Annotated in this window: 43 protein-coding genes, 2 pseudogenes and 1 riboswitch; of the genes and pseudogenes, 30 read left to right on the top strand and 15 right to left on the bottom strand. The window is 71.1% G+C overall.

From position 1 onward, the window contains the following. From T398_RS22555 to T398_RS22600, 10 genes and pseudogenes are all read left to right on the top strand, one after another. Window positions 1–193 (top strand): annotated as a pseudogene (locus T398_RS22555) (hypothetical protein); the annotation flags it as partial. A 167-nt stretch (window positions 194–360) separates the two neighbouring features. Beyond that, the gene (locus T398_RS22560) at window positions 361–1,221 is read left to right on the top strand and encodes a DegV family protein (protein ID WP_496449767.1); all 861 of its coding nucleotides are present in this window, start codon (window positions 361–363) and stop codon (window positions 1,219–1,221) included. 198 nt (window positions 1,222–1,419) lie between these two features. Further along, on the top strand, window positions 1,420–2,274 hold the full coding sequence (locus tag T398_RS22565; protein ID WP_496449769.1) for a ComEA family DNA-binding protein: 855 nt from the start codon (window positions 1,420–1,422) through the stop codon (window positions 2,272–2,274). After that, complete coding sequence (locus T398_RS22570; protein ID WP_496449771.1) at window positions 2,271–4,739, top strand: ComEC/Rec2 family competence protein; 2,469 nt, start codon at window positions 2,271–2,273, stop codon at window positions 4,737–4,739. Before T398_RS22565 ends, T398_RS22570 begins: the two co-directional genes overlap by 4 nt. 192 nt (window positions 4,740–4,931) lie before the next feature. After that, complete coding sequence (locus T398_RS22575) at window positions 4,932–5,285, top strand: helix-turn-helix domain-containing protein (RefSeq protein WP_496449773.1); 354 nt, start codon at window positions 4,932–4,934, stop codon at window positions 5,283–5,285. 11 nt (window positions 5,286–5,296) lie between these two features. Next, window positions 5,297–5,344: pseudogene (locus tag T398_RS22580) on the top strand (hypothetical protein); the annotation flags it as partial. Window positions 5,345–5,348: 4 nt separating this feature from the next. Beyond that, window positions 5,349–5,612, top strand: a complete 264-nt coding sequence (locus tag T398_RS22585; protein ID WP_496449775.1) for a Scr1 family TA system antitoxin-like transcriptional regulator — start codon at window positions 5,349–5,351, stop codon at window positions 5,610–5,612. 88 nt (window positions 5,613–5,700) lie between these two features. Next, window positions 5,701–5,802 (top strand): DUF397 domain-containing protein, encoded by a 102-nt coding sequence (locus tag T398_RS22590; protein WP_496449777.1) that lies wholly within the window; start codon window positions 5,701–5,703, stop codon window positions 5,800–5,802. A 660-nt stretch (window positions 5,803–6,462) separates the two neighbouring features. Further along, window positions 6,463–7,443, top strand: a complete 981-nt coding sequence (gene holA / locus T398_RS22595) for a DNA polymerase III subunit delta (RefSeq protein WP_496449779.1) — start codon at window positions 6,463–6,465, stop codon at window positions 7,441–7,443. After that, window positions 7,440–7,946 carry a hypothetical protein gene (locus tag T398_RS22600; protein ID WP_496449781.1) on the top strand — a complete coding sequence of 169 codons (507 nt, stop codon included), beginning with the start codon at window positions 7,440–7,442 and terminating at the stop codon, window positions 7,944–7,946. Before holA ends, T398_RS22600 begins: the two co-directional genes overlap by 4 nt. Window positions 7,947–8,053: 107 nt before the next feature. On the opposite strand, the gene rpsT is transcribed toward T398_RS22600, so the two are convergent. Both rpsT and T398_RS22610 read right to left on the bottom strand, forming a co-directional pair. Beyond that, window positions 8,054–8,320 carry a 30S ribosomal protein S20 gene (rpsT, locus tag T398_RS22605; RefSeq protein WP_496449782.1) on the bottom strand — a complete coding sequence of 89 codons (267 nt, stop codon included), beginning with the start codon at window positions 8,318–8,320 and terminating at the stop codon, window positions 8,054–8,056. 203 nt (window positions 8,321–8,523) lie between these two features. Further along, a complete protein-coding gene (locus T398_RS22610) occupies window positions 8,524–9,609 on the bottom strand; it encodes a phosphotransferase family protein (RefSeq protein ID WP_496449783.1) in 1,086 nt (361 codons plus the stop codon). Between the two features lie 188 nt (window positions 9,610–9,797). On the opposite strand from T398_RS22610, the gene T398_RS22615 reads away from it, so the two are divergent. Together T398_RS22615 and lepA are read left to right on the top strand one after the other, a co-directional pair. Then, on the top strand, window positions 9,798–10,334 hold the full coding sequence (locus T398_RS22615; RefSeq protein ID WP_496449785.1) for a DUF4240 domain-containing protein: 537 nt from the start codon (window positions 9,798–9,800) through the stop codon (window positions 10,332–10,334). A 187-nt stretch (window positions 10,335–10,521) separates the two neighbouring features. Beyond that, on the top strand, window positions 10,522–12,411 hold the full coding sequence (gene lepA / locus T398_RS22620; RefSeq protein ID WP_496449787.1) for a translation elongation factor 4: 1,890 nt from the start codon (window positions 10,522–10,524) through the stop codon (window positions 12,409–12,411). Between the two features lie 63 nt (window positions 12,412–12,474). Here the strand turns inward: lepA and T398_RS22625 are convergent, their stop codons facing one another. Together T398_RS22625 and T398_RS22630 are read right to left on the bottom strand one after the other, a co-directional pair. Further along, entirely contained in the window at window positions 12,475–13,335 is an 861-nt protein-coding gene (locus tag T398_RS22625) for a hypothetical protein (protein WP_496449788.1), read from the bottom strand. A gap of 229 nt (window positions 13,336–13,564) precedes the next feature. Beyond that, a complete protein-coding gene (locus T398_RS22630) occupies window positions 13,565–14,347 on the bottom strand; it encodes an enoyl-CoA hydratase-related protein (protein WP_496449790.1) in 783 nt (260 codons plus the stop codon). 18 nt (window positions 14,348–14,365) lie between these two features. Here T398_RS22630 and hemW point away from each other — a divergent pair, with 18 nt between their 5' ends. Then, window positions 14,366–15,589 (top strand): radical SAM family heme chaperone HemW, encoded by a 1,224-nt coding sequence (gene hemW, locus T398_RS22635; RefSeq protein ID WP_496449792.1) that lies wholly within the window; start codon window positions 14,366–14,368, stop codon window positions 15,587–15,589. A 182-nt stretch (window positions 15,590–15,771) separates the two neighbouring features. Here the strand turns inward: hemW and T398_RS22640 are convergent, their stop codons facing one another. Beyond that, window positions 15,772–16,440, bottom strand: a complete 669-nt coding sequence (locus T398_RS22640) for a DUF4870 domain-containing protein (protein ID WP_496449794.1) — start codon at window positions 16,438–16,440, stop codon at window positions 15,772–15,774. 235 nt (window positions 16,441–16,675) lie between these two features. Here T398_RS22640 and hrcA point away from each other — a divergent pair, with 235 nt between their 5' ends. The 12 genes from hrcA (at window position 16,676) to T398_RS22700 (ending at window position 27,657) form a co-directional block, all read left to right on the top strand. Continuing rightward, on the top strand, window positions 16,676–17,698 hold the full coding sequence (hrcA, locus tag T398_RS22645; protein WP_496449796.1) for a heat-inducible transcriptional repressor HrcA: 1,023 nt from the start codon (window positions 16,676–16,678) through the stop codon (window positions 17,696–17,698). A 69-nt stretch (window positions 17,699–17,767) separates the two neighbouring features. Then, entirely contained in the window at window positions 17,768–18,913 is a 1,146-nt protein-coding gene (gene dnaJ / locus T398_RS22650; protein ID WP_496449843.1) for a molecular chaperone DnaJ, read from the top strand. A 65-nt stretch (window positions 18,914–18,978) separates the two neighbouring features. Continuing rightward, window positions 18,979–19,713 (top strand): 16S rRNA (uracil(1498)-N(3))-methyltransferase, encoded by a 735-nt coding sequence (locus T398_RS22655; RefSeq protein ID WP_496449798.1) that lies wholly within the window; start codon window positions 18,979–18,981, stop codon window positions 19,711–19,713. Between the two features lie 56 nt (window positions 19,714–19,769). Next, entirely contained in the window at window positions 19,770–20,132 is a 363-nt protein-coding gene (locus T398_RS22660; RefSeq protein ID WP_496449800.1) for a histidine triad nucleotide-binding protein, read from the top strand. Between the two features lie 157 nt (window positions 20,133–20,289). Continuing rightward, complete coding sequence (locus tag T398_RS22665; RefSeq protein WP_496449802.1) at window positions 20,290–21,348, top strand: PhoH family protein; 1,059 nt, start codon at window positions 20,290–20,292, stop codon at window positions 21,346–21,348. A gap of 17 nt (window positions 21,349–21,365) precedes the next feature. Beyond that, a complete protein-coding gene (gene ybeY, locus T398_RS22670; protein WP_496449804.1) occupies window positions 21,366–21,839 on the top strand; it encodes an rRNA maturation RNase YbeY in 474 nt (157 codons plus the stop codon). Beyond that, entirely contained in the window at window positions 21,815–23,230 is a 1,416-nt protein-coding gene (locus T398_RS22675; RefSeq protein WP_496449806.1) for a hemolysin family protein, read from the top strand. The genes ybeY and T398_RS22675 overlap by 25 nt, the downstream gene beginning before the upstream one ends. After that, window positions 23,223–23,600, top strand: a complete 378-nt coding sequence (locus tag T398_RS22680; protein WP_496449808.1) for a cytidine deaminase-like protein — start codon at window positions 23,223–23,225, stop codon at window positions 23,598–23,600. The genes T398_RS22675 and T398_RS22680 overlap by 8 nt, the downstream gene beginning before the upstream one ends. After that, window positions 23,597–24,496 carry a GTPase Era gene (gene era / locus T398_RS22685; protein WP_496449810.1) on the top strand — a complete coding sequence of 300 codons (900 nt, stop codon included), beginning with the start codon at window positions 23,597–23,599 and terminating at the stop codon, window positions 24,494–24,496. Before T398_RS22680 ends, era begins: the two co-directional genes overlap by 4 nt. 162 nt (window positions 24,497–24,658) lie before the next feature. After that, on the top strand, window positions 24,659–25,936 hold the full coding sequence (locus T398_RS22690) for an acyltransferase family protein (protein ID WP_496449812.1): 1,278 nt from the start codon (window positions 24,659–24,661) through the stop codon (window positions 25,934–25,936). Window positions 25,937–26,002: 66 nt separating this feature from the next. After that, the gene (gene recO, locus T398_RS22695; protein WP_496449814.1) at window positions 26,003–26,839 is read left to right on the top strand and encodes a DNA repair protein RecO; all 837 of its coding nucleotides are present in this window, start codon (window positions 26,003–26,005) and stop codon (window positions 26,837–26,839) included. A 41-nt stretch (window positions 26,840–26,880) separates the two neighbouring features. Beyond that, window positions 26,881–27,657, top strand: a complete 777-nt coding sequence (locus T398_RS22700; RefSeq protein ID WP_496449845.1) for an isoprenyl transferase — start codon at window positions 26,881–26,883, stop codon at window positions 27,655–27,657. A 15-nt stretch (window positions 27,658–27,672) separates the two neighbouring features. Here the strand turns inward: T398_RS22700 and gnd are convergent, their stop codons facing one another. The 4 genes from gnd to T398_RS22720 all read right to left on the bottom strand — a co-directional run bounded on the left by gnd (window position 27,673) and on the right by T398_RS22720 (window position 32,093). Further along, entirely contained in the window at window positions 27,673–29,109 is a 1,437-nt protein-coding gene (gene gnd / locus T398_RS22705; RefSeq protein WP_496449816.1) for an NADP-dependent phosphogluconate dehydrogenase, read from the bottom strand. A 98-nt stretch (window positions 29,110–29,207) separates the two neighbouring features. Beyond that, complete coding sequence (locus T398_RS22710) at window positions 29,208–30,008, bottom strand: energy-coupling factor transporter transmembrane component T family protein (protein WP_496449818.1); 801 nt, start codon at window positions 30,006–30,008, stop codon at window positions 29,208–29,210. Next, a complete protein-coding gene (locus T398_RS22715; RefSeq protein WP_496449820.1) occupies window positions 30,005–31,432 on the bottom strand; it encodes an ABC transporter ATP-binding protein in 1,428 nt (475 codons plus the stop codon). The genes T398_RS22710 and T398_RS22715 overlap by 4 nt, the downstream gene beginning before the upstream one ends. Window positions 31,433–31,496: 64 nt before the next feature. Next, window positions 31,497–32,093, bottom strand: coding sequence for an ECF transporter S component (locus T398_RS22720; RefSeq protein ID WP_496449821.1), 597 nt, complete (start codon window positions 32,091–32,093; stop codon window positions 31,497–31,499). A 72-nt stretch (window positions 32,094–32,165) separates the two neighbouring features. After that, a riboswitch (TPP riboswitch) is annotated at window positions 32,166–32,272 on the bottom strand. A 104-nt stretch (window positions 32,273–32,376) separates the two neighbouring features. Between T398_RS22720 and T398_RS22725 the strand changes: the two genes are divergently transcribed. Continuing rightward, window positions 32,377–33,207 carry an alpha/beta fold hydrolase gene (locus tag T398_RS22725; RefSeq protein ID WP_496449823.1) on the top strand — a complete coding sequence of 277 codons (831 nt, stop codon included), beginning with the start codon at window positions 32,377–32,379 and terminating at the stop codon, window positions 33,205–33,207. Between the two features lie 3 nt (window positions 33,208–33,210). Here T398_RS22725 and T398_RS22730 read toward each other — a convergent pair whose 3' ends face one another. Genes T398_RS22730 through T398_RS22750 form a run of 5 tightly spaced genes read right to left on the bottom strand, consistent with a single transcriptional unit; the run spans window position 33,211 to window position 36,536 of the window. After that, a complete protein-coding gene (locus T398_RS22730) occupies window positions 33,211–33,519 on the bottom strand; it encodes an ArsR/SmtB family transcription factor (RefSeq protein WP_496449825.1) in 309 nt (102 codons plus the stop codon). Between the two features lie 38 nt (window positions 33,520–33,557). Beyond that, entirely contained in the window at window positions 33,558–34,433 is an 876-nt protein-coding gene (locus tag T398_RS22735) for a metal ABC transporter permease (protein ID WP_496449827.1), read from the bottom strand. A 1-nt stretch (window position 34,434) separates the two neighbouring features. After that, window positions 34,435–35,196 (bottom strand): metal ABC transporter ATP-binding protein, encoded by a 762-nt coding sequence (locus T398_RS22740; protein ID WP_496449829.1) that lies wholly within the window; start codon window positions 35,194–35,196, stop codon window positions 34,435–34,437. Then, the gene (locus T398_RS22745; RefSeq protein ID WP_496449831.1) at window positions 35,193–36,224 is read right to left on the bottom strand and encodes a metal ABC transporter substrate-binding protein; all 1,032 of its coding nucleotides are present in this window, start codon (window positions 36,222–36,224) and stop codon (window positions 35,193–35,195) included. The genes T398_RS22740 and T398_RS22745 overlap by 4 nt, the downstream gene beginning before the upstream one ends. A 54-nt stretch (window positions 36,225–36,278) precedes the next feature. Then, window positions 36,279–36,536 carry a hypothetical protein gene (locus T398_RS22750; RefSeq protein ID WP_496449833.1) on the bottom strand — a complete coding sequence of 86 codons (258 nt, stop codon included), beginning with the start codon at window positions 36,534–36,536 and terminating at the stop codon, window positions 36,279–36,281. A gap of 27 nt (window positions 36,537–36,563) precedes the next feature. Between T398_RS22750 and T398_RS22755 the strand changes: the two genes are divergently transcribed. From T398_RS22755 to dusB, 4 genes are all read left to right on the top strand, one after another. After that, on the top strand, window positions 36,564–36,905 hold the full coding sequence (locus tag T398_RS22755; RefSeq protein WP_496449835.1) for an antibiotic biosynthesis monooxygenase family protein: 342 nt from the start codon (window positions 36,564–36,566) through the stop codon (window positions 36,903–36,905). Between the two features lie 224 nt (window positions 36,906–37,129). Beyond that, window positions 37,130–37,603 (top strand): Rv0361 family membrane protein, encoded by a 474-nt coding sequence (locus T398_RS22760; protein ID WP_496449847.1) that lies wholly within the window; start codon window positions 37,130–37,132, stop codon window positions 37,601–37,603. A 111-nt stretch (window positions 37,604–37,714) separates the two neighbouring features. Then, window positions 37,715–39,094 (top strand): glycine--tRNA ligase, encoded by a 1,380-nt coding sequence (locus T398_RS22765; protein WP_496449837.1) that lies wholly within the window; start codon window positions 37,715–37,717, stop codon window positions 39,092–39,094. A gap of 67 nt (window positions 39,095–39,161) precedes the next feature. Then, the gene (gene dusB / locus T398_RS22770; protein WP_496449839.1) at window positions 39,162–40,337 is read left to right on the top strand and encodes a tRNA dihydrouridine synthase DusB; all 1,176 of its coding nucleotides are present in this window, start codon (window positions 39,162–39,164) and stop codon (window positions 40,335–40,337) included. 63 nt (window positions 40,338–40,400) lie between these two features. Here the strand turns inward: dusB and T398_RS22775 are convergent. Continuing rightward, window positions 40,401–40,754 (bottom strand): C39 family peptidase (locus tag T398_RS22775; RefSeq protein ID WP_496449841.1); only part of this gene is annotated, 354 nt, incomplete at its 5' end.

Genomic DNA, 40,754 nt, shown 5'->3' on the forward strand with positions numbered 1-40,754 from the left:
CACGGTGGAGCAGATCACCGACCCCGCCTACTCCACCACCGCCTTCCTGGACGGATTGAAGCAGGTCAAGGGCTGGCAGGACCTGCCGTTGACCGAGGCCGCGCAGAAGGTGCAGGTGTCGGCGTACCCGTTCCACTACGCCCAGTGGGAAACCCAGGCCGCCGACCTCGTCGCCGAACACTGGACCAGCTGACCCCACCGACACCCACAAACAAACCCCACCCACAGACCTAACCCACACCAGGGGGAAAGAAACTGTTGGCCGGCACCCCGAACCGGGTGCCGGCCAACAGCGCCTTCGGCGGTTTCTGACCGGATTCTGCCTCTGCGGCGCCGGCCAGCATCGGTTAGCGTTCCGGCATGCCCGTCGCGGTTGTCACCGACTCCACCGCCTACCTTCCCACTGGGTTGCTGGCCAGTCACCAGCTAACGGTGGTGCCCCTGACCGTCGTGCTCAACGGCGTGGAAGGACGCGAGGGGGTGGAGACCTTTCCCGCTGACGCTACCCAGGCATTGAGCGGGCGGCGGGTGTCAGTCAGTACCTCCCGGCCGGCCCCAGCGCAGTTTGTGCACACGTACCGTCGCATTCTCGACGGCGGCGTCGACGGCATCGTCTCGGTGCACCTGTCCGCGGGGCTCTCCGGCACGGTCGAGTCCGCGCGCCTGGCCGCCGCGGAGTTCGGTGACCGAGTGGCGGTGGTGGACAGCTGCTCCTGCGGCATGGGCACCGGATTCCCCGCGGTGGCCGCAGCCGAAGCTGCGGCCACCGGTGCCGACCTGGCCGCGGTTCACGCTGCCGCCCAGCGGGCCGTAGCGCGGACCACCATCTACTTCTACGTCGACACGCTGGAGTTCCTCCGTCGGGGCGGGCGGATCAACGCCGCTTCGGCGCTGTTCGGCACTGCTCTCTCGGTGAAGCCGATCATGTACATGCGGGATGGCGTGATCGTCCTCCGGGACCGGGTGCGAACCGCCAGTCGGGGCGTCGCCCGGCTGGTGGACCTCGCTGTCGAGGCCGCCGGGGATGCCGACGTTGACCTGGCTCTGCATCACCTCGCCGCGCCGCAGCGCGTCGAGGCACTCCAGGTGGCGTTGGCGGCGCGGTTCGGTGACCGCCTGCGGAGCACGTACGTCTCCGAGGCCGGTGCGGTGGTCGCCGCGCATGCGGGGCCCGGCCTGGCCGGCGTGGTCGTGCATCGCCGCCCGCCTACCGACGGCTGACCCGGCACACTGCTGTTCCGACTGGTGTTGGACGCAGCACGTCCGGCCGCTGCTGCCGCTCTGGCGGAACGGCTGTTGGAGGCGCGATCTGTAGCACGCCGAGGCCATGGTCAGGGGGCTGTCCACAGGCGCGTTCTCATCCACAGCGGAGCCTTGTGCGGAGGGCGTTCATTCCGTCCGTTGGCCTAGCGTCGCGCCGTGTCATACGACGAGGAGAGGGCGGTCCGGGAGCGCCTGCATCGAGTGCTGCCGGCAGGCGAGCTGTCCGGTGCCGGCCCGCCGAGGGCGGCGGCCCCGACGGCGGTGACGCGACCGACGGTGGCGCCGCGACCGACGGTGGCGCCGCGACCGGCGGCGCCGGACGGTCCGCGGCGCACCCTGCAGGACGGGGCGGAGGGGGAGGCGGTGTCGTCCGCCCAACCGGACGGAGACCCATCGAGTCGGGTCCTGTCGGGGCCGGGCGCTTTCGATCCGGGGCGGCGTGGGGTGCGGGCTTTGGCTCTCGTCGCTGTGCTGGTGGTGCTCGGGGCGGGCTTCTGGGCGTGGCAGTCCCGGCCTCAGGTCGAGCCGGTCGCAGCGGTGACGCCGGTCGTTCCGTCCGCCTCCGTTGACCCGACGGAGGCGGACGGTGAGCTGGTGGTGGCGGTCGCCGGTAAGGTCCGCCGACCGGGACTTGTCCGGGTGCCGGCCGGTGCCCGGGTCGCCGACGCGGTGCAGGCGGCCGGAGGGGCGCTGCCCGGCGTCGATGTCGCTCTGTTCAATCCGGCCCGGAAGGTAGCCGATGGGGAACTCATCCTGATCGGTGTCACCGCGCCACCGGGGGTGGCCGCCGCCGGTGAGGCGGCGGGAGCGGTGCTCGGCGGCAAGGTCAACCTCAACACCGCCACCCTGGCGCAGCTCGACACGTTGCCCGGAGTGGGCCCGGTGCTCGCGCAACGCATCCTCGACCACCGTGAAGAGCATGGCGGCTTCCGGTCGGTCAGCGACCTGCGCCAGGTTGGCGGCATCGGCGACACCCGGTACGAGCAGCTCAAGGACCTGGTGACGGTGTGAGAAGCCACTGGGACGGGCAGCGCCCCGGGCCCGCTCCGCGGGCAGCTGCGCCAACCGCATCCGGAGCCCGCCCTGCCTACCCGGGACGTTCCGCCCCTGGTACGCCCGCCGACCCGCCGGACCTGCGGCTGGCTGGCTTGGCCGTCGCCGCGTGGCTGGCCGCGCTGGCCGGCCTGTACCTGCCCGCCAGGGCGTCGCTGCTCGTCGCCGCGATCGCCGCTGTGGTGGCCGCCGCAGGTGGGGTCTATCTGTCCGGACTTCTCGGCCGGCTGCCGGCATCCATCCGCCGGTACGGCTGGACGGCCATCGCCGTCTTGCTCGGGGTGGTGTGCGGAGCGGGCGTCACCGCCGCCCGGGTAGCCGTGCGGGACGCCACCCCGGTGCATGCCCTCGTCGAGGAGCGGGCCACCGTAACCGTCGACCTGGTCGTCCGGGACGATCCGCGGCTGGTCCGGTCTGGTTCTGGGCGACCCGCCACGTTCCTGGTGGCAGCGGAGTCGACCCGCATCACCGGTCTCGACGGGCATCGGGTCGAGGCGCGGGTCCGGATGCTGGTCCTCGCTACCGACCCGGCCTGGCGAGCGCTGCTGCCGGGGCAGCGGCTGACCGCCGAAGGTCGGCTCGCTGCTCCGCGGGGCGGCGATCTGACCGCGGCGGTCCTCTGGTCGACCCGGCCCCCGGTCCCACACGGGTCGCCGCCGGGCTTGCAGCGTGCCGCCGGCACGCTCCGCGCTGGCCTCCAGGAAGCCTGCGAGCCGCTACCGGACGAGCAGGGCGGCCTGCTGCCCGGCCTGGTGGTGGGCGACACGAGTCGGCTGCCCGATTCGGTGCGGGAGGATTTTCTCGACACCGGGATGACCCACCTGACAGCGGTATCTGGATCCAACGTCGCGATCGTCGTTGGTGCGGTGTTGCTGCTCGCTCGTTGGGGGCGGGCGGGTCCCTGGCTCGCCGCGGGGCTCTGTGTGGTCGCGTTGGTCGGGTTCGTGATCTTGGTGCGTCCGTCGCCGAGTGTGGTGCGGGCGGCGGCGATGGGTGCGATCGGGCTGGCCGCGCTCGCTGTGGGTCGGCCGCGGGCGGCGTTGCCGGCTTTGGCTGCGGCGGTGACTGTGCTGGTGCTTGTCGATCCTGAGCTGGCGGGGGATTTCGGTTTCGCGCTCTCTGTGCTCGCTACGGGTGGGTTGCTGTTGTTGGCTCCGCGGTGGCGGGATGCGTTACGTCGTCGTCGGGTGCCGCCGGGGGTTGCTGAGGCGCTGGCGGTGCCGGCTGCGGCACAGGTGGCCTGCGCGCCGGTGGTCGCGGGGATCTCGGGCACGGTCAGCCTGGTCGCGGTGCCGGCGAATCTGTTGGTGGCGCCAGCGATCGCGCCGGCAACGGTGCTCGGGGTTGTGGCGGCGGCGCTGTCGCCGCTGTGGCCGGCGGGTGCCGAGTTTCTGGCCTGGCTGGCCAGTTGGCCGGCGTGGTGGTTGGTCACCGTGGCGCACTACGGGGCGCGGGCGCCGGCGGGGGCGCTGCCCTGGCCGGCGGGGGCTGGGGGTGCGTTACTGCTGGCGGGGTTGACTCTGGCGTTGCTGGTGGCGGTCCGTCGCCGGGTGGTGCGGCGGCTGGTGGCGGTGATCGCGGTTGCGGCCGTGCTCGGTGCCCTGCCGGTGCGGCTGGTGGCTGCTGGTTGGCCACCGGCCGGTTGGGTGGTTGTGGCGTGCGCGGTCGGTCAGGGTGATGCGCTGGTCCTGTCGGCTGGTCCGGGGCAGGGGGTGGTGGTGGACGCTGGGGCGGAGCCGGGGGTGGTGGACCGTTGCCTACGCCGGTTGGGCGTCCGGGAGGTGCCGCTGCTGGTGATCAGCCACTTCCATCACGATCATGTGGGTGGCGTGGCCGGTGTCTTCCGGGGACGGCGGGTCGCGGCGGTGCTCGCTCCGTCGTGGCCGGAGCCGGCGTTCGGCCGGGGCCTGGTCCAGGTTGCGGCGGCGGCGGGTTCCGTCGAAATGACTTCCGCGCCGGCCGGCTGGGGCTATCGGGCTGGCGCCGTGGAGTTGACCGTGATCGGTCCACCGGTTCCGTTGCGGGGTACCCGTTCCGATCCGAACAACAACTCGCTGGTCTTGCTGGCCATCGTCAACGGGGTGCGGATCCTGCTGACCGGAGACGCCGAGGTCGAGGAGCAGCAGGCACTGCTCGACCATGCGCCGGCTGGTGGCCTCCGTGCGCACGTGTTGAAGGTCGCCCATCACGGTTCGGCGTATCAGGACCCGGCCTTTCTGGACGCGGTCCGTCCGTTGGTCGCGGTGGTTCCGGTCGGCCGGGAGAACACCTACGGGCATCCGGATGCGTCGCTGTTGGGTCGGCTTGCCCGCGGCGGTGCGCGGGTCCTCCGTACCGACCTTGATGGGGATGTGGCGGTGGTGACCCGACCGTCCGGGTTGGCCGTCGTCACCCGCGGTGCCGAGGATCCGACCAGGCGCTAGCCACCTACGTCAATCCTCTGGTCGACCTGGGCCCCGGTCCCGCCAGACATGGCAGCGCAGCCCACGGCCGGGGCGGGAACCCCGCCCCTGCCGTGAATCCGTCCCTAAGGGGCCGATATGCCGGCTACTGGCGCGCTGGCGTCGTCCCACACAACCGCGTCCGGGTTGTCTAGCCAGATCCGGTGTTCCCCGGTGCTGGTGACGGTCAGCCGGCTTGGCATGGCGCTCCGCCGACTGCGCGATAGCGCCGAGATGACCTTGGAGCAGGCGTCCGAGGCTGCCGGTGTCTCTGCTCCCTACGTCAGCCGGATCGAGCGTGCGCAAGTTGCCGCAACGGTGAAGGTGATCAAGGTCCTTCTTGGTGCGGACGGCGCTGACGAGCAGATTTCGGCAGAACTGCTAGAGATCGCCGGCGAGGCGGGTCGGCGCGGTTGGTGGCATAGGTACCGTCGGGACAACCTCATCCCGCCGGAGTACGCGGCACTGATCCAGTTCGAGGCAACTGCATCCTTGGTCGCGATGACCCACCGGTCATCTCCGTCGTGATCGACGAGGCGGTGATTCGCCGCAACGTGGGAGGCGTCGATGTCATGCGTCAGCAACTGCTGCATGTCGCCGACTTGGCCGGTCGTCCGAACGTCGACTTCCAGGTGGTCCCTTCTCCGAGGGTGCCTACGCTGGAACCAGCCCGTTCGTGTCCTGAGCTTCGAGGGGGAGGACGACGTCATCTACCTCGAAACCATGGCTGGCAACATCTACCCTGAAAGCGAGACATCGTACTATAAAGACACGTTCGTGCGGATACAGCAAGATGCGCTCAGCAAGGATAGATCACTCGATCTCATCACGAAAGCGGCAGAGGGATCCAGATGACTAAGTTGGGGCCGGAGTGGCGCAAATCCGGCCGTTCAGATAGTAACGGCAACTGCGTGGAACTTCGAGACAGTGCCGGGGGGTGGAGATGCGTGACTCCAAGGACCCGAGCGGGCCGGTCCTCGGGTTCGACTACGACGCGTTTGCCGCCTTCACGGATGACGTGAAGGCAGGACGGTTCAGCCTGTGAGGTAGCTGGCGAGCTGGCCCGCAGCCCAGCTCTGGACGGACGGCGACTCCCGCTCGTGTGGGGGTCGCTGCGTGCGTTTTGGTAGCTTTCGCCGCCGGGGGTGACTTCGATGACGGCAGCGCTGGTGTGGGTGTTGGGGATGTGTGTGAGGTAGCGGGTGTCAACGCCGGCCTGGGTGAGGGCGGTGTGGATTTGGGACGGGGGTGGTCAGTGGTGATCCAAAGGTGGTGCGTCCTGGACTGGCACGGCGGGGGACGTGAGTGGTGAGGTCGATGTTGGCCCGACCGACGAAGGCGACGTCGAAGGGGCGAACGGCAGGGGGCATGCCGGTGCTGCTGCGGCGGCGGTGAGGGCGGCATGGAGTTCCGCTACTGCGGGTGTGGCGGTCCCGCCGGCCGGGCTGGTCCCGGGCAGCGCTGCCATCCGGCTTCCGGGCACCGCTTGCAGGAGTGTACGGCGACTGAGGCGGGCCCCTGCCCGCGCGATCGTCGTGTGCAACGCCGCGGTACTGCTGTCCTCCGGGAGCTGAGAGCCCACCAGGCGCTAGCTATGTCAGTTTTCAAGGTGAAACAGACGTAAAAGTCGGGATTTGCGCTGAGTGCGGGCTCTGACATCGGAGGGCGGACGACCGGGCTGGCGTGCTCGGCCGACCATGCGAATATGGGCGGCGTGACCGCCGCCAGCCTCGCTCCGATTCTGCTCGTCCTCGGTGACGAGGAACTTCTCGCTACTCGCGCGGTCACCGAGGCGGTCGCCCAGAGCCGGAGGGTGGATCCGGAGGTGGACGTCCGCGAGTATCAAGCCGGCTCCCTCACCGTCGGTGAGATCGCGGAGATGCTCAGTCCGTCGCTTTTCGGCGGACGGCGGCTGCTGATCCTGCGGTCCGGCCAGGACGCGCGGAAGGATCTGGCGGCAGCCCTCCTCGCTTACGCGAAGAATCCCGACCCCGAGGTGCAGCTGGTCGTGCTTCACCTCGGTGCGGCCAAGGGCAAGGCGTTCGCGGACGGGCTGAAGGCGGCCGGCGCGACCGTGGTGCCGGCTGCCCGGCTGAGGGGGCACCGGGAGCGGGTGGCGTTCGTCCGGGACGAGTTTCGGCGGGCCGGTGGCCGGTGTACCGACTCCGCCGCCGAGGCGCTCATCGCGGCGGTCGGTAATGACCTGCGCGAACTCGCCGCCGCCTGCTCGCAGTTGATGGCCGACACCGACGGGAAGATCAGCCCGGAGACGGTGGCCCGGTACTACCGGGGGCGGGTCGAGGTGTCTGGCTTCACCGTCGCCGATGCGACGATGGTGGGCGACGTGCCGGCTGCGCTGGAGGCGCTGCGTTGGGCGCTGCACGTCGGCGTTGACCCGGTGCCAATTGCTGATGCGCTCGCCGACGGCGTGCGTACCGTGGCCCGGGTCGCCTCCGCGGGGCGGGGGAGCCCCTACCAACTGGCGAGCACCCTCGGCATGCCGGCCTGGAAGATTGAGCGGGCGCAGCGGCAGAGCCGCGGTTGGACGCCGGAGGGTCTGGTGCAGGCCATGCGGGCCGCGGCCGAGTGTAACGCGGCCGTGAAGGGGGGCTCGGACGACCGGGCGTACGCGTTGGAGCGGGCCGTCTTCTCGGTGGCAGCGGCGCGGCAGGGTGGCGCCCGGTGACGGGACCGAGGTCATGGGCCATCCTGACGGCGGAGGAGGAGCGCTACCGGCCGTTGTACGCGCGCCTGCTGGGGCTGCGGTTCGTCAACCCGGGTGGGGTGCTTTGTTTCGTCTTCTTCGAGGGGGCCGTCGCGCTGGCGGCGCTACTGGCGCTCGCCGAACTGGTCAGCTGGTGGTCGGTGCTGGTGCTGCCGGCGATGGTCGCGGTGATGGTTAAGATCAACGATGTGGTGGCGGCGCGGGTCGTCCGCTCCGCGGCGCTCGTGCCTGACCAGGAGCGGGACCGCTTCCGCTGCCAGATGGAGCCGGTGGTCGGCACCGCGCGGGTTGGCTGGATCCGGCACAGCGTGCCCGGCGTCGTCGTCTCGTCCGCCCCGGAGCGTCCCGGGGAGCTGACTTCGGCGGCAGCGCGGGAGTTGCCCACGGCCGGAGCGACCGTCAGGCGTCGCGTGACTCCAGCCGAAGGGACACCGAGTTCACACAGCGCCCCGGCCGAACGCTGACCTCGGCAGCACGACCGTTGCCCCGGGTGGTAGCAGGATAGGCGTGCGGCGGGCAGCACAAACCCCCGGACCGGATCGGGCCGGGGGTTTGTGCTGAACTGGCTGGGTCAGGCGGAGAACGACGCCACGCGCTTGGCGATAGCCGACTTACGGTTCGCAGCCTGGTTGGCGTGGATAACGCCCTTGCTGGCGGCCTTGTCCAGCTTGCGGGCGGCATCGCGCATGAGAACCGTCGCCTTCTCCACGTCGCCGGTCTCGGCGGCCTCCTGGAATTTGCGGATGGCGGTCTTCAGCGACGACTTGACCGACTTGTTACGCAGCCGGCGCTTCTCGTTCTGCCGGTTGCGCTTGATCTGGGACTTGATGTTCGCCACGCGACAGCCTCGTCTGATAGCTCGGGTTGGTCTGCATCCGCGCGGCGAGCATGCGTCATCGTCGCGCGAAGTGCCAGGCTACCAGGTCGCTCGGGCAGCGCAAAAGTTGCCTCCGGGCCACCCGCCGGAGGCGGTGCGACTGGCAGCGGAGCTCTGCGCCCGGCGGAGCTCTGCGCCCGGCGGAGCTCTGCGCCCGGCGGGGTTCAGCTCCAGCCCTGCCGGCGGGCGAGCCAGTCGAGCGCGTACTCGCCGCTGCGGCGTTGGTGGGCCGCGAGCTGCTCGGTCGCGGTCTCCGGAACCGTGGCTGCGGTGGTGAGGAAGTAGCCGGCAAGCGCCGCCAGCGTGACATCCAGGGCATCCGGCGGGGCCTCGGCGGTAGCCGGGTGGGCCGCGAAGGCGGTGTCCAGCCAGTCGGTGGTCAGGGCGGGCGTTGGTCCGACGGTGATCTTCGGGAAGGGGGAGCTCGCTGGTTCGGCCGGGGAGCTTGCGCCGCCGGTGCCGGCCAACGCTGCGACGGTGACCTCCTGTTGCTCCACGGCATGTCCCCCGAGGAGGAGCGTGACCAGGTCGAACCAGGCCGGACCGCGGCAGAGCCAGGTCCAGTCACAGAACCACACCTGCCCGTGCGAGGTGAGTAGCACGTTGTCTGGACGCAGGTCCCCGTGGATCAATCCGGACGCCGGGGCGAGGTACCCCGGTAGCCGGGACTCGAGCCCGACCAGTTCGGGTAGCCGCTGCTCGAGCCCGGCCGGCAGCGGCGGAGGGGCCTCCCGGCCTGCTGCCACGTCACCCCAGCAGAGGATGTCGGCTTGGGCCAGGTCGGCCAGGTGCGGTGGGTTGAGCGCGGCGAGGTCGCTGGGCGGTGGGTCCAGGGCGGCGGCGACCTCCGCGTACGCGGTCAGGGTGGTGGTCAGCTCCGACGGCTCCCACGGGCGCCCGGGCGGATAGCCGTCAACCACGTCGAGGGCGACGGCGAACCAGCCGGACTCCGCCAGGGTCCAGCGGGTTCGGGGTGCCGCCAGCCCGGGCGGGAGCCGGTCGAGGACCGTCGCCTCCCGCCAGTACCAGTTGGCCAGGTGGGAGTCGCGGGGCGCGGCCTTGACGAAGACCCGGCCGCCGTGGGCTGCGGACAGCACCCCGGCGAAGCCACGGGTGAAGCCGGTGGTCGCGGTACGGGTCGCGACCACCGGGGCGCCGAGGCGGTCGGCGAGGGCTGCCCGCAAACCCACTGGCAGGTCGGACCAGCCGGGCCGGCGGGTGGTCCCGGGATGCGGGGGTGAACTCGGCATCCTTCCAGTGTCGTACGGGTCCGCGAGTCCACCAGGCAAAGCAGGCAGTGTGTCGACGAACGAAACGGCGGGTGTCACCGGCCAGCGATGATCGGGTGACTTCGAGAAGGTCGTCGCACACTCCTGGTCGGCGGGTTCGGGAGTTGTCGCACGGTCCCGGTCGGCGGGTTCTGGAAGACTGCCGGGTCATGCGGACCGACGACTTCTGGCAGCTGGTTGACCAGGCCCGGGTAGGGGGTGGGGGTGACCCGGACGCGGTCGCCGTTCGGGCCGTGGCCCTGCTCGCGGCGCGGGAGCCGGAGGAGATCCTCGGATACACGCGTCATCAGGCCCGGGTGCTGGCCGCCTCGCACCGGGTTGACCTCTGGGGCGCGGCGTACCTGATCAACGGCGGGATCTCCGACGACGGCTTCCACGACTTCCGTGGCTGGCTGATGACCCAGGGGCGCGAGGTGTTCGCGGATGCCGTCGCCGAGCCGGACTCGCTGGCCGACCTGCCGCTGGTACGGACCGCGTCGTTGTCGGGTGAGGAGTTCGCCTGCGCCCGAATGCTGGCGGTGCCGTGGGAGGCGTACCGGAAGGCGACCGCGACCGAGCTGCCGGCGGACCGGGACCCGGTTCCGGCGCCGGACCTGAACGACTTCTGGGATTTCGACGACGCGGACGAGGCCCGCCGCCGGCTCCCGAAGCTCGCCGCCCTCTTTGTCGAGCCACCGGGCGAATAGTCCAGTGACCAGCGATTCGTCGGGCTGCCGGGCGGACCGGCCGGCCTGCCGCTGAACCGGCCCGGTTCGTCGCCAGGGTGCGCTCGGGTTTGCCCGCGCAGCGGACCCGCGGGCGTGGCGTGGGAGCATTAGCGGGGGCCGGTGCCGCGCCGGCTCGCTCCACGTCAGTCGACCAGAACGGACCGCTGTGCCACCGACGCTCGATTCCGGCGCGAACACTCCTGGTGCCACCGAACCGGCGCGTATCCGGAACTTCTGCATCATCGCCCACATCGATCATGGGAAGTCGACCCTGGCCGACCGGATGTTGCAGCTCACCGGTGTGGTCGACCCCCGACAGATGCGGGCGCAATACCTCGATCGGATGGACATCGAGCGGGAGCGCGGGATCACCATCAAGAGTCAGGCCGTCCGGATGCCGTGGGCGATTCGGGAGGGGGAACGGGCCGGCGAGAGCGCCGTGCTCAACATGATCGACACCCCCGGGCACGTCGACTTCAGCTACGAGGTCTCCCGCTCCCTGGCGGCCTGCGAGGGCGCGATCCTGCTGGTGGACGCCGCCCAGGGCATCGAGGCGCAGACCCTGGCCAACCTCTACCTGGCGCTCGAGAACGATCTGCACATCATCCCGGTACTCAACAAGATCGACCTGCCGGCGGCGCAGCCGGAGAAGTACGCCGAGGAACTGGCCCACCTGATCGGTGGCGATCCGGCGGACTGCATCCGGGTCTCCGGCAAGACCGGCGAGGGCGTGCCACACCTGCTCGACGAGATCGTCCGGCAGTTCACCCCGCCGGTCGGTGTGGCGGAGTCGTCGGCCCGAGCAATGATCTTCGACTCGGTGTACGACGTCTACCGCGGCGTGGTCACCTACGTCCGGGTGGTTGACGGGCAGATCAACGCCCGGGACCGGATCAAGATGATGTCCACCGGTGCGGTTCACGAGCTGCTGGAGATCGGGGTGATCTCCCCAGAGATGGTCAAGGCGGACGCCCTCGGCGTCGGCGAGGTCGGATATCTGATCACCGGCGTGAAGGATGTCCGGCAGTCCCGGGTCGGTGACACCGTCACCATCAACGCGCGGCCGGCGGAGGAGCCCCTCGGCGGGTACAAGGACCCGAAGCCGATGGTCTACTCCGGCCTCTACCCGATCGACGGGTCGGACTACCCGAACCTGCGGGACGCGTTGGACAAGCTCAAACTCAATGACGCGGCGCTGACCTACGAGCCGGAGACCTCCGGTGCGCTCGGTTTCGGCTTTCGCTGCGGCTTCCTCGGCCTGTTACACCTGGAGATCATCCGGGAGCGGCTGGAGCGGGAGTTCAACCTCGACCTGATCTCCACCGCGCCGAACGTGGTCTACCGGGCCATCAACGAGGACGGCGAGGAGGTTGTGGTCACCAACCCGAGCGAGTACCCGACCGGCAAGATCGCCGAAGTGTACGAGCCGGTGGTGCGCGCCACGGTGTTGACCCCGAACGACTTCGTCGGCGCGATCATGGAGCTCTGCCAGGGCCGTCGGGGCACGCTGCTCGGCATGGACTACCTCTCCGCCGACCGGGTGGAGCTGCGTTACACGCTGCCGCTGGCGGAGATTATTTTCGACTTCTTCGACCAGCTCAAGAGCCGCACCAAGGGGTACGCGTCGTTGGACTACGAGCCCTCGGGCGAGCAGGCCTCCGACCTGGTCAAGGTGGACATCCTGCTGCACGGTGAGCCGGTGGACGCGTTCAGCGCGATCGTGCACAAGGACAAGGCGTACGCCTACGGCACCACCATCGCCGCGAAGCTGCGCTCCCTGATCCCCCGCCAACAGTTCGAGGTGCCCATCCAGGCGGCGATCGGCAGTCGGGTGATCGCCCGGGAGACGATCCGCGCGATCCGCAAGGACGTCCTGGCGAAGTGCTACGGCGGTGACATCAGCCGCAAGCGCAAGCTGCTGGAGAAGCAGAAGGAGGGCAAGAAGCGGATGAAGATGGTGGGCCGGGTCGAGGTGCCGCAGGAGGCGTTCATCGCCGCGCTCTCCTCGGACTCCGGTGGCGGTGGCGGTGGCGGCAAGACGTCCGGTAAGAAATAGCCGAGGCTCGGGCTGACCCAGGGCGGCCGCCCTGGGTGCCCGCGTCCCTCGGTCCGGTTGGCCTCAGGAGGCGTCGAGGACCTCTGCGACCACCCGGGTGGGGCTCTGGTTGCCGGTTGTCGGGTCCCAGACGCCCTCCTCCGCGGTCCACCGTAGCCCTTGGAAGTGGACTAGTTGGACCCCGTTGTCCTGGGCGTGGGACACCAGCCAGTGCGCGTACCGCCAGCCGCCCTGCTCGTCGTCCACCGTCACGGTCAGCCGGGTCGGGCCGGCCGCTGCGGCTTCGGGGGCGAGCCCCCAGTCCAGGGTGAGCCCCTGGGCCAGCGCCGCGGTCGCCGCGGCCCCGCGGTGCTGCGGATCGTCGTTGACGGCGCAGGCCACCGCTCCGCTGGCCTGACCGAGCAGGGCCCGGCTCAGCACCTCCGACTCGTCGGCCCACTTCTGGTATGCCTCCGGGAAGGCCGAGCGCTGCACCGTCTGGGCGGCGTCGGTCACCCGCATCTCCTCCCAGTCGCGCACCTTCGCCAGCGCGGCGTAGAAGGTGTTCGTCGCGTACCGCGGGTCCCGGATCTCGGCTGGCGAGCCCCAGCCCTGGCTGGGCCGTTGCTGGAACAGGCCCACCGAGTCCCGGTCGCCGCCGGCCAGGTTGCGCAGCCCCGACTCCTGGTACGCGGTCGCTAGCGCCACCACGACCGCCCGTTCCGGCATGCCGCGCTGCGCCCCGATGGCCGCGATCGTCGCCGCGTTGGCCATCTGGCCGGCATCCAGCTCCACCTGGCCGTCCGCCTGCACCGTGCAGCTCCGTCCGGCGAACGGGAACCGAATCCCGTCCGCTATATGCCGGAAGGTGACGAAGAGCCCGACCACGGCGACGAGCGCCAGAACGATGCCAGTCGCTACGACTGCCCGAGTCCGCACCTGCACCCCCTGTTTGATGAGTCCGACAAGCGTAAGCCCCGGGTGCCCAGTGAGCCGCGGCCAGCCGGGGTGGCGCTGCCCGGGCGTTCGGTCGGTTCGGCTGCCGATCGGTCGCGGCGGCGGTGGGCGTCAGCCTTCCCGTGCTGCGCCGGCCAGAAACCCGGGGCTTTTCTCCGTGCCGAGCCTGGAGAAACCCCGGGGGCTACCGCCGGTGCGGGCCGGGCCAGGAACCGGGCTACTGGCCCGGCACCCAGCTCGCTGGCCGCTTCTCCCGGAACGCCGACACGCCCTCCAGCCCCTCCGCGGAGAGAAAGTAGCCGGTGGAGAGGGCGGCCAGGTCGGCGAGCTCGCCCCGCAGATCGGTCGCGGTGGGGCGGCGGAGCAGCTGTTTCGCCCCGGCCAGTGCGCCGGGTGCGCCCCGGACCAGCGAATCGCAGTAACGGGCGACGACGGCGTCCAACTCCGCCAGCGGCACCGCCGTGGTGACCAGACCGACTTCGGCGGCCCGCTGCCCGTCGAAGGTGTCCCCGGTCAGGTAGAGCTCGGCCGCGGCGCGGGGCCGCAGTCGGGGCAGCACCGTCGCCGAGATCACCGCCGGGATCACCCCGATTCGGACCTCGGTGAAGGCGAACGTCGCCTCCTGGGCGCAGATCGCCAGATCGGCCGCGGCGACCAGGCCCAGCCCGCCGGCCCGTGCTGGCCCGGCCACCCGCGCCACCACCGGTTTTGGGCATTCCGACACGGCCGCGAGCACGTCGCCGAGCATCCCGGCCGGCACCGTGCCACTGGCGTACGCGGCGGCGGTCTCCTTCAGGTCGGCGCCGGAGCAGAAGACGGGCCCGGCGTGGTCCAGCACGACCGCGCGTACGGCGTCGTCGGCGACCGCCGCGGCGAGTCCGTCGAGCAACTGGGTCATCAGCGGGGTGGAGAGCGCGTTGCGGTTGTGCGGGCTGTTCAGGGTGAGGGTGGTCACCCCGCCGGCCGTGGCGGCCCGCACCAGCGCGTCGGGAGAGGTCATGCGGGCACACTAGTGGCCATGCCCGGTGTCCTACCAGAAGGCGAGCGCATCCCGGTGGATGGATCGCTGCCCACAACCGCCCTGACCTCGGTGGGAACGCGGGGGTTCGGCGTGTACGTACACGTCCCCTTCTGTGCCAGCCGGTGCGGGTACTGCGACTTCAACACCTATACGGCCGCCGAGTTGGGGGGTGGCGCCAGTCGGGAGGAGTACGCCGACACCGTACTCGCCGAACTCGCGCTGGCCGCCCGGGTGCTGCGCGGGAACCCTCCGCCCCGGGTCGACACGGTCTTCGTCGGCGGTGGCACCCCCACCCTGCTGCCCGCGGCGGCCCTCGCCCGGATCCTCGACGGCATCGATCGCACCTGGGGGTTGGCCGCCGACGCGGAGATCACCACGGAGGCCAACCCGGAGTCGGTCACCCCGCGATCTCTCGCCGCGCTGCGGACCGCCGGCTACACGAGGATCTCGCTGGGTATGCAGTCCGCCTCGCCCGGAGTGCTCGCGATCCTGGACCGGCGGCACAGCGCCGGCCGGGCCGTCGCCGCCGCCCGGGAGGCCCGGGAGGCCGGGTTCGACCACGTCAACCTGGACCTGATCTACGGGACGCCGGGGGAGAGCGCGGCCGACTTCGCCGCCTCGCTCGACGAGGTGGTCGCCGCGGGAGTGGACCACGTCAGCGCGTACTCGCTGATCGTGGAGGAGGGGACCCGGCTCGCGGCCCAGGTGCGGCGGGGCGAGTTGGCGCAGCCCTCCGACGACGTCGCCGCGGACCGTTACCTGGCCGCGGAGGCGGCCCTCGACGCCGCCGGGTTCTCCTGGTACGAGGTCTCCAACTGGGCGCGGACCCCAGCTGCCCGGTGCCGGCACAACCTCTTGTACTGGACTGGCGGCGACTGGTGGGGCCTCGGCCCGGGGGCACACAGCCACATCGGCGGGGTGCGTTGGTGGAACGTCAAACACCCCACGGCGTACGCGCAACGGCTTGCGGCGGGGGCGTCGCCGGGCTTGGCCCGGGAGGTGCTTACCGCCGACGAGGCGCACCTGGAGGACGTCATGCTGCGGCTCCGGCTCGCCGCGGGCCTGCCGCTGGACGTGTTGGACCCCGCCGGTCGTGCCGGCGCCGACCGGGCCCGGGCAGCGGGTCTGCTCGCCGCGGCGGCGTACGGCGACGGTCGGGCGGTGTTGACCCGGCGCGGTCGCCTGCTCGCGGACGCGGTGGTGCGGGACCTGCTCGGTTGATCGGCGGCCTCCGGTCCTCGTCGGCCCAGTGCCCACGAACCACCTATATCCGGCCATCCGGTCAGTATGGGCAGGTCGGATGACTGGTCGGTGCCGGCGTGGACCGCGACGGCGAACGGACCGGGCAACAGCGGAGCCGGCCCGGCCGGAACCCGTTCAGACGGGATCCGGCCAGTCGGGCTTCACTTGATGAGGCTGACCGACATCGGGTAGCGGTACTGCCGGCCTTCGTTCGCCCGTAGGGCGGCGATGATTCCGAACACGATCTGCATCGCCACGACGGCGATGTTCGGCAGGAACAGCAGGCACCAGCCCAGGAAGAGCAGGACGAAGGCGATCAAGGACCAGGTGATCTGGAAGTTGAGCGCCGCTTGGGCGTGCGCGCGGACGGTTGGTGACTGGTTGCCGCGGGCCAGGTAGGCGACCAGTGGGGCGACGAACCCGAGCAGACCACCGCTGATCAGCGCGCCGACGGCGCCGCCGAGGTGTGCGCCGAGGACCCACATCCGGTCCTCGCTGTTTCCGTAACCGCCGGGTGGGCCGTACCCGCCGCCGTATCCGCCGCCGGGTGGGCCGTATCCGCCGCCGGGTGGGCCGTACCCGCCGCCGGGTGGGCCGTACCCGCCGCCGTATCCGCCGCTGGGCGGGCCGTATCCGCCGCTGGGTGGGTAGCCGGCATCGCTGGGTGGATAGCCGCCGGGCGGCGGCATGGCGCCGGGGGGTGGGTAGCTGCCCGGTGGTGGCACGCTACCCGGGTCAGATGTCCCGGGCGTCGGGGTGGTGGGGTCGTCGGGACCCGGGCCGGGTAGCCCAGGCTCTCCGCCGGTGGGAGGGCGAGGTGGTTCCGTCATGGGGTCACCGTAGGCGCAGCGGACAACGAGCCCCAGCGCGGCGCCCGGGCTGTCCAGATGATCACTTTAGGCGATCGTCGGGTCGGGCGGCAGGCCCAGCCGTGTCATTCGATGACGGTAATCGATCTTTGTTGATCATCGCGCTAGCGGGCGTGCCGACGTAGACTGGCACTCGCTAGAGTCGAGTGCCAGGAAGCGTCTCGACGGCCGACGCGCGGTGGGAGGAGGGGGAAGGATGGGTCTCGACGACCGCAAACTCGCGGTGCTGCGCGCGATCGTCGAAGACTACGTCGCCACACAGGAGCCCGTCGGCAGCAAGATGTTGGTCGAGCGCCACCAACTCGGGGTCTCCCCAGCGACCGTCCGCAACGACATGGCGGTTCTGGAGGAGGAGGGCTACATTCGGCAGCCGCACACCAGCGCCGGCCGGGTGCCCACCGACCGTGGCTATCGGCTCTTCGTGGACCGGCTGTCCCGGGTGAAGCCGCTCACCCCGGCCGAGCGCCGGGCGATCGAGCGTTTCCTGGTCGGCGCGGTTGACCTCGACGACGTGGTGCACCGCACGGTCCGGCTGTTGGCCCAGCTGACCCGGCAGGTCGCCGTCGTGCAGTACCCGTCGCTGGCCCGATCCTCGGTTCGGCACCTGGAGCTGGTGCCGGTCTCCACCACCCGGCTGATGCTTGTCATGATCGCCGATACCGGTCGGGTCGAGCAGCGGCTCGTCGAGCTACCGGGGCCGATCCCCCCTGACGACGTGATCGATCTGCGTCAGCTGGTCAACGAGAAGCTGGTCGGTACCCGGCTCGCCGACACACCGCCGCTGGTGCAGGCGTTGGTTGACGAGGTGAGCGGGGAGCTGCGACCGGCCATGGTCACCCTCTCCACCGTCCTGCTGGAGACGCTGGTCGACCGGCACGAGGAGCGCATCGCCCTCGCCGGCACCGCCAATCTCACCCGCGGTGGTCTGCTCGACTTCCAGGGGTCGTTGCGCCCCATCCTGGAGGCGCTGGAGGAGGAGGTGGTCCTCCTCAAACTCATCGGGGAGGTCGAGCCGAGCGCGATGCGCGTCCGGATCGGCGACGAGAACGAGATCGACAATCTCCGGGCTACCTCGGTGGTGAGCACCGGCTACGGACCAGGGGTGACCATCCTGGGGGGGCTCGGAGTGGTCGGGCCGACCCGGATGGACTATCCCAGCACCATCGCCACGGTTCGGGCCGTGGCGCGCTACGTGGGCGACCTGCTAGCCCAGAACTAGGTATTACCGTCCGGCCGTACCGGGCCGGCGGTCGGCGCAAGCGAGACGAACATGAGGACACCGAACGCAGTGGCCAAGGACTACTACGGCATCCTCGGCGTGAGCCGGGAAGCCTCCGACGACGAGATCAAGCGCGCCTACCGCAAGCTCGCGCGGCAGTACCACCCGGACGTGAATCCGGACGCGGCGGCGCAAGAGAAGTTCAAGGACATCAACGCCGCGTACGAGGTCCTCTCCGATGACCGGAAGCGGCAGATCGTTGACCTCGGTGGCGACCCGCTCGCCCCCGGCGGCGGGGGCGGCGGCCCGGGTGGACCCGGCGAGGCCGGTCCGTTCGTCGGCTTCCAGGACATCATGGACGCCTTCTTCGGGGGGGCCGCCGGCGGCGGCGGACGGGGGCCGCGCCCCCGCACCCGACCGGGCTCCGACGCGATCCTGCGCCTCGAACTGGACCTGCCCGAGACCGCGTTCGGCGTGGAGGCGCCGATCACGGTCGACACCGCCGTGCTCTGCACCACCTGTTCCGGTGCGGGCACCGCCGCCGGCACCCATCCGGAGACCTGCGAGGCGTGTGGCGGGCGGGGCGAGGTGCAGTCGGTGCAGCGCACCTTCCTCGGGCAGGTGGTCTCGGCCCGGCCGTGTACCGCCTGTCAGGGCCATGGCACCACGATTCCGAGCCCCTGCCCCACCTGCGCCGGGGACGGCCGGGTGCGGACCCGGCGTTCGCTGACGGTCAAGATTCCCGCCGGGGTCGAGGACGGGATGCGGATCCGACTGGCCCAGCAGGGCGAGGTGGGCCCCGGCGGTGGTACCGCCGGCGACCTCTATGTGGAGATCCACGAGCGGCCGCACGATGTCTTCTCCCGCAAGGGCGACGATCTGCACTGCCGGGTGGCGGTCCCGATGACGACGGCGGCGCTCGGCACCCGCCTGACCATCAAGACGCTGGACAGCGAGGAGCCGGTTGACGTCAAGGCCGGCACCCAGCCCGGCAGCATGCTGCGGCTTCGCGCCCGCGGCGTGCCGCATCTGCGGGGGACCGGTCGGGGTGATCTGTTCGTCCACCTGGACGTGCGGACGCCCACCAAGCTGGACGCCGATCAGGAACAGATGCTGCGCGAGTTTGCCCAGACCCGGGGCGAGGAGGTCGCCGAGCTGACCAAGCAGGGGGGCTTCTTCTCCCGGATGCGCGACGCTTTCAACGGCCACGTCTGACTCGACCTGTCCCGGTGTCCCAGGCCAGCGGCCCAGGGCACCGGGAGGGTCGCTAGCCTGGCACCGTGTCCGCGCCGCTGTTCCTGGTTGATTCGTTGCCCACCGCCGAGACGGCGACCCTGGACGGGCCGGAGGGGCATCACGCCGCGACGGTGCAGCGGCTGCGGGTCGGCGAGGAGTTGCTGCTCGCTGACGGCCACGGCGGCCTGGCCGCCGCCGTGGTCACGGCGGTGGGAAGGGGTGTGCTTGACTTTCGGATCACCTCCCGGGATCACCCGGCCGCCCCCGCCCACCGGCTCGTCGTCGTTCAGGGGCTGGCCAAGGGGGAGCGGGGTGAGCTGGCTGTGCAGGTGATGACCGAGGTCGGCGTGGACACGATCGTGCCCTGGACAGCCGCGCGTTCGGTCACCCAGTGGCGGGGCGACCGGGGGGCACGTGCCCGGGGCAGGTGGGTCGCCACCGCGCGGGAGGCCGCGAAGCAGGCCCGCCGGGCCTGGCTGCCGGTGGTGACCGGCGCACCAGCCGAGTCCACCTCCGAGGTGGCCCGCCGAATAGCCGGCGCTGCGGCGGCGTTCGTGCTGCACGAGCAGGCGGAGGAACGTCTGGCCACCGCGGAGTTGCCCGACCGCGGCGAGGTCGTGTTGGTGGTCGGCCCCGAGGGCGGCGTTGCCCCGGCCGAGCTGGCCGCCTTCGCCGAGGCCGGAGCCCGGACGGTGCGGCTGGGCCCGTCGGTGCTGCGTACCTCCACCGCCGGGGTGGTGGCGCTTTCGGTACTCGCCGCCCGCCTTGGCCGCTGGTAGCGCCGGTTCTTCTGCTCTGGGCGGCAGTGCCCGGAGCGTTTCCTTACACTGCCTCGGTGAACACAACTGACTGTCTGTTCTGCCGGATCGTCGCCGGTGAGATTCCCGCCACTGTTGTCCGGGAGACCCGGACAACGCTCGCGTTCAGGGACATTGGTCCGAAGGCTCCGGTGCACGTGCTGGTGATCCCGAAGGAGCACTACGCCGACGTGGCCACCCTGGCGGAGGGGGACCCGGGGCTCGCCGCCGACGTGCTCGCCACCGCCGCCGCGGTCGCCGAGGAGGAGGGGCTGCTCGGTGACGGCTTCCGGCTGCTCTTCAACACCGGGGCGTACGGCGGTCAAGAGGTCTTTCATGTCCACGCACACCTGCTCGGTGGTGCGCCGCTCGGGCCGATGCTGATCGGTAACCTCAGCTGACGGGGGCGGGGGTCGGCCGGTCGGTGTCGGGCAGGGGAATTGGGCGAGGTGCCCCGGCGGTTGAACCGATACGATGGGGGCAACGACCAGCACGCCGCGGCGACCAGCCCGGCGCCGAGAGCGAGAGCAGGTGGCGCAGGGCCACTCGGCCCAACCTATGACCAGCACCCCACCTCCCGGCCCGCCCCGGGCACAGACCAGGATCACCGTCCCGGAGCCGAGGATCATGGTCAATCTCCTCGGTGCGGGGGACGAGATCCTGCGACTGGTCGAGCGTTCCGTGAACAGCGACGTGCATGTTCGGGGTAACGAGATCACGATCACCGGCGCACCCGCGGACAACGCTCTCGCCGAGCGGCTCTTCGGCGAATTGATCGAACTCATCGAGAAAGGCGAGACGCTGACCACCGATGCTGTCCGGCGTACCGTTGGCATGCTCGAGCAAGGCAGCGCCGAACGGCCCGCCGAGGTCCTGACGCTCAACATCCTCTCCCGACGTGGTCGTACCATTCGCCCCAAGACGCTTGGGCAGAAGCGTTACGTCGACGCCATCGACGCGCACACCATCGTCTTCGGTATCGGGCCAGCCGGCACCGGCAAGACCTACCTGGCGATGGCGAAGGCGGTCCAGGCGCTGCAGGCCAAGCAGGTCAACCGGATCATCCTCACCCGGCCGGCGGTCGAGGCGGGCGAGCGGCTGGGCTTCCTGCCCGGCACGCTGAACGAGAAGATCGACCCGTACCTGCGACCGCTGTACGACGCGTTGCACGACATGCTTGACCCGGAGTCGATCCCGAAGCTGATGGCGGCGGGCACGATCGAGGTGGCGCCGCTGGCGTACATGCGGGGTCGTACGCTCAACGACGCGTTCATCATCCTGGACGAGGCGCAGAACACCACGCCGGAGCAGATGAAGATGTTCCTCACCCGGCTCGGCTTCGGTTCCCGGATCGTTGTCACCGGCGACGTTACCCAGGTGGACCTTCCCGGCGGGACGACCAGTGGCCTGCGGGTCGTCCGGGAGATCCTCACTGATCTGGCGGACGTGCACTTCGCCCAGCTCTCCAGCTCGGATGTGGTCCGACACCGGCTGGTTGGGGAGATCGTTGACGCGTACGCCCGCTGGGACATGGAGCGGGAAAGCCAGCAGGCGAAGAGCGTGCAGGCGGTGCCCGGGCGGCCCGCCCAGGGCGGCCGCGCCGGTCGGCGCCGCTAACGAAGCGAAGGAAGAAAGTGTCCATCGAGATTGCCAATGAGTCCGGAGTTGACGTCGATACCGACGCGGTACTCGCCGTCGCCCGGCACGCCCTCGACGAAATGGGGGTCAACCAGCTCGCCGAGCTCTCCGTGTTGCTTGTCGACATCGACTACATGGCCGAGTTGAACCATCGCTGGATGGGCGGGGACGGCCCCACCGACGTCCTTGCCTTTCCGATGGACGAGGGCAGCGTTGACCACGGGCCGGGGGAGAATGCCACCGTCGGTGCCGAGCCGGCGTTGCTCGGTGACATCGTGCTCTGCCCCGAGGTGGCCGCGAAGCAGGCGGCGGCCGCGGGCCACTCCACCGCCGACGAGCTGCATCTACTCACCGTGCACGGGGTGCTGCACCTGCTCGGCTACGACCACGCCGAGCCGGAGGAGGAGCGGGAGATGTTCGCCCTCCAAGCCCGGCTGTTGGTGAGTTGGCGGTCGATCCGGTCACGATGATGGCCTCTCTTGCCGCAGCAACGGCCGGCGCGTCCGGCCTCCCCGACGTGCAACTGGTTTTCCTCGCGGCTGGTCTGGTGGTCCTCGCCGGCCTGATCGCGATGACCGAGGCGGCGCTGGCCGCGGTCTCGCCGGCCCGCGCGGCCGAGTTGGTCCGCGACGGAGCCCGGGGCGCCCGAGCATTACAGTCCGTCGCCGGGGACGTGGTCCGGCACCTCAACCTGCTGCTGCTGTTGCGGCTGCTCGCCGAGCTGAGCGCGACCACCCTGGTGGCTCTGGTCGCGGTCGACTCGCTCGGCGCCGGCTGGCTGGCCGCGGTGGTGACGGCCGGGGCGATGACCGTGGTCAGCTTCGTGGTGGTCGGCGTCGGGCCGCGCACCATCGGCCGGCAGCATGCCTACGCGGTGGGTCGCGGGGTGGCGCCGCTGGTGCGTTGGCTGGGTCGGGCACTCAATCCCCTCGCCTCGCTGTTGATTCTGATCGGTAACGCGGTCACCCCGGGGCGCGGTTTCCGGGAGGGTCCCTTCGCCACCCAGGTGGAGCTGCGTGAACTGGTCGACCTGGCCGAGCAGCGCGGCGTGGTGGAGCATGGCGAGCGGCAGATGATCCACTCGGTCTTCGCGCTCGGTGACACCATCGTCCGTGAGGTGATGGTGCCGCGTACCGAGATGGTCTGGATCGAGCGGCACAAGATGCTCTCCCAGGCCCTGGCGCTCTTTCTGCGATCCGGCTTCTCCCGGATCCCGGTCATCGGCGAGAGCGTTGACGATGTGCTCGGCGTGCTCTACCTGAAAGATCTGATCCGGCGTACGCAGGGCGGTGCCCCGGAGGATCGGCGCCTCCCGGTGGCCGAGTTGATGCGTCCAGCCACCTTCGTGCCGGAGTCCAAGCCGGTTGACGATCTTCTTTCGGAGATGCAGGCCGCCCGGAACCACCTCGTGATCGTCGTGGACGAGTACGGCGGGACTGGCGGGCTGGTCACTATCGAGGACATCCTGGAGGAGATCGTTGGTGAGATTACCGACGAGTACGATGTTGAGCGTCCGCCGGTCGAGCACCTCGACGACGATGCGGTGCGGGTAACCGCGCGGCTACCCGTGGAGGACCTCGGCGAGTTGTTCGACACCGAGCTGCCCAACGATGAGGTGGAGACGGTGGGCGGCCTGCTCGCGCAGTCCCTGGGCCGGGTCCCGATCCCCGGCGCCCAGGTTGAGGTGGCCGGTCTGCGGCTGCTCGCTGAGGGCACCACCGGGCGGCGCAACCGGATCGACACGGTCCTGGTGCGCCGGGTGGAGCCGGCCGACCAACAGCACGATCCGAAGCGTGGCGAATCCGCCGCCGTCCCGGACGACACCGACCAAACCGAGGAGAGGCAACCCGCTGATGCCTGAGTCACCCGCCGTACCGACTGCCGGGTTCACCCCGGTGGAGCTGACCGCCGAGGACGCCAAACTGGTCGTCCTGGCCCGGGGGGCGCGTGGTCGGATCGGTGCCGTCGAAGGTGCCGCGGTCCGGGACCAGGACGGCCGGACGTACGCCGCGGCGAGCGTCTCGCTGCCGTCGCTGGCGTTGACCGCGCTTCAGCTCGCGGTGGCCTCGGCCGCGGCGGCGGGCTGCACCCGGCTGGAGGCTGCGGCGGTGGTGACCGAGGCGTCAACGCTGGACGGCGCCGGCCACGCGGCGGTCCGTGACCTCGCCGCCGACGCGCCGATCCACGTGGCGGCCCCGGACGGCACGCTCCTCGGGACGGTGGCCGAGTGACTTCCGCGCACCTTCGGCAGCCGTACCGGGCGGGCTTTGGCTGCTTCGTGGGACGGCCGAACGCCGGCAAGTCAACGCTGACCAACGCGATCGTCGGGCAGAAGATCGCCATCACGTCGAGTAAGCCGCAGACAACCCGGCACGTCATCCGGGCGGTGCTGCATCGGCCCGACTCGCAGCTCGTGCTGGTCGACACGCCGGGCCTGCACCGGCCTCGGACGCTGCTCGGCGAACGCCTCAACGATCTGGTGCGGCAGACGTGGAGTGAGGTTGATGTGATCGGCCTCTGTGTCCCGGCGGACGAGCCGATTGGCCGGGGCGACCGTTTCATCTCCGGTGAGCTGGCCGAGCTGAAGGCGACCGTGCTGGCCGTGGTCACGAAGACCGACCTGGTCGACCGAGAGCAGCTGGCCAAGCAGCTGGTCGCGGTGAGTGAGCTGGCGGACTTCGCGGAGGTCGTGCCGGTCAGCGCGGTCTCCGGGCATCAGGTCGACACCCTGGTGGACGTGATGACCCGCTACCTGCCGGAGTCACCGCAGCTCTACCCGGACGACATGCTCACCGAGGAACCGGAACAGGTACTGGTCGCCGAGCTGATCCGGGAGGCGGCGCTGGAGGGGGTGCGCGACGAGCTGCCGCACTCCATTGCGGTGGTGGTGGAGGAGATGATCCCGGCGGAACGGGTCGTCAAGATCTACGCCGATGTGTACGTCGAGCGGCCGAGTCAGAAGGCGATCGTGATCGGGCATCGGGCCAGCCGGCTCCGGGACGTCGGTATCCGGGCACGGCGGCAGATCGAGGAGCTGCTCGGCACCCGGGTCTACCTTGACCTGCACGTCCGGGTGGCGAAGGACTGGCAGCGGGACCCGAAACAGCTCCGAAAGCTCGGTTTCTAGCGCAACGGCCGGCTGGTCGCCGGCCGTTTCCAGGTGACTTGTCGACTTCGACGATTCGATGAGGAAATTCACTTTCCTCCCGGCAGACTCGCGCTTTTCCGGTCGCCGGCGGAAGGTAGGGGATTGTGTTGCCCGCCCCTTATTGGAATTAGTTGCGAGCCGATGCGAAACCGTTACCTGGACCTGTTGCGCGCCCTCGCCGTCGTACGGGTCGTGGTCTACCACGTAACCGGGTGGGCCACCATGACGTTGGTCTTTCCCGCGATGTCGGTGATGTTCGCGCTGGCCGGGTCGCTGATGGCGGCGTCGCTGCACCGGTTCGGGACGGCGGCGGTCGGTCGTCGGCTGCGGCGGCTGCTGCCGTCGTTCTGGGCGTTGGGCGCGATCCTGGTGCCCGCGATGCTGATCACCGGGCTGCCGTTCACCTCCGAGCTCCTGTTCTGGCTCTTCCCGGTGGCCGACCCACCGCGGTACGGCTGGGGAGCGCCGGTGCTGGGCCCGATCTGGTATCTGCGCAACTACCTCTGGTTTGTGCTCGTCTCGCCGCTGGCGCTGTGGCTGTTCCGCCGGTTTCCGCTGCCCACCCTGCTCGCCCCGTACGCGCTGACCGCGGCGATCGAACTGGGGCTGTACCCGAATCCGCCGATGGTGGTGCAGCAGTTCGGCCTGTACTTCGGGGCGTGGATGTTGGGCTTCGCCCACCAGGCGGGGATGCTGCGCCGACTCGCCAACCGCGTCCTGTGGCCGACCGCGATCGCCCTGGTCGCCGCCGGCGGCTGGTGGAACCTGACCCAGCCCGGGACCAAAGGGCTCGACCTCAACGGCAATCCGCTCGCCAATGCCCTCTGGTCGGCCGGTGTCATTCTGGTCGTGCTTGGGCGGGAACCGTCGAGAACGGCGTGGATCGACCGCAACGCGTTTATCAGTCGGATGATCACTCTGACTAACCGGCGTGCCCTCACCGTGTACCTGTGGCACATGGTCTTTGTGGTCGCGCTCACCCCGCTGGTGGACGTGGTTGGTTGGTCGCACCAGAATCTGCTCGGCCTGGCCATCCGGATCGCGCTGGTCTTCGCCCTACTCGGGGTCGTCATCCTGCTCGTCGGGTGGGTTGAGGACGTCGCGGCCCGACGTCGGCCGGAGTTGATCCCCGGTTTCGGACGGCGAGCGGCAGCTACCTCTGCGGGAACGGCAGCCACGTCTGCGGAGGTGGCAGCTACCTCTGCGGGAGCGGCAGCCACGTCTGCGGAGGTGGCAGCTACCTCTGCGGGAGCGGCAGCCACGTCTGCGGAGGTGGCAGCCGTACCCGAGGCGGCGCAGCCCGCGGTCGGTCCGGCGGACCACGCCGGGACGGGGCGGAAGCAGCCGGTGGTGCCGGCGCCCCGGTCTGCGGAGAACGAGCGCATGCAGAACGAGAGCGTGGACAGCAACGCGCGATGACCAGCCAGGGGTGCCGCGGCCACCCCGAGCCGACCCCGAGCTGGCAACCTGAGGGAGAATGATCCGATGGCCGGGTACCGTCGACAGCTCTACCGCGACGATGCGGTGGTGCTGCGCGTGCAGAAGCTCGGCGAGTCGGATCGCATCATCACCCTGCTCAGCCGTCGGCACGGGCGGCTGCGCGCGGTGGCCCGCGGGGTGCGCCGGACCACCAGCAGGTTCGGGGCCCGGCTGGAGCCCTTCGGCCACGTCGACCTGCAACTCGCCGGCGACCCGAAGGGCCAGCAGGGCAGTTCGCTGCACACGGTCAGCCAGGTCGAGGGCATTGACCTGTACGGCAAGCGCCTCCTTGGCGACTACCCCCGCTACACGGCGGCGAGTGCGGTCTGCGAGACCGCGGAGCGGCTCACCCCGGTCGAGCGGGAGCCGTCGCTGCGGCTGTTCCAGCTCACCCTGGGGGCGCTGCGCGCGCTGGCCGGCGGGGAGCACGCCGCGACCCTGGTGCTGGACGCGTACCTGCTGCGTGGCATGGCCCTGGCCGGGTGGGCGCCGGCGCTGGCCGGCTGCGCGGTCTGCGGTACGCCGGGGCGGCACCGGGCCTTCTCCGTCCCGGCCGGTGGTGCCGTCTGCCTCGACTGCCGGCCGCCCGGCGCGGCCCACCCCGCACCGGCCACCATTGACCTGATGACCGCGCTCACCAGCGGCGACTGGCGGGTTGCCGACGCCGCCGGAAGCGGTGTCCGCCGGGAGTGCAGCGGGCTGGTCGCGGCGCACCTGCAGTGGCATCTGGAGCGCGCGCTACGCTCGCTGCCGCTGGTGGACCGGGGTGTTCCGGCCGCCGGTGCGGTCGGGGCGCCGGCCGGCGGAGTCGGGCCGGCCGCGGCCGGCGTGGACAGGGAGTAGACCGAGTGATCCGATCGACCAGGCGACCCGGCCGGGCGCCGGTGCCGCCCACCCCCCACCCGTCTGGCGCCCGGCCACCGGCGCTGCCCGCCGAGGCGTTGCCGCGGCACGTCGCGGTGGTGATGGACGGCAACGGCCGGTGGGCCAAGGAGCGCGGGCTCCCGCGGACAAAGGGGCACGAGGCGGGAGAGTTCTCCCTCTTCGACGCCGTCGAGGGCGCGATCGAGCTGGGCATCCCGTACCTGTCGGCGTACGCGTTCTCGACGGAGAACTGGCGGCGTTCGCCAGACGAGGTGCGCTTCCTGATGGGCTTCAACCGGGACGTGATCCGCCGCCGCCGGGACCAACTGGTCGACCTGGGCGTACGGGTTGTCTGGTCGGGCCGGTCCGGGCGGCTGTGGAAGAGCGTCATCTCGGAGTTGCAGGCGGCCGAGGAGATGTCCCGCGGTAACTCGACGCTCACCCTGCAGTTCTGCGTCAACTATGGCGGGCAGGCCGAGATCGCCGACGCCGCCGCCGCGATCGCCCGGGAGGTCGCGGCCGGCCGGCTCGACCCGGCCAAGGTCACCGAGAAGACCCTGGCCCGCCACCTCTACCACCCGGAGGTCCCCGACGTGGATCTCTTCCTGCGCCCCTCCGGAGAGCAACGCACCTCAAACTTCATGCTCTGGCAGAGCGCCTACGCCGAGTTGGTCTTCCTGGACACGCTCTGGCCGGATTTCGACCGCCGGCACCTCTGGTACGCCTGTGAGCTCTACGCCCAGCGGGACCGCCGGTTCGGCGGAGCACTGCCGAACCCGGTAGCCCCTACCACCTGATCCCGGCGCCCGGGGTCAGGCTTCGACCTCACTGCGGTCCCCGGCCCAGAGCGTGTGGAAGGAGCCGTCGCGGTCAACCCGGCGGTAAGTGTGGGCGCCGAAGTTGTCCCGCAGGCCCTGGATCAGGGCCGCCGGTAGTCGGTTCGCGCGCAGCGCGTCGAAGTAGGACAGGGACGAGGCGAACGCGGGGGTGGGCACGCCGGCGTGGGCAGCCTCGGCGACCACGCGCCGCCACCCCGACAACCCGGCGCGTACGGCGTCGGCGAACCACGGCGCCACCAGCAGCGTGGGCAGGTCGGGTTGCTCGTCGTACGCCTGCCGGATCCGGTCGAGGAAGCGGGCCCGGATGATGCATCCGCCGCGCCAGATCGTGGCGGTGCCGCCCAGGTCGATGTCCCAGTCGTACTCCTGGCTGCCGGCCCGGATGTGGTCGAAGCCCTGCGCGTACGCGATGATCTTGCTGGCCAACAGCGCGCGCCGGACGTCCTCGATGAAGCTGCCCCGATCCTCGACCCGCCAGGTCGGCCCCGCGCCGGCGAACGCGTGGCGGATGGCCGCGCGCTGGTCGGCGTGCCCGGAGAGGGAACGCGCGAACGTCGCCTCGGCGATGCCGGTGATCGGAATGCCCAGGTCCAGGGCGTTCTGCACGGTCCAGCGTCCGGTGCCCTTCTGCTCCGCCTGGTCGAGCACGATGTCCACGAAGGCCCGCCCGGTGCCGGCGTCGGTGTGCCCGAGCACCTCAGCGGTGATCTCGATGAGGTACGACTCCAGCTCGCCGGAGTTCCACTCTCGGAAGATCTCCGCCAGCTCGGCCGGGGTCGCGTCCAGGCCGGTCCGCAGGAGGTCGTACGCCTCGGCGATGAGCTGCATGTCGGCGTACTCGATGCCGTTGTGGACCATCTTGACGAAGTGGCCGGCTCCGTCCGGACCGATATGCCGGCAGCAGGGCTCGCCATCCACCTGCGCCGCGATCTGTTCGAAGATCGGCCCCAGCTTCTGGTAGGACTCGGCAGAGCCGCCCGGCATGATGCTCGGCCCCCACAACGCGCCCTCCTCGCCACCGGAGACACCGGTGCCGACGAAGTGCAGCCCCTGTTTGCGCAGTGCCTCCTCGCGCCGCCGGGTGTCGGCGAAGTGGGCGTTGCCGCAGTCGACGATGATGTCGCCGGCATCGAGTAGCGGCACCAGCTCGTCGATGACGGCGTCGGTCGGGGCACCGGCTTTGACCATCGTGATGACCGCCCGGGGGCGCTCCAACGCGGCGACGAGGTCGGCCAGCGAGTCGGTGGGGACGAACCGCCCCTCCTCGCCGTGCTCGGCGACCAGCCGGCGGGTCCGTTCTGGAGAGCGGTTGTGCACCGCCACGACGAAGCCGTTGCGGGCCAGGTTCCGGGCGAGGTTGCGCCCCATCACCGCCAGCCCGGTAACGCCGATCTGTGCCTGCCCGCTCATCCCCGCCACCTCCGCCTCGATCTTCGTCTGTGACCGTATCGTGCTCCAGGTTCCGCTGCTCCACAGCCACTCCACCCGGGGTGCGCGGGGCTCGACGGTCAGCCGATCAGGGGGCGGAACGCGCCGACGGCGACGCTGACCGTGAGCGCGGTGCCGGCCAGTATCGCCGCACCGGCGATCAGGAGACCGTCGGCGCGGCCGAAGTGTTGGCGGCGGGCCGTCGATCGGGGGGTCGTGGCGTCAAAGCCCCGCGCGTCCATCGCCACCGCGAGTCGGGTCCCGCGGCGGATCGCACCGACCAGCAGCGTGAACGCGGTTGACCCGAAGAGCCGCAGCCGGGCCAGCGGGTTACGGCCGGCGTCAACGCCCCGGGCCCGCCGCGCCATGCTGATCATTTGCCACTCCTGGGCGAGCAACGGCACCAACCGGAACGCCGCCAGCGCCCCGTAGGCGAAGCGGGCGGGCAGCTTGGCATTTTGCACCAGCGCGTCGGCCAGGTCGGTCGGGTCGGTGGTTGCCACCACGATCAATCCCGGCAGGGCCACCGCGAACATGCGTAACACCAGACCGAGCGCGGTGATCAGCACGCCGGAGGTGATCAGGAACGGGCCGGCCTCGGCGAGGACTCGTCCGGAGCGCTCGGCGGCGAAGAGCACCAGCGTGCCGAGGACGCCCACCGCGCCGACCAGCAGCGGCACGGCCCGGCGGGCGAGCACCCGGAGCCGTACGCCGAACAGCGGCAGCAGGGCCAGCTCGAAGGCGATGGCGATGGCCGGTGCCACCGGGTCGAGGGTGGCGATCAGGATGACCGAGCAGAGCAGCGCCGCCGCCAGCTTCGCCACCGGGTTGCGCCGGGCCAGCGGGGCGTCTGGTCCGGTCACCGGTTCGAGGTTGATCACGGCGCGTGCCGCGGATGGTCGAGCCGTACCTGGCGGTCGGCGAGCGCGGCGATGAACTCCGGGTCGTGGGTCACCGTGACCAGCCCGTGCCCGTTGTCGCGCAGCTCGGCGAAGAGCTCCACCAGTTCCCGCCAGGTCCGCCGGTCCTGGCCGAAGGTGGGCTCGTCGCAGACGAGCAGGCGGGGCGCGGTGGCCAGGGCCGTCGCCACGCTCAGCCGCCGCGCCTCGCCACCGGAGAGGGTGTACGGGTTGGCCTCGGCGAGCGCCGTCAGGCGGAGCCGGTCGAGCAGCGCGTCCACGGTGGCGCGGACCTGCGCCTCGGTCCGGCCGGTGCGGCGTGGACCCAGCGCCAGCTCGTCGGCGACGGTGGCGGTGACGAACTGGTGTTCCGGATCCTGGAAGACCGAACCGATCCGATGCACCAGCGCCGGCGCCCGCCATCGGTGCGGCGGGGTGCGGGCGTCCCCGCCGGCCAGCTCCGTGGTCGCGGTGACCCGGCCCGCCGCCGGTGCGAGCAGCCCACCCAGCAGGAGGGCCAGGGTGGACTTCCCGGCCCCGTTGGGTCCGTGCACGGCGAGCGCCTCGCCGGCCCGTACGGTGAGGGAGACGCTGGCCAGCCGGGGCGGCAGGGCGAGCTCGTCAGCGGTGAGTAACGCCTCACCGGCGCTGGTGGTGGCCGGCCGCGACGGCACCGGATGGCCCGGCACCCAAACCCCCTCGGCGGCGAGCGCCGCGCCGTGCGCGGCGAAGACCGCCTGCGGGGTGCCGTCGACGTGGACGCCGCCGCCGGGGGCCAGCACGACCACCCGGTCGACCAGCGGCAGCGCCTCGGCGAGCCGGTGCTCGACGAGGAACAGGGTGGTGTCGGCATCGAGCGCCGTGGCGACCGCGTCGCGGATCAGCGCCGCACCGGCCGGGTCCAGGTTAGCGGTCGGCTCGTCGAGCAGCAGCAGGCGCGGGCGGAGCGCGAGCACCCCGGCGAGGGCGAGGCGCTGCTGTTCACCACCGGAGAGGGCGGCGGTCGGCCGGTCCCGGCCGTAGCGGAAACCGACCCGGCGCAGGGCCTCGTCCACCCGGGGCCAGATCTGCTCCGCGGGTAGCCCGCGGTTCTCGGGGCCGAAGGCGACGTCGTCGCCGCAGCGCGCCATCACCAGCTGGGTCTCCGGGTCCTGGAAGAGCAGGCCGACCTCTTCGCGGGCCGTGCGTGGGTCCCGGCCGTCGACCTCGACCGTGCCCTCCTGCTCGCCGGAGTCCTCGGGGAGCAGCCCGGCCAGCGCGGCGAGCAGGGTGCTCTTACCCGCCCCGGAGGCCCCCAACAGAAGGACCCGTTCGCCGTGCTCGATCCGCAGGTCGAGCCCGCGTACGGCCCACCGCTTCCGCCCCGCGTGCCGCCACCCGAAGCCCCGCAACCGGACCGCGCTCACCGGCGTCGCCCCGGAGTCGGATGCTGACCTGCGGACGGCGGCCCCAACCTCTGGATCGGCACGCTCAGATGGTGGTGCGTTCGCGGCCGGCGGGGAACAGGTCCAGTACGCCCGTCCGGGCCAGGGCCCGGGTCAGGTTCTCGGCGCCGAACCCGGCGATGGCGGTGGCGCTGGCGATCGTCAGCAGCGCGTATGGGATCCGGTAGCCGCCCAGCGCGTACTCGCTGTTCCAGACGAAGAAGTCGAAGAGGGCCGCGCCGAGGCCGGTCAGCGCACCCGCGAGCAGTGCCGTGGGCAGCCGGAAGGAGCGGTAGCGGAAGGCGGCGAAGGCCAGCTCGGCGCCGATCCCCTGGGCCAGGCCCTGGAGGATGGTGATGCTGCCCCACTCGTTGCCGAGCAGGGTGGACACGATCGCGGCCACCATTTCGCAGAAGAGCGCCGCGCCGGGGCGGCGGATCACCAGTCCGCCGAGCACCGCCGGGATCAGCCAGACGCCGTACATGATGGCCTGGGCCGGCGGGAAGAAGGCGAACACCGGGGTGGCGACGTTCCAGAGCAGCCCCCAGGCCCAGAAGATGACGCCGAAGGTGACGGCGATGACAGCGGCGACGACCACATCGACGGTGCGCCAGCGGTTGGTTGTTGTTGTGACTTTGCTCATCGGTCTTTCCCTGTCTGATCCGGGAGACCAGGGGAGGGCACGTCCATTCCGGCCCGGCCGGACGATGGCGCGACTGGAGGCCGACCGAACTCCCTGCGCTGGCATTACCCAGATCAGGTGCGAGGGTCTGTGGGACGTTGCCCACACTCTCAGCGCTGTGCGCTCCCCTGTCGGAGGTGAAAATGTGTAGTCGACGCTAGCACCTCCGAAGATTTTTCAACAAAGTGACATCGGTGCAGCTCGACCGGGGTTCTTTCGGCCGGTTCCCGGTAGGCTGCCGATCATGCGTGTCGATGTCCGCGGTTTTACCTTCGATGTCCACGTCGGTGGCCCGGCGGCCGGCCCGCCGGTGCTTCTGTTGCACGGCTTCCCCCAGCACAGTGGGGAGTGGGCCGACGTGGTGTCGCTCCTGCACGCCGCCGGGTTGCGCACGTACGCACTCGATCAGCGCGGCTACTCGCCCGGTGCCCGGCCGGCGGCGGTCTCCGCGTACCGCCTCGGTGAGCTGGTCGGCGACGCGGTGGCGGTGCTGGACCACCTCGGCGTCGCCGCCGCGCACGTGGTCGGGCATGACTGGGGCGCGGTGGTCAGCTGGGCCCTCGCCGCCGGGCATCCGGCGCGGGTGCGCTCGCTGACCGCGGTCTCCGTGCCGCACCCGGGGGCCATGGCCCACGCCCTGCGCACCGACCGGTCACAGCGGGCCCGCTCGGCGTACATGCGGCTGTTTCGGCGGGAAGGTACGGCGGAGGCGGTGTTGCTGGCGGTGCGGGCTACCGCGCTGCGCCGGATGCTGGCCGGTGTCGGCGACGCCGCCCGGATGGCCGCGTACGTCGAACCGATGCGCGCTCCGGGTGCGTTGAGTGCCGCCCTGAACTGGTACCGGGCGATGTCCTCGGGGGACCTAGCGGCCGTGGGTCCGGTGTCGGTGCCGACGACGTACGTCTGGAGCGACCGGGACATCGCGATCGGCCGCACCGCCGCCGCGGCCTGCGCCGCCCACGTGACCGGGGATTACCGCTTCGTCGAGCTGGTCGGGGTGAGCCACTGGATTCCGGACCGGGCGCCAGCGCCGCTCGCGGACGCGATCGTGGCCCGGGTCCGGGACCCGAGGTGAGCCTCAGGTGGGGGTGGTGTGCTCGCCGGCGTGGCTGACCGCGTCCGCCACGATGTGCGCGACGTGTTCGTCAACCAGCGTGTAGGCGATCTCCCGTCCGCGCCGGGAACCCCGCACCACTCCGGCGCCGCGGAGCACCCGCAGGTGCTGGGAGACCAGCGGCTGCGCGGCACCGAGCTGGTCAACCAATTCGTGTACGCACCGTTCGCCGTCGGCGAGTTGGCTGACGATGGCCAGCCGGATCGGGGCGGAGAGGGCGCGCAGCAGCTCGCTCGCCCCCTCGTAGGCGTCGTAGCCGGACTCGCTGCTCACAGGGGTAACGGTAACCAATCCCAGGGGCGCGCCGTTGGTCAGGACCGGCTCAGCACCACCTCGTGCGGCTCTACAGCCGACGGTTGCGCCGCGGGGACCCGTCGTCGTCGTAGCGTCCGCCAGCCCACGCGGCCGAGCGCCACCACCGCGAACGAGGCGATCGCCATCAGCACCACCGATGCGCCGGGGGCGGTGTCGGCGTTGGCCGCCACGTACACGCCCGATCCGGCGGCGAAGAGCCCGAGCGCCATGGCGGCCGTCATCGTGCTGCGGAACCCGCGGGTGACCTGCTGGGCGGCGGCGACCGGCACCACCATCAGGGCGCTGATCAGCAGGACGCCGACCGCGCGCATCGCGATGGTCACGGTGACCGCCGTGGCGACCGCGAGGAGCAGGTTGAGGGCGCGGACGGGCAGCCCGGAGACCCGGGCGTACTCCTCGTCGTGGCAGATCGCGAAGAGCGCCGGGCGCAACGCCAGCATGGTGACCAGGATCGCCGCGCCGAGCACCACGATCGTGGTCAGGTCGGTGGGGCTGATCGTGGAGAGCGAGCCGAAGAGGTACGAGTTGAGGCTCGCGCTGGTGCTGTCGGAGAGCCCGACGAGCATCACGCCGCCGGCGATGCCCCCGTAGAAGAGCAGGGCGAGCGCCAGGTCACCGGAGGTGCGACCGCGGGCCCGGACCAACTCGACGGTGATCGCGCCGAGGCTGGCGACGATCACCGCCACCAGGACCGGAGAGCGGTTGAGTAGCAGGCCGGCGCCGACGCCGGTGAGCGCCATGTGCCCGACGCCGTCACCGATCAGGGCCAGCCGTCGCTGTACCAGGTAGATGCCGAGCGCCGGGGCGGCCAGGCCGATGACCAACGCGCCGACCAGCGCACGCTGCATGTACGGGTACTGGAAGAGTTCCATCTCACGCGCTCCAGAGACCGGCGGGTTCGTTGGGACCGTGCGGGTGCACGTGGTCGTGGTCCGGGTCGGCATGGTGGCCGGCCGGTTCGGGCACCGGGCCGTCGTGCGCGATCCCCCCGGCGTGCACGACGACGGCCCGGGAGATCAACGGCCGCAGCGGCCCCAGCTCGTGCGCGACCAGCAGGACGGTGCCACCGCCGGCGACGAAATCCTGGAGCGCTCCGGCGAACGCCTCCTGGCTCGTCGCGTCGACCCCGGCGGTCGGTTCGTCGAGGACCAGCAGCTCCGGCTCGCCGGCCAGGGCCCGGGCGATGAGGACGCGCTGCTGCTGGCCGCCGGAGAGGGTCGAGACCGGGTCCCCGGTCCGGTCGGCGAGATCGACCGCCGCCAGGGCGGTCTCCACCGCCCTCCGGTCCGCGCGGCCGGGGGGCCGCAGGATGCCGCGGCGGGCCAGCCGCCCCGCCGCGACCACCTCGCGGACGGTGGCGGGTACGCCTCCGCCCGCGCCGAGGCGTTGCGGGACGTACCCGATGCGGTGCCACTGACGGAATCGCCGCGCCGGCTGGTCGAAGAGCGCGACCGAGCCGGCGCTGAGCGGGACGAGCCCGAGTACGGCTCGGGTCAGGGTGGACTTGCCGGAGCCGTTGGCGCCGAGCACGGCCACCACCTCGCCGGCGGTCACGGTCAGCGAGACGTCTCGCAGCACGGCCCGGCCCTCGTAGCCGATCGCCGCCCGCGTGACGGTGATGACGGGTGCGCTCATGCGCAGTCCAGCGCGGTTCGTAGCGCCGCGAGGTTGGCCCGCATCACCGAGAAGTAGTCCCCGTTGTTGTCGGCGGCGAGCCCCTCGAGCGGGTCGAGCACCGCGGTCTCGGCCCCGACCTGGGCCGCGATGGTCTCGGCGACCTTCGGGCTGACCAGCGTCTCGAAGAAGATCGTGGTGGCCTGGTGCTCCTTCGCCTCTTCGATCACCTCGGCCAGCCGCTGCGGCGACGGCTCGTGCTCCGGGCTCAGCCCGGTGACGCCGATCTGCTCCAGCTGGTAACGCGTGGTCAGGTAGCCGAAGGCGGTGTGGCTGACCACGATCTCCCGCCGCTGGCAGGTCTCCAAGCCGGCGGTGTACGCCGCGTCGAGCTGCTCCAGCTGGCCGCGGAGGTCGGACGCGCGGGCGGTGTAGTCGGCGGCGTGCGCGGGGTCGGCCTGGGCGAGCCGGTCGGCGAGCTGGTCGCCGACGGTGGCGAGCCGGGTGGGGTCCAGCCACAGGTGTGGATCTTTGCTGCCGGCCTCGGCCGCGTGGTCCGGGTCCGTCGGCGTCTCGGCGCCACCCTCGTCCTCGGGTCCGGCTTCGCCTTCGTGTCCGTGCTCGTCCTCGTGTCCGGCTTCGCCTTCGCCTTCGTGTCCGTGGTCGTGGCCGTCGGCGGTGGCGGCGAGCAGCGGCTCGACGGTGGTGACATCGAACGCCCGGTCGGCGGCGTTCTGCTGCACGGCCTCGTCGACCTGCGGCTGGAAGCCCTTGAGGTAGACGATCAGCTCGGCCCCGGCCACCTCCCCGACCTGGCTCGGGCTCAACTCGACGTCGTGCGGCTCGGCGCCGGGCTTGACCAGGTTACTGACGGTTACCGCGTCGCCGCCGATCTGCTGGGTCAGGAACTGGAGTGGGTAGAACGCGGCGACTACCTCAACCCGCTCCGGGTCGGCATCGGCCGGCTTGTCGGAGCAGGCGGCGGCGCCGAGGGCGAGCAGGACGGCGGAGGTGGCGGCCAGGGCGCGTGGAGCATGGCGGTTGTTCATGCGGGCAACTGTCCGCAACAATGATAATGATTGTCAAAAACGCATGAGTGCATGTCAGAGGAGCTTGACCAGCCCGGCGGTGATCAGCAGCGTCAGCACCAGGAGCCGGACCACCCGCAGCCGCGTCGGCTGGCTCGCCCCCGTGGTGACCACCAGCGCGGCCACGACCGCCGCGAGGGCGAGGGTGAGTAGCCCGCCGATCACCCCCGGAGTGAAGAGTGCGACCAGCACCACCACCAGGGTGACCAGGAAGACTGCCGTCGGGTTTGCCCGGGCCAACCGGCTCGCTAACCGGTGCTGCGTACGCTGCATCCCACAGACTCTACGAGGAGGTAGCCGGTGTTGGTCACCAACCGGTTCGTGGTCGAGCCCGATGTCGTCGCCGACTTCACCGCACGGGCGCACGGCGCGCTCGCGGCGCTCGCGGCCCGCCCCGGATATCTGCGTGGGCAACTCGTCCGCGCGCTGGACGACCCGCGCCACTGGTGCCTGCTCACCGAGTGGGAGTCGGTCGGCACCTACCGGCGAGCGCTCGGCGGTTTCGATGTCAAGGTCACCGCGGTTCCGCTGCTCGCCGAGTCGGTCGACGAACCGTCGGCCTACGAGGCCCTCGCCACCGCCGCGCCCGGCGCCGACGTGGTCGTGGCGACGAGCGATCGGGCGGCCGATCCGTACCGGTGAGCGATACGCACTACATTGAGCCCATGACCGCTCCCGGACCGGCCGCTCCCGCACCGCACCCGTCGGTGCCCGGCCCGCAAGACGGCGCCGCACCCCCCGCCGGGCCGGGGCCGGCAGACGGCGCCGCACCCGCCGCCGGGCCGGGGCCGGCAGACGGCGCCGCACCCCCCGCCGTGCCCGGATCGCCCTCCGGGCCGCCCTTCGGACCGCCCTCCGGGCCGGGAGTGCCGAATCCGCCCGCCGGCCCCGGCGTCGCGCCGCCGTTCGCGGCACCGCCGGTCGAGGGCCGTCGTACCCGACTCTGGCTGGGACTCGGTGCCGGGGCGCTCGCCCTGGCGCTCTGCTGCGGCGGCGGGGGCGCGGCGGTGCTCGGGCTCCTGGTGGCCGGTGTGCAGGCGATCGATGAGCAGGGGCGAGCGGCCTCCACCGACTACTACCAGGCGTTGGTGGAACAGGAGTACGGCGCCGCCTACGACCAACTCTGTCCACAGGCACGACAGCAGATGTCGCGGCGGGAGTTCGAACGGCGGGCCGCCAGCGCGCCGCAGGTGACCTCGTTCCAGGTCGGCGAGGTCGACCAGAACGACCTGACCGTGTCGGTGGACGTCACCCTCAGGGGCGGCGACCGGGAAAGCCAACGGGTGGACCTCGAGCAGAACCAGCAGACCGGTCAACTGGAGGTGTGCGGGGTCAGCTGAACCGCTCCCGGTATTCTCCTGGGCTCAGGACGTCGCCGGTCGTACCGTTGTCCCGAGCCTCGCTCCATCCCGTACTGTCCCCGCCGACCGCCAGCCGGCGTAGGAGGAAAAATGCCTGCAGACCGTATCGACGCCGTTGTCAGCCTCGCCAAGCGTCGGGGTTTCGTCTTCCCGTCCAGCGAGATCTATGGGGGTACCCGTTCGGCGTGGGACTACGGCCCGCTCGGGGTGGAGCTGAAGGAGAACGTCCGCCGGCAGTGGTGGCGGAGCATGGTCCAGCAGCGCGACGACGTGGTGGGCCTCGACTCCGCGGTGATCCTGGCCCGGGACGTCTGGGCCGCCTCCGGCCACCTGGACGCGTTCGTGGACCCGCTGACCGAGTGCCAGTCCTGCCACAAGCGGTTCCGGGCCGACCACCTGGCGGAGGCGTACGAGGCCAAGCACGGTCGTCCGCCGGCCTCGTTGACCGAGCTGAACTGCCCGAACTGCGGAAACAAGGGCACCTTCACCGAGCCGCGGATGTTCAACGGTCTGATGAAGACCCACCTGGGCCCGGTGGAGAGCGACGAGGGTCTGCACTACCTGCGACCGGAGACCGCGCAGGGCATCTTCGTCAACTACAAGAACGTCGAGACGGTGGCGCGGAAGAAGCCGCCGTTCGGCATCGCCCAGACCGGCAAGTCCTTCCGCAACGAGATCACCCCGGGGAACTTCATCTTCCGGACCCGTGAGTTCGAGCAGATGGAGATGGAGTTCTTCGTCGAACCGGGCACCGACGAGGGCTGGCACGAGTACTGGCTAGCCGAGCGCTGGAACTGGTACCTCGACCTCGGCCTCAGCGAGGGCAACCTGCGTCGCTACGAGCACCCGCAGGAGAAGCTCTCCCACTACTCGAAGCGTACCGTCGACATCGAGTACCGGTTCCAGTTCGGTGGCACCGAGTTCGCGGAGTTGGAGGGCATCGCCAACCGCACCGACTTCGACCTTGCCACGCACAGCAAGCACTCCGGGGTCGACCTGTCCTACTTCGACCAGGCCAAGGGCGAGCGCTGGGTCCCGTACGTGATCGAGCCGGCGGCCGGCCTCACCCGTGCGGTGCTGGCGTTCCTGCTCGAGGCGTACGACGAGGACGAGGCGCCGAACACCAAGGGCGGCGTGGACAAGCGTACGGTGATGCGCTTCGACCCGCGGCTCGCCCCGGTGAAGGTGGCGGTGCTGCCGCTGTCCCGCAACGAGGCGCTCTCGCCGAAGGCCCGGAAGCTCGCCGCTGACCTGCGTAAGCGCTGGGTGGTGGAGTTCGACGACTCGCAGGCCATCGGTCGCCGTTACCGCCGGCAGGACGAGATCGGCACCCCGTTCTGTGTGACGGTCGACTTCGACACCCTCGACGACGACGCGGTGACCGTGCGCAACCGGGACACGATGGCCCAGGAGCGGATTGCCCTGGACCAGGTCGAGCGGTACCTGATCGAGCGCCTCCCCGGCTGCTGAGCCGCGGGCGGCTCCTCCCTCCGCCGGCAGGCCAGTGGAGGGAGGACCAGGGCCTCCTTACACTGGAGTGGTGACCACGACGAAGGCCGTCCCGCCCCGCCCGCTGACCATCGGGCGGCACCAGGTGTGGCCGCCGGTGGTCCTGGCACCGATGGCGGGCATCACCAACGTTGGCTTCCGTCAGCTCTGCCGGGAGCAGGGCGGTGGCATCTACGTCTGCGAGATGATCACGACGGTCGCGCTGGTCGAGCGGAATCCCAAGACCCTGCGCATGATCGCCTTCGGCTCCGGGGAGTCGCCGCGCAGCCTCCAGCTCTATGGCACCGACCCGGACACCACCGCCGCCGCGGTGCGCATCGTCGTCGAGCGGGACCTCGCCGACCACGTCGACCTGAACTTCGGTTGCCCGGTCCCGAAGGTCACGCGCCGGGGCGGTGGTGCCGCCCTGCCGTGGCGGCGTCGGCTCTTCGCCCGACTGGTGCGGGCCGCGGTGGACGCCGCCGCGCCCGCCGGGGTGCCGGTCACCGTGAAGATGCGCAAGGGCATCGATGACGACCACCTGACGTACGTGGAGGCGGGCCTCGCCGCCCAGGACGCTGGCGTCGCGGCGGTGGCGCTGCACGGGCGTACGGCTGCCCAACGGTATTCGGGGACCGCCGACTGGGACGCCATCGCGACGCTGAAGGCGGCGCTGGACGTGCCGGTACTGGGTAACGGCGACATCTGGGAGGCGGACGACGCGCTGCGGATGGTGGCGCACACCGGAGTCGACGGGGTCGTGGTGGGGCGGGGCTGCCTGGGCCGGCCGTGGCTCTTCGCCGACCTGGAGGCTGCCTTCACCGGCTCGTCGCACCGACGGCTGCCCACGCTGGGGGAGGTGGCCACGACCATGCGCCGGCACGCGGAGCTGCTGGTCGAGCAGTTCACCGTCGGGGCCCGGGACGCGGCGCGCGGGGAACGGGACGGCTGCACCGACTTTCGGAAGCACGTCGCCTGGTACCTGAAGGGCTTTCCGGTCGGCAGCGAGCTACGTCGGTCGCTCGCGATGATTGACAGTCTGGCGCAGCTCGACGATCTGCTCGGCAAGCTCGACCCGGCGGCGCCGTTCCCGGTGGAGACGCTGGGCCAGCCCCGTGGCCGGACCAACTCGCCGGGCAAGGTGTTCCTGCCGAACGGGTGGCTGGACAGCCGGGACGACGACACGGTTCCGCAGGGCGCGGAGTTGGCCGATTCGGGCGGCTGAACCGGGCTCGACAGCCGACGACAAAGGGCCGGCCCCGGGTGGGGCCGGCCCTTTGTCAGGTGGTCAGCTGGTGGAGTAGCCGCGGGTGGCGATCCAGTCGCCGAGGGCTTCGGTGGTGATCCAGTACTCGGCGGTGTTCGGGTTCGCCGAGTCGGCGATCTTCACCTGGTCGCCGGCGTCGCGGTAGCCGTTGACGGTGATGTAGTGGCCGCCGGCGAAGGAGTGGCTGCCGCCGTTGGTGTCGGTGGCGGTGCCGGCGATGTTGGCCACGACGGCGCGGCCGTCGTCGACGGTGCGGATGATGTCCTCGCGCAGGGTGTCGGTCTGCTTGTCGTCGGCCTCGGGGGTGGAGATCTCGACGCTGCGGTACACGTCGCGGCCGGTCTCGGTGTTCAGTACCGGGGTGATGTCGTTGAT

It is taken from the genome of Salinispora goodfellowii, assembly GCF_059570675.1.

Excerpts from the sequence above, each read along its gene's own strand:
- T398_RS22740 (WP_496449829.1), bottom strand. The coding sequence starts at position 35,196 with ATGAGCGCACCCGTCATCACCGTCACGCGGGCGGCGATCGGCTACGAG.
- T398_RS22750 (WP_496449833.1), bottom strand. The coding sequence starts at position 36,536 with ATGCAGCGTACGCAGCACCGGTTAGCGAGCCGGTTGGCCCGGGCAAAC.
- T398_RS22725 (WP_496449823.1), top strand. The coding sequence starts at position 32,377 with ATGCGTGTCGATGTCCGCGGTTTTACCTTCGATGTCCACGTCGGTGGC.
- T398_RS22560 (WP_496449767.1), top strand. The coding sequence starts at position 361 with ATGCCCGTCGCGGTTGTCACCGACTCCACCGCCTACCTTCCCACTGGG.
- T398_RS22720 (WP_496449821.1), bottom strand. The coding sequence starts at position 32,093 with ATGAGCAAAGTCACAACAACAACCAACCGCTGGCGCACCGTCGATGTG.
- T398_RS22735 (WP_496449827.1), bottom strand. The coding sequence starts at position 34,433 with ATGGAACTCTTCCAGTACCCGTACATGCAGCGTGCGCTGGTCGGCGCG.
- gnd (WP_496449816.1), bottom strand. The coding sequence starts at position 29,109 with ATGAGCGGGCAGGCACAGATCGGCGTTACCGGGCTGGCGGTGATGGGG.
- T398_RS22610 (WP_496449783.1), bottom strand. The coding sequence starts at position 9,609 with ATGCCGAGTTCACCCCCGCATCCCGGGACCACCCGCCGGCCCGGCTGG.
- T398_RS22640 (WP_496449794.1), bottom strand. The coding sequence starts at position 16,440 with ATGACGGAACCACCTCGCCCTCCCACCGGCGGAGAGCCTGGGCTACCC.
- recO (WP_496449814.1), top strand. The coding sequence starts at position 26,003 with ATGGCCGGGTACCGTCGACAGCTCTACCGCGACGATGCGGTGGTGCTG.
- T398_RS22585 (WP_496449775.1), top strand. The coding sequence starts at position 5,349 with ATGTCGCCGACTTGGCCGGTCGTCCGAACGTCGACTTCCAGGTGGTCC.
- T398_RS22590 (WP_496449777.1), top strand. The coding sequence starts at position 5,701 with ATGCGTGACTCCAAGGACCCGAGCGGGCCGGTCCTCGGGTTCGACTAC.
- T398_RS22765 (WP_496449837.1), top strand. The coding sequence starts at position 37,715 with ATGCCTGCAGACCGTATCGACGCCGTTGTCAGCCTCGCCAAGCGTCGG.
- T398_RS22680 (WP_496449808.1), top strand. The coding sequence starts at position 23,223 with ATGCCTGAGTCACCCGCCGTACCGACTGCCGGGTTCACCCCGGTGGAG.
- holA (WP_496449779.1), top strand. The coding sequence starts at position 6,463 with ATGGGCGGCGTGACCGCCGCCAGCCTCGCTCCGATTCTGCTCGTCCTC.
- hemW (WP_496449792.1), top strand. The coding sequence starts at position 14,366 with ATGCCCGGTGTCCTACCAGAAGGCGAGCGCATCCCGGTGGATGGATCG.
- T398_RS22665 (WP_496449802.1), top strand. The coding sequence starts at position 20,290 with ATGACCAGCACCCCACCTCCCGGCCCGCCCCGGGCACAGACCAGGATC.
- T398_RS22615 (WP_496449785.1), top strand. The coding sequence starts at position 9,798 with ATGCGGACCGACGACTTCTGGCAGCTGGTTGACCAGGCCCGGGTAGGG.
- hrcA (WP_496449796.1), top strand. The coding sequence starts at position 16,676 with ATGGGTCTCGACGACCGCAAACTCGCGGTGCTGCGCGCGATCGTCGAA.
- T398_RS22745 (WP_496449831.1), bottom strand. The coding sequence starts at position 36,224 with ATGAACAACCGCCATGCTCCACGCGCCCTGGCCGCCACCTCCGCCGTC.
- T398_RS22630 (WP_496449790.1), bottom strand. The coding sequence starts at position 14,347 with ATGACCTCTCCCGACGCGCTGGTGCGGGCCGCCACGGCCGGCGGGGTG.
- T398_RS22690 (WP_496449812.1), top strand. The coding sequence starts at position 24,659 with ATGCGAAACCGTTACCTGGACCTGTTGCGCGCCCTCGCCGTCGTACGG.